Source organism: Sphaerisporangium sp. B11E5 (genome assembly GCF_039871875.1).
Lineage (GTDB): Bacteria > Actinomycetota > Actinomycetes > Streptosporangiales > Streptosporangiaceae > Sphaerisporangium.
Genome location: NZ_JBDPMD010000001.1, coordinates 1 through 57,671, shown reverse-complemented (window position 1 = coordinate 57,671; position 57,671 = coordinate 1). Strand labels below are relative to the sequence as shown.

At 70.4% G+C, this 57,671-nt stretch carries 50 protein-coding genes and 1 tRNA gene (1 of these 51 running past the window's edge); 24 read left to right on the top strand and 27 right to left on the bottom strand.

All coding sequences use genetic code 11. The features are described 5' to 3' along the window. Both ABGB17_RS00255 and ABGB17_RS00250 read right to left on the bottom strand, forming a co-directional pair. A protein-coding gene (locus ABGB17_RS00255) for a CHAT domain-containing protein (protein ID WP_347625598.1) crosses the window boundary here: on the bottom strand, positions 1 to 585 show its 5' portion. It extends 90 nt beyond the left edge of the window; only the first 585 of its 675 coding nucleotides appear in the window; its start codon is at positions 583 to 585; its stop codon lies beyond the left edge, outside the window. A gap of 147 nt (positions 586 to 732) precedes the next feature. Beyond that, complete coding sequence (locus tag ABGB17_RS00250; RefSeq protein WP_347625597.1) at positions 733 to 1,032, bottom strand: hypothetical protein; 300 nt, start codon at positions 1,030 to 1,032, stop codon at positions 733 to 735. Between the two features lie 583 nt (positions 1,033 to 1,615). Here ABGB17_RS00250 and ABGB17_RS00245 point away from each other — a divergent pair. Both ABGB17_RS00245 and ABGB17_RS00240 read left to right on the top strand, forming a co-directional pair. Next, positions 1,616 to 2,875 (top strand): hypothetical protein, encoded by a 1,260-nt coding sequence (locus tag ABGB17_RS00245; protein WP_347625596.1) that lies wholly within the window; start codon positions 1,616 to 1,618, stop codon positions 2,873 to 2,875. Further along, on the top strand, positions 2,872 to 3,864 hold the full coding sequence (locus tag ABGB17_RS00240; RefSeq protein ID WP_347625595.1) for a hypothetical protein: 993 nt from the start codon (positions 2,872 to 2,874) through the stop codon (positions 3,862 to 3,864). The genes ABGB17_RS00245 and ABGB17_RS00240 overlap by 4 nt, the downstream gene beginning before the upstream one ends. On the opposite strand, the gene ABGB17_RS00235 is transcribed toward ABGB17_RS00240, so the two are convergent. From ABGB17_RS00235 to ABGB17_RS00220, 4 genes are read right to left on the bottom strand one after another with little or no spacing between them, the layout of a single operon-like run. Next, on the bottom strand, positions 3,858 to 4,274 hold the full coding sequence (locus tag ABGB17_RS00235) for an Rrf2 family transcriptional regulator (protein WP_347625594.1): 417 nt from the start codon (positions 4,272 to 4,274) through the stop codon (positions 3,858 to 3,860). The genes ABGB17_RS00240 and ABGB17_RS00235 overlap by 7 nt on opposite strands. Before the next feature lie 14 nt (positions 4,275 to 4,288). Next, positions 4,289 to 5,167: an ABC transporter permease gene (locus ABGB17_RS00230; RefSeq protein ID WP_347625593.1), complete on the bottom strand. Its 879-nt coding sequence runs from the start codon at positions 5,165 to 5,167 to the stop codon at positions 4,289 to 4,291. Beyond that, positions 5,154 to 5,948, bottom strand: a complete 795-nt coding sequence (locus tag ABGB17_RS00225) for an ABC transporter ATP-binding protein (RefSeq protein ID WP_347625592.1) — start codon at positions 5,946 to 5,948, stop codon at positions 5,154 to 5,156. The genes ABGB17_RS00230 and ABGB17_RS00225 overlap by 14 nt, the downstream gene beginning before the upstream one ends. A 31-nt stretch (positions 5,949 to 5,979) precedes the next feature. Further along, the gene (locus tag ABGB17_RS00220) at positions 5,980 to 7,056 is read right to left on the bottom strand and encodes an ABC transporter substrate-binding protein (protein ID WP_347625591.1); all 1,077 of its coding nucleotides are present in this window, start codon (positions 7,054 to 7,056) and stop codon (positions 5,980 to 5,982) included. A gap of 286 nt (positions 7,057 to 7,342) precedes the next feature. Between ABGB17_RS00220 and ABGB17_RS00215 the strand changes: the two genes are divergently transcribed. From ABGB17_RS00215 to ABGB17_RS00205, 3 genes are all read left to right on the top strand, one after another. Continuing rightward, positions 7,343 to 8,245 (top strand): TauD/TfdA family dioxygenase, encoded by a 903-nt coding sequence (locus ABGB17_RS00215; protein WP_347625590.1) that lies wholly within the window; start codon positions 7,343 to 7,345, stop codon positions 8,243 to 8,245. A 95-nt stretch (positions 8,246 to 8,340) separates the two neighbouring features. Beyond that, positions 8,341 to 9,729, top strand: a complete 1,389-nt coding sequence (locus ABGB17_RS00210) for a selenium-binding protein SBP56-related protein (RefSeq protein ID WP_347625589.1) — start codon at positions 8,341 to 8,343, stop codon at positions 9,727 to 9,729. 50 nt (positions 9,730 to 9,779) lie between these two features. Further along, entirely contained in the window at positions 9,780 to 10,322 is a 543-nt protein-coding gene (locus ABGB17_RS00205; protein ID WP_347625959.1) for a hypothetical protein, read from the top strand. Between the two features lie 219 nt (positions 10,323 to 10,541). On the opposite strand, the gene ABGB17_RS00200 is transcribed toward ABGB17_RS00205, so the two are convergent. The 3 genes from ABGB17_RS00200 to ABGB17_RS00190 form a co-directional block, all read right to left on the bottom strand. Continuing rightward, entirely contained in the window at positions 10,542 to 11,333 is a 792-nt protein-coding gene (locus ABGB17_RS00200) for a hypothetical protein (protein WP_347625588.1), read from the bottom strand. 244 nt (positions 11,334 to 11,577) lie between these two features. Further along, complete coding sequence (locus tag ABGB17_RS00195; RefSeq protein WP_347625587.1) at positions 11,578 to 12,411, bottom strand: hypothetical protein; 834 nt, start codon at positions 12,409 to 12,411, stop codon at positions 11,578 to 11,580. An 83-nt stretch (positions 12,412 to 12,494) separates the two neighbouring features. After that, a complete protein-coding gene (locus ABGB17_RS00190) occupies positions 12,495 to 14,135 on the bottom strand; it encodes an RICIN domain-containing protein (RefSeq protein ID WP_347625586.1) in 1,641 nt (546 codons plus the stop codon). Between the two features lie 275 nt (positions 14,136 to 14,410). Between ABGB17_RS00190 and ABGB17_RS00185 the strand changes: the two genes are divergently transcribed. Then, a complete protein-coding gene (locus ABGB17_RS00185; RefSeq protein WP_347625585.1) occupies positions 14,411 to 15,856 on the top strand; it encodes a family 43 glycosylhydrolase in 1,446 nt (481 codons plus the stop codon). Positions 15,857 to 15,985: 129 nt separating this feature from the next. After that, positions 15,986 to 16,822 carry a hypothetical protein gene (locus ABGB17_RS00180; RefSeq protein WP_347625584.1) on the top strand — a complete coding sequence of 279 codons (837 nt, stop codon included), beginning with the start codon at positions 15,986 to 15,988 and terminating at the stop codon, positions 16,820 to 16,822. Here ABGB17_RS00180 and ABGB17_RS00175 read toward each other — a convergent pair whose 3' ends face one another. Continuing rightward, positions 16,823 to 17,452 (bottom strand): AAA family ATPase, encoded by a 630-nt coding sequence (locus ABGB17_RS00175; RefSeq protein WP_347625583.1) that lies wholly within the window; start codon positions 17,450 to 17,452, stop codon positions 16,823 to 16,825. It lies immediately after the preceding gene. A gap of 213 nt (positions 17,453 to 17,665) precedes the next feature. Between ABGB17_RS00175 and ABGB17_RS00170 the strand changes: the two genes are divergently transcribed. Beyond that, positions 17,666 to 18,436 (top strand): sporulation protein, encoded by a 771-nt coding sequence (locus ABGB17_RS00170; protein ID WP_347625582.1) that lies wholly within the window; start codon positions 17,666 to 17,668, stop codon positions 18,434 to 18,436. 43 nt (positions 18,437 to 18,479) lie between these two features. On the opposite strand, the gene ABGB17_RS00165 is transcribed toward ABGB17_RS00170, so the two are convergent. Then, positions 18,480 to 18,905 (bottom strand): hypothetical protein, encoded by a 426-nt coding sequence (locus tag ABGB17_RS00165; protein ID WP_347625581.1) that lies wholly within the window; start codon positions 18,903 to 18,905, stop codon positions 18,480 to 18,482. 89 nt (positions 18,906 to 18,994) lie between these two features. On the opposite strand from ABGB17_RS00165, the gene ABGB17_RS00160 reads away from it, so the two are divergent. The 9 genes from ABGB17_RS00160 to ABGB17_RS00120 all read left to right on the top strand — a co-directional run bounded on the left by ABGB17_RS00160 (position 18,995) and on the right by ABGB17_RS00120 (position 27,287). After that, positions 18,995 to 19,071 (top strand) — tRNA-Pro (locus ABGB17_RS00160). 339 nt (positions 19,072 to 19,410) lie between these two features. Continuing rightward, on the top strand, positions 19,411 to 20,535 hold the full coding sequence (locus ABGB17_RS00155; RefSeq protein ID WP_347625580.1) for an FAD-dependent oxidoreductase: 1,125 nt from the start codon (positions 19,411 to 19,413) through the stop codon (positions 20,533 to 20,535). A 10-nt stretch (positions 20,536 to 20,545) separates the two neighbouring features. Then, on the top strand, positions 20,546 to 21,898 hold the full coding sequence (locus ABGB17_RS00150) for a hypothetical protein (protein ID WP_347625579.1): 1,353 nt from the start codon (positions 20,546 to 20,548) through the stop codon (positions 21,896 to 21,898). A gap of 35 nt (positions 21,899 to 21,933) precedes the next feature. Then, the gene (locus ABGB17_RS00145; RefSeq protein WP_347625578.1) at positions 21,934 to 22,929 is read left to right on the top strand and encodes a LacI family DNA-binding transcriptional regulator; all 996 of its coding nucleotides are present in this window, start codon (positions 21,934 to 21,936) and stop codon (positions 22,927 to 22,929) included. 235 nt (positions 22,930 to 23,164) lie between these two features. After that, a complete protein-coding gene (locus tag ABGB17_RS00140) occupies positions 23,165 to 23,536 on the top strand; it encodes a YciI family protein (protein ID WP_347625577.1) in 372 nt (123 codons plus the stop codon). A gap of 40 nt (positions 23,537 to 23,576) precedes the next feature. Continuing rightward, on the top strand, positions 23,577 to 24,791 hold the full coding sequence (locus tag ABGB17_RS00135; protein ID WP_347625576.1) for a DUF6596 domain-containing protein: 1,215 nt from the start codon (positions 23,577 to 23,579) through the stop codon (positions 24,789 to 24,791). A 102-nt stretch (positions 24,792 to 24,893) separates the two neighbouring features. Continuing rightward, entirely contained in the window at positions 24,894 to 25,502 is a 609-nt protein-coding gene (locus ABGB17_RS00130; RefSeq protein ID WP_347625575.1) for a TetR/AcrR family transcriptional regulator, read from the top strand. 320 nt (positions 25,503 to 25,822) lie between these two features. Next, positions 25,823 to 26,509, top strand: a complete 687-nt coding sequence (locus tag ABGB17_RS00125) for an SDR family NAD(P)-dependent oxidoreductase (protein WP_347625574.1) — start codon at positions 25,823 to 25,825, stop codon at positions 26,507 to 26,509. A 118-nt stretch (positions 26,510 to 26,627) separates the two neighbouring features. Further along, complete coding sequence (locus tag ABGB17_RS00120) at positions 26,628 to 27,287, top strand: hypothetical protein (RefSeq protein WP_347625573.1); 660 nt, start codon at positions 26,628 to 26,630, stop codon at positions 27,285 to 27,287. Here ABGB17_RS00120 and ABGB17_RS00115 read toward each other — a convergent pair. The 6 genes from ABGB17_RS00115 to ABGB17_RS00090 form a co-directional block, all read right to left on the bottom strand. Further along, on the bottom strand, positions 27,213 to 28,127 hold the full coding sequence (locus ABGB17_RS00115) for an aminoglycoside phosphotransferase family protein (RefSeq protein WP_347625572.1): 915 nt from the start codon (positions 28,125 to 28,127) through the stop codon (positions 27,213 to 27,215). The two genes, ABGB17_RS00120 and ABGB17_RS00115, sit on opposite strands and share 75 nt — an antisense overlap. Positions 28,128 to 28,223: 96 nt before the next feature. Beyond that, positions 28,224 to 29,477, bottom strand: a complete 1,254-nt coding sequence (gene larA / locus ABGB17_RS00110) for a nickel-dependent lactate racemase (protein WP_347625571.1) — start codon at positions 29,475 to 29,477, stop codon at positions 28,224 to 28,226. Then, a complete protein-coding gene (locus tag ABGB17_RS00105; RefSeq protein WP_347625570.1) occupies positions 29,467 to 30,378 on the bottom strand; it encodes an aldo/keto reductase in 912 nt (303 codons plus the stop codon). The genes larA and ABGB17_RS00105 overlap by 11 nt, the downstream gene beginning before the upstream one ends. Further along, positions 30,375 to 31,130, bottom strand: a complete 756-nt coding sequence (locus ABGB17_RS00100; RefSeq protein ID WP_347625569.1) for an SDR family oxidoreductase — start codon at positions 31,128 to 31,130, stop codon at positions 30,375 to 30,377. Before ABGB17_RS00100 ends, ABGB17_RS00105 begins: the two co-directional genes overlap by 4 nt. Positions 31,131 to 31,149: 19 nt before the next feature. Next, complete coding sequence (locus ABGB17_RS00095; protein ID WP_347625568.1) at positions 31,150 to 31,998, bottom strand: fumarylacetoacetate hydrolase family protein; 849 nt, start codon at positions 31,996 to 31,998, stop codon at positions 31,150 to 31,152. Positions 31,999 to 32,023: 25 nt separating this feature from the next. Next, complete coding sequence (locus ABGB17_RS00090; protein ID WP_347625567.1) at positions 32,024 to 32,794, bottom strand: FadR/GntR family transcriptional regulator; 771 nt, start codon at positions 32,792 to 32,794, stop codon at positions 32,024 to 32,026. A 277-nt stretch (positions 32,795 to 33,071) separates the two neighbouring features. Between ABGB17_RS00090 and ABGB17_RS00085 the strand changes: the two genes are divergently transcribed. The 5 genes from ABGB17_RS00085 to ABGB17_RS00065 all read left to right on the top strand — a co-directional run bounded on the left by ABGB17_RS00085 (position 33,072) and on the right by ABGB17_RS00065 (position 40,351). After that, positions 33,072 to 34,223 (top strand): extracellular solute-binding protein, encoded by a 1,152-nt coding sequence (locus ABGB17_RS00085; RefSeq protein ID WP_347625566.1) that lies wholly within the window; start codon positions 33,072 to 33,074, stop codon positions 34,221 to 34,223. 166 nt (positions 34,224 to 34,389) lie between these two features. After that, positions 34,390 to 35,217, top strand: coding sequence for a sugar ABC transporter permease (locus ABGB17_RS00080; protein WP_347625565.1), 828 nt, complete (start codon positions 34,390 to 34,392; stop codon positions 35,215 to 35,217). Continuing rightward, positions 35,217 to 36,044, top strand: coding sequence for a carbohydrate ABC transporter permease (locus tag ABGB17_RS00075; protein WP_347625564.1), 828 nt, complete (start codon positions 35,217 to 35,219; stop codon positions 36,042 to 36,044). The genes ABGB17_RS00080 and ABGB17_RS00075 overlap by 1 nt, the downstream gene beginning before the upstream one ends. A 34-nt stretch (positions 36,045 to 36,078) precedes the next feature. Then, positions 36,079 to 37,233 (top strand): mandelate racemase/muconate lactonizing enzyme family protein, encoded by a 1,155-nt coding sequence (locus ABGB17_RS00070; protein WP_347625958.1) that lies wholly within the window; start codon positions 36,079 to 36,081, stop codon positions 37,231 to 37,233. Between the two features lie 166 nt (positions 37,234 to 37,399). Further along, positions 37,400 to 40,351: an NEW3 domain-containing protein gene (locus ABGB17_RS00065; protein ID WP_347625563.1), complete on the top strand. Its 2,952-nt coding sequence runs from the start codon at positions 37,400 to 37,402 to the stop codon at positions 40,349 to 40,351. Positions 40,352 to 40,432: 81 nt separating this feature from the next. On the opposite strand, the gene ABGB17_RS00060 is transcribed toward ABGB17_RS00065, so the two are convergent. The 3 genes from ABGB17_RS00060 to ABGB17_RS00050 all read right to left on the bottom strand — a co-directional run bounded on the left by ABGB17_RS00060 (position 40,433) and on the right by ABGB17_RS00050 (position 45,655). Further along, on the bottom strand, positions 40,433 to 42,817 hold the full coding sequence (locus ABGB17_RS00060) for a ricin-type beta-trefoil lectin domain protein (protein WP_347625562.1): 2,385 nt from the start codon (positions 42,815 to 42,817) through the stop codon (positions 40,433 to 40,435). A 389-nt stretch (positions 42,818 to 43,206) separates the two neighbouring features. Beyond that, positions 43,207 to 44,562, bottom strand: coding sequence for an RICIN domain-containing protein (locus ABGB17_RS00055; RefSeq protein ID WP_347625561.1), 1,356 nt, complete (start codon positions 44,560 to 44,562; stop codon positions 43,207 to 43,209). A gap of 322 nt (positions 44,563 to 44,884) precedes the next feature. Next, positions 44,885 to 45,655, bottom strand: a complete 771-nt coding sequence (locus ABGB17_RS00050) for a FadR/GntR family transcriptional regulator (RefSeq protein ID WP_347625560.1) — start codon at positions 45,653 to 45,655, stop codon at positions 44,885 to 44,887. Between the two features lie 245 nt (positions 45,656 to 45,900). Here ABGB17_RS00050 and ABGB17_RS00045 point away from each other — a divergent pair, with 245 nt between their 5' ends. Further along, a complete protein-coding gene (locus ABGB17_RS00045; protein WP_347625559.1) occupies positions 45,901 to 46,881 on the top strand; it encodes a sugar ABC transporter permease in 981 nt (326 codons plus the stop codon). Beyond that, positions 46,881 to 47,708: a carbohydrate ABC transporter permease gene (locus ABGB17_RS00040; protein WP_347625558.1), complete on the top strand. Its 828-nt coding sequence runs from the start codon at positions 46,881 to 46,883 to the stop codon at positions 47,706 to 47,708. The genes ABGB17_RS00045 and ABGB17_RS00040 overlap by 1 nt, the downstream gene beginning before the upstream one ends. An 84-nt stretch (positions 47,709 to 47,792) precedes the next feature. Here ABGB17_RS00040 and ABGB17_RS00035 read toward each other — a convergent pair whose 3' ends face one another. The 7 genes from ABGB17_RS00035 to ABGB17_RS00005 form a co-directional block, all read right to left on the bottom strand. Continuing rightward, positions 47,793 to 51,311: a lectin gene (locus tag ABGB17_RS00035; RefSeq protein ID WP_347625557.1), complete on the bottom strand. Its 3,519-nt coding sequence runs from the start codon at positions 51,309 to 51,311 to the stop codon at positions 47,793 to 47,795. 74 nt (positions 51,312 to 51,385) lie between these two features. Then, a complete protein-coding gene (locus tag ABGB17_RS00030; protein WP_347625556.1) occupies positions 51,386 to 52,219 on the bottom strand; it encodes a sugar phosphate isomerase/epimerase family protein in 834 nt (277 codons plus the stop codon). After that, entirely contained in the window at positions 52,216 to 53,427 is a 1,212-nt protein-coding gene (locus ABGB17_RS00025; protein ID WP_347625555.1) for a substrate-binding domain-containing protein, read from the bottom strand. The genes ABGB17_RS00030 and ABGB17_RS00025 overlap by 4 nt, the downstream gene beginning before the upstream one ends. Beyond that, positions 53,424 to 54,371, bottom strand: coding sequence for an ABC transporter permease (locus ABGB17_RS00020; RefSeq protein WP_347625554.1), 948 nt, complete (start codon positions 54,369 to 54,371; stop codon positions 53,424 to 53,426). The genes ABGB17_RS00025 and ABGB17_RS00020 overlap by 4 nt, the downstream gene beginning before the upstream one ends. Then, positions 54,368 to 55,369 (bottom strand): ABC transporter permease, encoded by a 1,002-nt coding sequence (locus tag ABGB17_RS00015; RefSeq protein ID WP_347625553.1) that lies wholly within the window; start codon positions 55,367 to 55,369, stop codon positions 54,368 to 54,370. The genes ABGB17_RS00020 and ABGB17_RS00015 overlap by 4 nt, the downstream gene beginning before the upstream one ends. Further along, positions 55,366 to 56,790, bottom strand: coding sequence for a sugar ABC transporter ATP-binding protein (locus tag ABGB17_RS00010; protein WP_347625957.1), 1,425 nt, complete (start codon positions 56,788 to 56,790; stop codon positions 55,366 to 55,368). Before ABGB17_RS00010 ends, ABGB17_RS00015 begins: the two co-directional genes overlap by 4 nt. 453 nt (positions 56,791 to 57,243) lie before the next feature. Beyond that, a partial coding sequence (locus tag ABGB17_RS00005) for a ricin-type beta-trefoil lectin domain protein (RefSeq protein ID WP_347625552.1) occupies positions 57,244 to 57,671 on the bottom strand: 428 nt, incomplete at its 5' end.

Sequence of the window (57,671 nt, the reverse complement as noted above, 5' to 3'; positions counted from 1 at the left end):
GGCCGCGCCGGCGGGCCGGAAACGGCCGGTGGCCGTGAGCCTGCGGTAGACCGAGCCGGCCACCACCACGGCCAGCGCGTCGTCCACCGACCACAGGGTGCCGATGACCTGGCGGTACCCGGTGTAGTGCAGCGCCGCGGTGATCGTGCTGGCCTCGTCGGGCAGCGTGGTGCCGCCGGTGGCCGTCTTGCACGCCGACAGGAACGTGAACGCGCCCCGGTACCCCGTCGCGCCGATGTCGGTCACGGTCAGCTTCCCGTCCCGCGGCAGCAGGCCGCCCTGGGAGGGGTCGGCGAGATCCTGCCCGCCGTGCCCGGCGAAGCGCACCCATCGGTGCCGGGGCAGCTCCTCCCGCATGCGCTCCCGCACGGCGTCGTCCCCGGCCAGCGGCGTGTGCCGCTCCCCCGGGAACAGCCGCGTCAGCAGCTCCTGCTCCTTCGGCACGTCCTCCAGAGGCCGCGCCCCGGGTGCGTCCGGCACCGCCACGACCAGCATGCGCCCGTCGTCCCCGTCGGCGCTCCCGTTCTTCCGCGCCTCCAGCAGCGCCCGCAGCGGCGGGGTGTACGACGACACGACCCGGTCCATCACCGTACGGCCGCCGCCCTGCCCGCCCGGCGGCGTGCAGAAGCAGCAGCGTCAGCGGCCCGGCCGGGCACCACCACAGCCGGGGCAACGCCCCCGTGGGTCGTGCGGATACCCGAGCCCGTCCAGCACCGGTTCGGCCACCACGTCTCACAACCACCCCAGCGTCGAGGTCAGCACCGCCTCCCGCTCGGCCCCGTCCACGTCGCCGTCCACGACCCGCAGGTACTCCCGCAGCCGCTCCTGCGCCCCCTCCATGCCGAGCCGCGGCAACGGCACCGCCCGCACGCCCGTGACGGTCACGACCAGCGCGTCACACCGCCACTCGCTGGCGTTCACCACGACCACCGGCCCCTCGTCGGCGACCGGCAGCAGCGTCTCGATCGGTGGAGGCAGCAGGAAAACCCTGCCCCCTCCAGCGCCCGCACCTGCTCCAGTAACTCGTCCCATTCCCGGGCCGCCGCGATCCGACGATCGGCCGACCGCGCCTCCCCCGTCTCAGGATTCATCCCGCCGCCCCGTATTCAGTGATCTTCCGCCGGCCGCCGGAGTTTCCGGAATACCCGCGCGAATATCCGATGGTCTTTCCCGCCCGGCTTGTCCCGAGATATGCAAATGTATAGGCCGCCGACCGGCCCACCTGAAGACGGACACCGGACGCCGGCACCAGCCGCACGTACCCTGGACGTGGCCGTCCGACTGCTCCCCGCGCCATGTGGTCCGGCGTCGAGCGCTCCGGCAAGGAACACCATCTCCCTCCCACCACCGGCCTGGCCCCCCGACTCCGCGGCACGGAGCCGGGTCGGACAATTCCGTTATTTACTGCTTTTTCGGTCGGCCGGTGAGTGATCTAGGCAGCTCGGGCCCGCTAATCCATTTCTATTATTTATATAAGGTGCATCCACTCCTCAAACTGCCATACTGGCCTCGATCGCAGTGGGGTCAGCCGCGAGAAAGCGGCCTATGGGGGCAAATCATGGCCGGATCATCGCGCCGAGTCGAAAGCCGTCCGCCAGTCGTGCCGGGAGGTCCGGTGGCCGCGCGTCCTTTTCTGGTGGACCGGTTCGTCGTCGGGGTGGACGTGCGGAAGTACAGTTCCCGCACCACGCGCCGGCAGCTCGAGGTGCAGCGGGATCTCGACGAGATCCTCACCGTGGCGGCGGAGCAGGCGGGGCTCGACCGGAGCGGGTGGGTCAGGCAGGTGAGCGGGGACGGCGAGCTGGCCGAGCTGCCCGAGGGGACCGATCTGGTCGCCGTGGTGCGGCGGTGGGTGGCCGAGCTGGACGTGCTGCTGCGGGACCACAACGACGGGCACGCGCCGGAGAACCGGATACGGCTGCGGCTGGCCATGCACACCGACGTGCTGACCCGCAGCATGCTCGGCACCGCGGGGCCCGCGCTGATCGTGGTGAGCCGCCTTCTCGACTCGGCGCCGGTGCGGGAGGCCCTGGAGGACGCGCCGGACGCGACGCTCGCGCTGATCGTCTCGGACGCCGTGTACCGCAAGGTGGTGCTGTCCGAGCTCGGCGGCCTGCGCCCCGCGTCGTTCCGCGAGGTCGAGATCGACCTGCCGGGCAAGGGCTTCCGCGAACTCGCCCACGTCCACGTCCCCGGCACCCCAGCACCCGGCCCGCGGCCCGAAGGGCCATCGGCCGGACAGGGCCGGCCAGGCGGGCCGGCACCGACCGGCGGAGTGAACGGGCCTGACGGGGTAAGCGGGCCGCCGCCTGGGCATGCCGGTGCGGCGCCGGGGGCGTCCCAGGGAGGTGCGGGGAGTGGGGCGCAGGGGTCTGTTCTGTTCAGCATCGGGGCCCAGCACGGGGAGTCCTTCTACCAGGCGGGCACCATCCAGATCCATCCGCCGGCCGAGCGGCCCGACCCGTTCGCCCTGGGGCTGCGGGCGTTGCGTGCCGGGCGGTACGGGCCGGCGCGGCGGCGGCTGGCGGAGGCGTTGGAGGACAGGCCGGAGGATCCGCGGGTGTGCTACTACCTGGCGCTCGCGTTGCTCGGTGGGCACCGGCCGCACATGCATCGCCGGGCGGTGGTGGACGAGATCGCCGGGCTGCTCGACGGTGCGCGTGACCGGCTGCCGGAGGCCGGGGCGCTCCGGTGCCTGGTGCTGGAGGACCATCGCATGACCTGGGTGCTGCGCACGGCGGTGCCGCCGGAGCTGGTGCGGCTGGTGGACGCGGTGCCGCGGGAGCGGGCCGCTGAGATCGTCGGGCAGTTCACGGCCGAGGAGAACCACGTGTGGCGGCTGCTCGCGACACGGGCGGAGAGGAGCGCCGGATGAACGGCAAGGTCGACCACGCGGCCACCGAGCGCAGGAAGCGTGTCAGGAAGTACTTCGTCAAGTCACCCAACCCCTTCGACCGCGTCATGGCCCTGTCGCTCCTGGTGGCCGCCGGGGTTTGCGCGGTGGCCGGCGTGGCGACCCTCAGCTACTCCCGTGAGATCGGCGTCGGGGCGTTCGTGCTTGGCGTGATCGGCGGCATCACCGGGGCCGTGATGTCGTCCAGCTACAGGGACGCCTACGCCCAGGCCGAGCCCAAGCCGACCGACGCCGAGATGGACAGGCTGCTCGCCAACGACCTCCTGGCCATCGAGAAGATCGCCATGACGTCGCTGAACCTGACGGCCGAGGACCTGGAGACCGGCGAGAACGACTGGGACCCCATCAGGACGCTCAGCCGCGACCCGGCACCACAGCGGCCGGGCAGGCGCCCCATCCTGATCTACGGCCCGTCAACGCACAGCGGCTACACCGTCGGGAAGGACGAGGTCTGGCGCTTCGAGGCGTACGAGGTCATGGTGATCTGCCCGACCCACCACCATCTGGCCATCTACCGCAGCGAGCTGGACCTGCTGACCGGCAAGCTGTTCATGGAGGAGACCCAGGAGTACCAGTACGCCCACGTCGCCTCGGTGTCCACCGTCACCGTCGCCGCCCCGGAGGACTTCGAGCTGCGCCGCACCGACACCGACCCGCCCCCGGAGAAGGCCGAGAAGAAGGACAAGAACGAAGACAGGAAGCACAGCAGGTCACGGCCCGGGGACGACGACGAGGTGCGTCACGCCACCATCGTGTTCCGCCAGTTCGCGGTGGGCGTCTCCAGCGGCCAGAACACCTCGGTGACCGTGGGCATCTTCGACCAGTCCGACCCCGGGCACGGCGCCCACCTGCCCGACCACGGCATCCGGCAGACCATCGCCTCGATCCGCCGGGTGCTGCGCGACAAGAACGGCGGCGCCGTCGGCGCGTCCGGTCAGGGGATCTACTGACCGGTCATCACGTCGGTGCCGCTCGCGGCGACGCGGGTGATGTCGGCCAGTGTGACGTCGGACAGCAGTGCCTGTTCGTGGTCGCGCAGCGCGTCCCAGACGTCGGCCAGCGGTCCCGCCACGCCGGGGAAGCCGCCGTGGTCGCCGCCTTCCGGCACGCCTTCGACGATGCGCACGATGTCGGCCAGGCTGATCTGGTCGGGGGGGCGGGCCAGCCAGTAGCCCCCCTCGGGGCCGCGCTGGCTGCGCAGCAGGCCGGACCGTCGGAGCTGGAGCAGGATGTTGTCCAGGAACCTGCGGGGAATGCCCTGGGCGGCCGCGATCCTGTCGGCGGGGAGCGGGCCCGGCGCGGCGGCGGCCAGCTCGGCCGCCGCCCGCAGGGCGTACTGGGTCCTGGCGGAGATCCGCATCGCCGCCCGGCCCCTCAGTTGGTGACCTGGTGCAGTCCCCAGCGGCGGCGTAGCGCGTTGTCGGCCGCACCGAAGACCCGGTCCACCACGATGCCGATGACCAGGATGACGATCATTGTGGCGAGCAGGCCGGCGGAGTCGGCCAGCTCGCGGGCGAAGTGGAGCTGCTCGCCGAGCGAGGGGCGGTTGGCGATGATGACGAGCAGTTCGCCGGCCATCAGGGAGCGCCAGGCGAACGCCCAGCCCTGCTTGAGCCCGGCGAGGAACGACGGCAGCGACGCCGGCAGGATGACGTGCCGGTACAGCGACAGCCGCCGGAAGCCGAGCATGTGCCCGGCGCGCAGCAGGATCGGCGGGGTGTAGTCGACCCCGGCGATCAGGCCGTTGGCGATGGACGGCGCCGCGCCGAGCACGACGACGAACAGGATCGCGCTCTCGGTGAGGCCGAACAGCAGGATGGCGAGCGGGAACCACGCGATGGACGGCATGGTCTGCAGGCCGGTGATGAGCGAGCCGACCGCGCGGCGCAGCGGCCCGATGCGCGACACCAGCGCCCCGACGACCAGCCCGGCCGCGATGGCGAGCGCGAAGCCCACGACGGCGCGGCGCATGGTGACCGCGACGGCCTGGTAGAACTCCGCCTCCCCGAGGCGCTGCGCGAGGTCGGTCAGCGTGGTGACGGGTCCGGCGAAGACGTACTCGGGCCACCAGCCGGCCCACACCACGGCCTGCCAGACGACGAGCACGATGACGATGGCGGACACCACCGGCCACGCCGCCGCCCAGGCCCGGGGGGCGAGGGCGGCCTTCCGCGGGGCGGCCAGCTCCAGCGCGTCCAGCCCGGCGATCTGCCGCGCATGGGCGTCGGCCGCACGGGTCTCAGTTGCCGCCATGGCGCATGACCTCCAGCTTCAGCCGATCGGTGATCTCGCCCGCCTGCCGCCCCACCTCGGCGGAGTCGCTGCGCCGCGGCCGGGGCAGGGTGATGCGGAAGTCGTCGACGACCCGGCCGGGGCGGCTGGACAGCAGCACCACGCGGTCGCCGAGCCGTACGGCCTCGCGCACGTTGTGGGTGACGAACAGCACCGCGAGGTTGCGCTCCCGCCAGATGTGCTCCAGCTCGTCGTGCAGCAGGTCGCGGGTCATGGCGTCCAGCGCGCCGAACGGCTCGTCCATCAGCAACACGTCGGCGTCCTGGGCCAGCGCCCTGGCCAGGGCGACCCGCTGGCGCATGCCGCCGGACAGCTCGTGCGGCCGTTTGGCGCCGAAGTCGCCGAGGTGCACGATCCGCAGGAACTCCTGTGCGCGTTCCCGGCGTTCCCGCTTGGCGACGCCCTTGGCCCGCAGCGCCATCTCGACGTTGGCCGACACGGTCAGCCAGGGGAACAGCGCGGGCTCCTGGAACATCAGGGCCACCCGGGTGCGGTCGACCTCGACGGTGCCGGCGGTCGCCCGGTCCAGCCCGGCCACCAGCGACAGCAGGGTGCTCTTGCCGCACCCGGACGCGCCGAGCAGGCAGACGAACTCCCCGGGGGCCACGTCCAGCGACACCTCGTCCAGGGCGAGCAGCCCGTTCCTGCCCTGGCCGTAGATCTTGGAGACGGCCGAGAGCCGGATCGCGGGGTTCTCCCCCTCGACCCGGCCGCCGGCCTGCTCCACGAGCGGAGCGGTCATGCTTTCGTTTCCTCTCGGGGTCCGGCGTCGGCTACTTGTCGGAGATGGCCTGCTCGCCCTTGGCGGCGAGCACCTGGTTGAGGATCGTCAGGTCGTAGATGCCGTTCAGGTCCACCGGGTCGAGCAGCCCGACCTTGATGGCGTGGTCGGCGCTTCCCACCAGCGACGAGGCGATCGGGTCGTCGGTGAACGTGATGTTCTTGAACGCGGCGTCCAGCACCTCGGGCTTGAGCGGCTTGCCGGTGAGCTTCTCCAGGGCGGTGTTGACGGTCCGCGCCGCGCCCGCCGGGTCGGAGTTGATGTAGGCGTTGGCCTCGACGTGCGCCTCGATGAGCTTCTTGACGGTGTCGGGGTGCTCCTTGGCGAACTCCTGCCGCACGATCAGGTGGGTGATCACGAACTGCTTGCCCGGCCACAGGTCGCGCTCGTCGACCAGCACCTTGCCACCGCTCTCCTTGACGAGGCGGCTGGCGAACGGCTCGGGCACCCAGGCGCCGTCGATGTCGCCGGTGGCGAACGTCTGCACAGTCTGGGAGTTCTCCTGCGGGACGATCGACACCTCGCCGCCGCCCTTGGTGTCGGTCTTGATGCCCTTCTCGTTCAGCCAGTACCGCAGCGCCACGTCCTGGGTGTTGCCGAGCTGCGGGGTGGCGATCTTCTTGCCCTTGAGGTCCTCGGGAGAGTTGATCTCCGGCTTGACCACCAGGAACACGCCGCCGGACGCGGCACCCGCGACGATCTTGATGGCCTCGCCCTTGGACTTGGACCACGCGTTGATCGCCGGGTTGGGGCCGATGTAGGTGGCGTCGATCGCGCCGGAGAAGACCGCCTCGATGGCGGCGGGCCCGGCGTTGAACTGGCTCGTCCTCAGGGTCGTGCCGCTGCCGAGGTGCTTGGCGAAGTACCCCTTCTCCACCCCGACCAGCGCGGTGGAGTGCGTGATGTTGGGGAAGAACCCGAGCCGCACCTCCGCCGGGCCCGCCGCCGATCCACCGGCCCCTCCACCTGCCGGATTCCCGGCGTCCGTGCCCCCGCAGGCCGCCGTCAAGGTCGTGATCGCCACGGCGGCGACGACCGCCACCACTCCGCGGACCCTGCGAGCGTTCATCCGAACTCCCTATATTTCCCACTTATTAAGTAGATTTACTCGTTTATAGAGCCACGGGGACGGCCCGTCAACCCGGTGTCCGAATCCGGCCGGCGCTCACCGGGGCCATAATCCCCTATTTCCTACCTGTAGTGTTGACTTCGCTTCATGGTGCGCTCTACGTTGAGGACGTGACCACCACCTCCCTGATCATCCGGGGTCACGTGGACTTCTGCCGCGTGGCCAGCGCGCTGTGTCCTTCCTTCCGCTGAGTCCCCCTCATCCCCACCCGGAAGGAAGCCCCGTCATGTCCACCCTGAACGTCTCCCCCGTCGCCGGCCGCATCGGCGCCGAGATCACCGGCGTACGGCTCGGCGGAGACCTGCCCGCCGACCTGGTCTCCGAGATCCGCCGGCTCCTGCTCGAGCACAAGGTCGTCTTCTTCCGCAGCCAGTGGCACCTCGGCGAGGAGGAGCAGGTCGCCTTCGCCCGGCTGCTCGGCGAGCCCACCACCGCCCACCCGACCGTGCCCGCCCTGAACGGCAACGCCCACATCCTCGACCTGGACTACAGCGCCGGCCAGAAGGTCGACCGCTGGCACACCGACGTCACCTTCGTGGACCGGCCGCCGCTGGCGTCGGTGCTGCGCGCCGTCACCGTCCCCCCGGCGGGCGGCGACACCCTCTGGGCCAACACCGTGAGCGCCTACGAATACCTGCCGGACGCGCTGCGCGACCTCGTGGACCGGCTGCGCGCCGTGCACACCAACCAGTTCGACTACGCGCGGGTCGCCACCTCCGACGACCCCGAGCGTGCCGGGGAGTACGCCAAGGTGTTCTCCTCGACCGGCTACGAGACCGAGCACCCCGTGGTGCGCGTGCATCCCGAGACCGGCGAGCGCTCGATCCTGCTCGGCGACTTCGCCAAGCGGATCAGCGGCCTGTCCGCGCAGACCTCCGCGTCGATCATCAGCCTCGTCCAGGAGCAGGTCACCCAGGTGGAGAACACGGTGCGCTGGCACTGGGCGCCGGGCGACGTGGCCATCTGGGACAACCGCGCCACCCAGCACCGCGTGGTGCACGACTTCGGCGGCCAGGCCCGGCGGCTGCACCGGGTCACCATCGCCGGGGACGTCCCCGTGGGCGTCGACGGGCGTCCGAGCGTCGCCCTGGCCGGGGACGCGTCGGCGTACTCGCCGCTCGCCGCCTGACCCGCGGGGCGCGCCGGCCGGCCCTCCACCCGGGGCCGGCCGGCGTCCCGGCGATTACCTATTGACCTTGTAGGCATTAGCGGGATGCTGGGAAGATGGCACTCTGGACACCGGACCCCACGTTCTACCCCTCACCCCGGGACGCCGCGTCCGCGCCGGCCGAGCGGCTGGCGTACGTCGCCGCCTTCGACCGGCAGGCCTCCCGGCCGGACGCGATAGCCGTCCTCGACACCGACGCCTCCTCCCCCACCTACGGCGACGTGGTGGGCTGGACCGACCTGCCGTACACCGGCGACGAGCTCCACCACTTCGGCTGGAACGCGTGCAGCAGCGCGCTGTGCCCCTCCGCCCCGCACCCGCACGTCGAGCGGCGCTACCTCGTGGTGCCGGGGCTGCGCTCGTCGCGCGTCTACGTCCTCGACACCAAGGACCGCATCAGCCCCGAGATCGTCAAGGTGATCGAGCCGGAGCAGCTCGCCGAGCGGGCCGGGTACTCCCGGCCGCACACCGTGCACTGCGGGCCCGACGGGCTGTACGTCTCGGCGCTCGGCGGGGCCGGCGGCGAGGAGGGCCCCGGGGGCATCGCGATCCTCGACCACCGCTCGTTCGAGGTGCTCGGCCGGTGGGAGGTGGACCGCGGACCGCAGTACCTGGCGTACGACTTCTGGTGGCACATCAACCACGACGTGCTGGTCACCTCCGAGTGGGGCACGCCGTCCATGATCGAGGACGGCGTGGTGGGCGAGCTGCTGCTCGGCCGCAAGTACGGCCACCGGCTGCACTTCTGGGACCTGCGCCGACGCCGCCACCTGCAGGAGGTGGACCTCGGCGACCAGTACCAGATGCCGCTGGAGCTGCGCCCCGCGCACGACCCCACCCGCACCTACGGCTTCGTCGGCGTCGTCACCAGCGTCGAGGACCTGTCGGCGTCGGTGTGGACGTGGTTCCACGAGGCCGGGCGGTGGCAGGTACGCAAGGTGATCGACATCCCGGCCGAGCCGGCCGCCGCCGAGGACCTGCCCGACATCCTCAAGCCGTTCGGCGCGGTGCCGCCGCTCGTCACCGACATCGACCTGTCAGTGGACGACCGGCGGCTGTACGTCTCGTGCTGGGGCACCGGCGAGATCAAGCAGTACGACGTGTCCGACCCGTTCAAGCCCGTCGAGCTCGGGTCCCTGCGCATCGGGGGCGTCGTGGGCAACACCGCGCACCCCGCCCTCTCCGCCCCGCTGCGCGGCGGGCCGCAGATGGTCGAGGTCAGCAGGGACGGCCGGCGAGTCTACGTGAGCAACTCCCTCTACGGGGCGTGGGACGACCAGTTCTACCCCGAGGGCGTCGGCGCGTGGCTCGCCAAGATCGACGCGGACTCGTTCACGTTCGACGAGCGGTTCTTCCCCAACGGCGACGCGTTCCGCGGCCTGCGTCCCCACCAGGTGCGGCTGCAGGGCGGCGACGCCTCCTCCGATTCCTACTGCTACCCGTGACCACCCTGACGGCCGTCCTGCTCGGCGCGTTCCACGGGCTGAACCCCGCCATGGGGTGGCTGTTCGCGGTCGCCCGTGGGCTGCAGGAACGCGACCGGGGGGTGGTGCTGGCGTCGCTGCCCGCCATCGCCGCGGGACACCTGGCCTCGGTGGCCGTGGTGGCGCTGGCGATCGGCCTGACCGGGTCGCTGGTGACGGCGACCGTGCTGTCCGTGCTCGGCGGGACGGTGCTGGTCGCGTTCGGGCTGTGGCAGCTGCTGTCCACCCGGCACTTCCGGTGGGTGGGCATGCGGCTCACGCTGCCGCAGCTCGCCGCGTGGTCGTTCCTGATGTCGTCGGCGCACGGCGCGGGCCTGATGCTCATCCCGCTGTTCACCGGGCTGCACGCCGAGGGCCGGCCGCTGTCCGGCGGGCTGGAGGTCGCCGCGCTGCACACGCTGGCGATGTTCGCGGTGGCGGGGACCGTCGCGGTCCTCGTGTACCAGGTGGCGGGGCTGACGGTGCTGCGTCGCGCCTGGTTCAACGTGGACCGGCTGTGGGCGGTTGCCCTGGTGGTGGCGGGCGGCCTGACGCTGGCACAGCTCGCGCACTAGAGACCTCCGGCCGGAATTCCCGGCCTGAGTTCCCGGCGCCCCGCCGCGGCCGGCTCGCCGTGCCCGGCGGCCGGTCCCGCGGTGGCCGTCCCGGGTGGCCTGGGTCTCCCGGGCGGGCTCCGCGGCCCGGAGCCCGCCCGGGCCGCCGGGGTGCGGTGAGGGAGGGCCTCGCCGCACCCCGGCCCCCCGGGGCGTCTCGCGCCCCGGGGAAGACGGCCGTCAGCAGCCGACGCGCTGGGTGCTCAGGGCGATGTCGTCCATCCAGACGTCGTACGAGCCGGGGGTGGGGTTGCCCTGGTAGAGCTGCCAGCCCAGCTTGACGGTGTCGAACCTCGGGAAGAGAAAATCGACCTGGTTGCCGCCGTGCTGCCGCGTGGAGACGGTGAGGTCGGGCTTGGGCACGCCGTCGAACCACAGGGTGATGCGGTTGTCGGTGGCGTCCATGCGCCACTCCACACACTGCCACACGCCCGCGCGGGACGGCGCCGACTCGCGCCAGTTGGTCCAGTCGCCGGTCGGGCCGCCGTCCGCGCCGACGCCCCACAACGCGACGCCGTTCCCGACCTCGGGCACGTACTGCCCGCCGAGCGGCCGCACGATCTCCGGGCCGGCGCCGGTCGTCTCGATCAGGGTGTAGTGCGCCCAGTCCGGGGCCGTCGGGAACGCCTTGACCTTCAGCCGCACCCGCCCGTAGAAGCTGTTCCCCGGAGGCGCGAAGTCGTCCACCTTCAGGAACGCCCGGCCGTTGCCCTCGGTCCGCACGTGCAGCACCTTCTGCCCGTGCCTGCCGTCCCGCTCGACGCTCAGCATGCCGTGCTTGGTGTCCACCCCCCACTTGAGGCTGCTCGCCCCGCCGAGCGGCTCGCTCTGGAAGTCCTCACAGAACAGCAGCCCCCGGCCGCCGCACGTGCTGTCCCCGTGCCCCCGGTCCCCGCCCGACGCGGCGGCTCCCGACACCCCCGCCAACGGCAACAACAGGGCCGCCCCGGCCACCGCCAACCACTTCCGCACCGTGATCCCCTTCCGAGCCGACGACGAACAAGCCGACAAGCTACGACATCCCCGCACCGTCCCCCAGTGCCGCGACCGCCCCCGGCCACCCCCGACCGGCCGACCTGCGTTGACATCGCCGCCCGCCGTGAAAGCCTCATTCATCCGCGATCCCGCCGTTGTTGAGCCGTCCCACGCCGGGTACGCCCTCGTGGCACGCGCTCCCGCCCCCGTCCCCCCGGCGGGAGGCGTCTCATGCCGTGGGTCATGACCTGCGGACGAGGCGGAGGTAGGCCCGGTCGTCGAAACTCCCCGCCCCGGGCGGCACGCCCTTGGTTGCGGGGAACTCCCCGATCCGCAGCGGATCGGCCCGCAACGACGAGGCCAGTTCCCGTTCGGCGATCTGCAAGGTGGGGGCCGCCCGCAGGTACCCGTCCGACGCCAGCACCACGTCCCGGCAGTCCCCCCGCAGCTTGAGGACGTCCACGAACCGCGGGGGCACCGCCCGCCCGTCCACCACCCCGTAGCCGAACCGCCCGTCCCGGTTGGCCAGCGCCCCCTGCCGCCGCAACACCGGCATGATCAGCTCTCGTCCCGGGTCGTCCCGCGCGAGTTCCCCGGCGCTCGTGCCCGAAGCCAGCAACGCGTGCAGATAGGCCGCGCGCGTGTCCGCCAGCACACGGTCGACGGCCTTCTCCCCCGCGTGCCGCTCCCACGATCCGTCCTCGTGCCCGAGGGCGACGTGCACGTCCCCGACCCGCCACACGACGCCGTCCCGCGGCCAGGCCACCGCCACCACCGCGCAGGGCCCTGCCGGATCGTCCTGCCCCACCCCCCACCGGCTCCGCAACAGCCGCATCCCTTCCGTGAGGGCCGTCACCCCGGCGTCCGGCCCGCTCCCCGGGTCCAGGCGGCGCAGTGTGCGTACGACCTCCTCGGCGGCGAGCGCCCCGCCGGTCACGCCGCCGTGGTCACGCCCGGACTTGTCCGTGGCCCCGTCCACGACCGCCGCGCACCGGACGCCGGCCTCGTCCTCCAGGACGACCACACGGTCCTCCCCCGCCCCGCCCCCCTTGGCGACCTCGGAACACTCCGCCACTTCCCACACCCGCCGGACCTCCCGTCCCGCGGCTCGTGCCGCGCCCCGGTGACGATAGAGCCACCGGGGCGCGGGGCACGAGGTCAGCACCAGGTGAGCGACGAGTTGACCCGGGTGACGTTGCGGATGACGTTGTTCGCGCCGCCGCACGGGCTCTGGACGATGTTGGTGTTGGTGACGGTGAGGTTCTGGAACGTGATCCCGGACGAGATCGGGAACTCGCTGCGGGCGGCGATGCGGACATCCCCGCCTCCGGTCACGGTGCCGGACACACCGGCGATGGTGACGTTGTAGCAGTTCTCGATCAGGATCGCGTTGTTGCCGGTGTTGGAGATGGTGACCCGGTCGATGACGGCGCCGCCGCTCTCGGAGACGCAGAAGATGCCACGCCCGCCGCCGGCGGCGATGACGTTGCCCACCCGGATGTTGGTCGGATAGCTGCTGCCGACGCGGCCGTTGCGGTTGGCCATGCGGAACGCGGCGTACCCGGTGCCCGTGCCCGCGCCCTGGGCGTCGACCGTGCCGACGGTGGCGTTGATGGTGTCGTTGAACAGCAGGCCCGAGTCGCGGGTGTTGCGTGCGGTGACGGTGCCGATGGTGATGCCGTCCACGCCGTAGGTCTCCACGCCGTGGGTGCCGGTGCCGGAGACGTACACGTTGTCGATCCGGATGTTGCGCACCTTCACCGCGCGGTCGCCGCCGTGGTTGTCGATGCGCACGCCGAGCCCGGCGGACAGCCGCATGTCGATCTGGCCGAGCGTCAGGTTGCTGACGTTCCGCATGAAGATGCCGTACACCGGCGTGCCGGTCAGTCTCAGGTTCTGCACCTCGACGTCGGTGGTGCCGCGGGAGTACACCGGCGCCATGTCACCGGAGCCGGAGCCCGTCACGTTGATCGTGCCGCACACGTCCAGCACGGTGTAGCTCGGCAGGGACAGACGGGAGCTCGCCGGCACGTTGCCGGAGCCGCGCACCACCACCCGCTGCTTGCTGGTGCGGCCGGCGGTGAGGCCGTTCACGGCGGCCTGCATGGCCGACAGCATGTCGCCGCCGGTGTAGCGGACCGTGCCGCCGTTGCGTGCGGTCCAGGTGCTGCCGCTGACGGTGACCTCGCCGTGGAACGTCCCGCTGCCGCAGCCGGTCGGCGGGGGGCTGGAGCTGCCGCCGCCCACCCGGACCAGTTGCCACTGCTGGTTGGCGCCGTCGAGGTCGTTCCACTGCGAGATCCGGCCGCCGTCGGCGGTGGACCACTCGAAGACCTCCAGGGCCATGTTGCTGTTGCGGTTGATCAGCCGGACGTGGCCGTCGGCCGAGTCGGCGAGACGGAACTGCTGGTTCCAGCCGTCGTTGTCGGCCCACTGGACGACGTTGGCGCCGCCGGCGGTGGACCGTTCGTAGATGTCCAGGACCTTGCCGCTGAGGCGGGACCGCAGCCGGTAGTAGCCGCCGCCGGAGTCGACGAACTGCCACTGCTGCTGGTTGCCGTCGTTGCGCGTCCACTGCACGATGGGGGCGCCGTCGTTGGTGGCGAGGTTGTAGACGTCGAGCGCCTTGCCGCTGTGCCGGTTCACCAGCACGTAGTAGGCGGAGGTGTCGACGGTGGCGGCAGTGGCGGGCTGCACCGCGACGACCGCGCCCACGGCGGCGAGCACGAGGCTGACGGCGAGGACGAGGGAGGCGCGCCACCGGCGTCGGGGCCTCGCACGCCCGGAAGGGGAAAGCATGTGGTTCTCCTTTGGATGGGGCGGGCCGCCTGCATGGTTTGCGCTCACATTTACTCGTGTCAAGCGTGTGCCGGGGCCGCAAAGGAAGACGCGCCGTGAAAGGGGTTGACGAGCGAAAATTTCATCGGCTCCCGGCCTCGGCCGGGCGAATCCGCCCGTGAGGCGACCACCTCGTTCCGACGGGATTTCGCGTCCTTGACAGCCCTTAATGTGAGCGCAAACATCAGCGTTTGACTCAGGCGGGGCACCCGTCACCGGCGGAGAGGAACCTTTCCATGCCGCATGTTCGTCCCGGCGGACGCATCGCGTTCTTCGCCGTCGTCGCCGCCGCGCTGATCGCCGTCCTGCTGCCGGGCCCGCCCGCCGCGGCCTCGCCGGCGGTCCAGCACACCAACCCGCTGGTCAACCAGCGCGCCGACGCCCAGATCTACCGGCACACCGACGGCTACTACTACTTCACCGCGACCGTCCCCGAGTACGACCGGATCGTCCTGCGCCGCGCCACCACGCTGCAGGGCCTGTCCAGCGCCCCGGAGACCGTCATCTGGCGCAAACACTCCAGCGGTGTGATGGGCGCCCACATCTGGGCACCGGAGATCCACTACATCGACGGCAAGTGGTACGTCTACTTCGCCGCGGGCGCGACCAACGACGTCTGGGCCATCCGCATGTACGTGCTGGAGGGCACCGGCGCCAACCCGCTCACCGCCACCTGGACCGAGCGGGGCCAGATCCGCACCGCGTGGGAGACGTTCGCCCTGGACGCGTCGACGTTCGTCGCGAACGGCGTGCGCTACCTGATCTGGGCCCAGTCCGAGCCCGGCATCAGCACCAACTCCAACCTGTACATCGCCCGGATGAGCAGTCCGTGGACCATCACGGGCACCCCGGTCCGCATCGCCACCCCCACGTACGACTGGGAGCGGCGCGGCTACGCCGTCAACGAGGGGCCGACGGTCATCCAGCGCAACGGCAGGATCTTCCTCACGTACTCGGCGAGCGCCACCGACGCCAACTACTGCCTCGGCCTGCTCACCGCGAGCGCGTCCGCCAACCTGCTCAGCGCGTCCTCCTGGGTGAAGACCCCCACCCCGGTGTTCACCAGCAACGCCGCCACCGGCCAGTACGGCCCCGGGCACAACACCTTCACCGTCTCCGAGGACGGCCAGAGCGACATCCTCGTCTACCACGACCGCAACTACCGCGACATCTCCGGCGACCCCCTGAACGACCCCAACCGCCGCGTGCGCCTGCAGAAGCTGTACTGGAACGCCGACGGCACCCCGAACTTCGGCATCCCGGTGCCGGACGGCGTCACCCCGGTCCGGCTGAAGTCGTACAACTACCCCGACCGCTTCGTCCGCCACTACGACTACCGCGCGCGGATCGAGGCCAACGTCACCAACCTCGCCGACTCCCAGTTCCGCATCGTCACCGGCCTCGCCGGCAACGGCAGCGTCTCACTGGAGTCCACGAACTTCCCCGGCTACTACCTCCGCCACTACAACTACGAGATGTTGCTCCAGCGCAACGACGGCACCGCCGTCTTCCGCTCCGACGCCAGCTTCAACCGCCGCGCCGGCCTCGCCGACGGCACCGCGGCATCCTTCGAGTCGACCAACTTCCCCGGCCGCTTCATCCGCCACACCGGGAGCGCCCTCTACATCCAGCCGGTCTCGGACGCGACCGCCCGCGCCGACGCCACCTTCATCCTGGAGTGACCCCGGGCCCGCGGCGCCGCGGGCCCCCTCCACGGCCGGATCCGGCCTGGCCGCATCCGGACACGGCGACAACTCCACACACGCCACATCCGTCCCTGACAAGTCAGATGTGTCGTAACAGGAGTTGCTTTGCGTACCCGGTCCCTCCTTATTGCCGCCGCCGTCAGCGGCGGGCTGTTCCTGCTCCACCCCGCGGCGTACGCCGCCGGCAACCTCGTCGAGTACAGGTGCACGACCACCGCCACCGGCGAGACGCAGGACATCGCCGTCAACGTCGAACTGACGGCGCCGGACGACGCCGTGGTGGGACGACAACTGGTCATCACCTGGCGCGGCACCTACGACGGCACAGGGCTGCGCGCCCCCGCCGCCGGGCTCGCCGGCGCCAAGCTGTACGCCTACGCGTCGATCAGCGACCTGCCCGGCCTGACCTCCGCCACCGGTCTCGAGGCACTCCCCGCCGTCGCCGCGAACCAGGTGATCCCGCTCCCGGCCACCGCCGTCAGCCTGCGGACGACCGGCCACACCCCCGGCACCGCCTCGGTGCGTCCCGCCGCGATCAACATCGGCTCCACCCCACAGGAGATCCTGATCGAGTGCGAGGTGCGCAACCGCGAGGAATTGACCCCCACTCCCCTGACCATCACCTCCTCCTCCCACTCCCCCACCCCGACACCCAGCCCCACGTCCAGCCCCACATCGAGCCCCACGTCCAGCCGTACGGCGACGCCGACCGTCAGGCCGACCCGGACCGTCACGGCGACGGTGACGCGGTCCACGGCCACGGGGGCCCCGATGGTGACCCGGACCCCGGCCGGAGGCGCGGACACGGGAGGGGGCGGGGCCGCGGGGCCGGACGGGCGCGCGTTCGTGGTGACCGGCTCGGTGGTGGTCGCCGCGGCAGGGGGCGGGCTGCTCCTGCGGCGGCGGGCGGGACGGAACCGGCCGCGTGATCCTCGGCCGTGATCAGGGGGCGGCGTCGAAGCGGATCGTGTGGAGGCGGTCGGCGGCTTCCCGGTCCAGGAGGGTGATGCTGGCGGCCGGGGCGATGGTGCCGGTGGCGCGGACGGCGGCCACGAGGGCCTGCCATCGGCGGCAGTGGCGGGCGAAGGTGGCGTCGGTGACGACGCGGCCCCGGGAGTACTGGCCGGCTCTGGCGGTCTGCGGCGGGACGTCGAGGAGGATCACATGGGTGGCGGCGCCGCGGCGGCGGGTCAGCCACGCGAAGCCGTGCAGGATGTGGGGCCAGGTGCCTCTGGTGTGCGCCACGACGGCGTGCCCGTGCAGCACGGCACGGGCGATGCGGGCCACGTGGGTGGCGTGCACCAGAGGGGTGCGGACCCGCGGGGGGACGGGGCCGAGGAAACGCGCCCACCAGTTGCGTGCCTGCCGGGAGTCGACCACGCGCACGTCGCCGGCCACCAGCGGCAAGGTCTCGTCGCCGTTCATGTCGTACAGGCGCTGGAGCAGGGTGCTCTTGCCCGCCCCGGGCAGCCCGGCCAGCAGCACCAGCGACCCGGCGGGATACCGCAGCTCCCGGGTCGAGGCCGTGACCTGCGTGCGGTGCGGCTCGGGGGTGATCGAATCAGGCGTCATCCGCTTCTCGTCCTCTGCTCAGGAGCCCGGCGGGAAACGCACGGAGGCCACCGGTGGTCCATGGGCCGTTCGATCAGAGAAACGAATAACGCACGCCAGGAGTTTCACGCCGGGCGAGGACGCCAGAAATCTCGGCATATAGCAGGAAAACACGGAACCCGATGCGAGATGCTGGCCGTTGGCTGGTGAAAGACCTGTGAGAAGGAGTGAGCGGTGTTCCGCAAGTTGATGGCCGCGTTCGGCGCCGGCGTCGAGGTAGACACGGTGCTGAGCACCACACACGTACGGCCGGGCGGGCTCCTGGAGGGCACCGTACGTTTTCAGGGAGGTTCGTCCGAGCACCGCGTGGACGCGATCACCGTCGACTTCACGGCCGTCGTGGAGATCGAGCAGGGCGACAACGAGTTCCGCACCACCTACCCCTTCATGCGTTCCCAGATCTCCGGCCCGTTCGTCCTGAAGGCCGGCGAGGCCCGGTCCCTCCCCTTCTCCATCCCCGTCCCCTGGGAGACCCCGCTCAGCTCCATCGGCGGCCACCCCCTGCCCGGCATGCGCCTCGGCGTCGCCACAGAGCTGGCGCTGGCCGGCGCCCTGGACAAGGGCGACCTCGACCCCCTGTACGTCGAACCCCTCCCCGAGCAGTCCCACCTGCTCACCGCCCTGGACCGCATGGGCTTCCGCTTCAAGCGCGCCGACCTGGAGAAGGGAACGCTGCAAGGCTCGATGATGCCCTTCTTCCAGGAGATCGAGTACTACGCCGCCCCCGACTGGCGCCGCCACTTCAACGAGCTTGAACTGACGTTCATCGCCGGCCCCCACTCGATGGACGTGATCCTGGAAGCCGACACCCGAGGCGGCTTCCTCACCTCCAGCCACGACGTCTACAACCGCTTCCGCGTCAACTACGGCGACCACCCCGGCGCCGTCCAGCAAGCCCTGCACAACGGCCTGACCGCCATGGCCCACCGCCGCGGCTGGTTCTAGCCCTCCCGGGAGCCCACGATCCGCTCGCTGTGCCGCGAGCGGATCACTCCTCCCGCTCGAGCACCGCCAGCGCGTCGTTCAGCACCCCCTCGACATGCGACGCCCCCGACACCGGCGTCTCATAGAACCCCTTCTCCGGGTCATAAGCCACATCCAACCCAGAGTCCACCAACCTCCGCGCCCACCGCACCGCCGTGTTGACCTTCACCCGAGGCACCTCACCCCCCTGCGCCACCGCGGAAAGATTCCGCAGATTGGTAGCCGGCCCCGTCTGGTTGTGCACCCGGTTGAGCTTCCACGGAATCGCCCGCCCATGATCAAGCATCGCCCGCGCCAGCCCCGCCGCCCGCTTCGCCTGCAACACCCCCGACTCGGTCACCCCGAAGTGCGCCGCGATCTCAGCATTCGACCACCCCGCCGCCACAAGCCGCGCCAACTCCACGCGATCGATGAACGCCTTCCGCCCCATCCCCCCATCCTCCCCCACCCAAGGTCACTCCCATTACACATGCCCTCCGGATCTGCGCTAAGGTTGTTCTCGCCCACCACAACGGGCAACGGGACGTAGCGCAGCTTGGTAGCGCACTTGACTGGGGGTCAAGGGGTCGCAGGTTCAAATCCTGTCGTCCCGACCAGGTAATGCCTGGTTGGCAAAAGGGTGTCACGTGCTCACGTGACACCCTTTTCTCGGTCTTGGGTGACCAACTGGGTGATCAGGTGCTGAAGATGCGGGTATGCGCGATGCCCGTCGGCGACGCGATGGCCGGGCCGCCATGATGATCAACGCGTGGCCGGCTCGGAGTCCCGCCTTGCGGGGGCAGTTCCACTTGACAGGCGGAACCGGGCATGCTGGATTGTAACTAGTTACTGAAACTAGTTACTTCTGGGAGGGCGTGAGCCGCCGAGCCGAGGTCATCAGTGCCCTTCGCCCGTCCCGGCGCGAGCCCATGAGAGACGAGGGAGACCGGATCGCAATGGTCGAGCATGTGGTTGTCGTCGGTGCCGGCGTCTACGGGGCGGCGGTGGCCGCCGCGCTGGTGCGGAGGGGGGCTCGTGTCACGGTCGTCGAGGGCGGTGCGCCGGCGGGTGGGGCCTCTGGTGCGACGTTTTCGTGGACCAACTCATGCGGCAAGCAGCCGCGGTCGTATCACGATCTCAGTGTCGCGGGTATGGCGGCCCATCGCAGGCTGGCGGCCGACGTGCCTCATGGCGGCTGGTACCACGAGGGCGGCAACCTCGAGTGGGCTGCCGACGATGCCGGGCGCGAGGAGTTGCGCAAGAAGGTCGCGGGCGTTCTCGACTACGGATACGAGGCGCGGTGGCTCAGCCGGGCGGAGGCGCTGGGGCTGGAGCCGGACATGGATCCCGGCGAGTTGCCGGAAGGTGAGATCGCCTACTTCCCGCGCGAAGGGTGGATCGAGCCGGTGCGCCTGATCGCTTACCTGCTGTCGAGAGCGGTGGGCGGTGGGGCCGAAGTGGTGGTGAACGACGCCGTCACCGGACTGGAGGTGACCGCGGGTACGGTGCGCGCCGTGCGGCTCGTCTCCGGGCGGCGGCTGCTCGCGGATGCGGTCGTGAACTGTGCGGGACCTCAGGCCGCAGGGATCGCCGCGCTGGCCGGACTGGTTCTGCCCATGCGCAACACCCGCGGTGTGCTCGTCTCCTCCTCACCGGTCGCGGTATCGGTCTCGCGGGTCGTCCATGCCCCGCACGTCCACCTACGCCCGGACGGCGGGGGGCGGCTGCTGCTGCACACCCATGAGATCGACGGCGCGGCGCACGTGTCGGCTAACGGGGAGATCAGCGTCGACCCGTCGGCCGTCGAAAAGGTGGTCGAGGCCGGTCGTGCGCTGTACCCGGGACTGCGAGCCTCGACCGTGGAAAGTGTCCGGGTCGGTCAACGGCCCATCCCCGGCGACGGCCTGCCGGTGCTCGGCCGGGTCCTCGCGCTGCCCAACTTCCATTTCGCGGTCTCGCACAGCGGCGCGACGCTCAGCGTGCACGCCGGCGACCTGGTCGCCGGCGAGGTGCTGGGTGAGGACCATGACGACGCGCTGGCCGCGTTCCGGTTCGAGCGGCCGTCACTGGCGGCCGGGTGACGGTGCGACCATGAGCACGATCGTCCTCCATGACTGTGACCTGGTCGACGGCACGGGCACGGATCCACGGCACGGGGCCGACATCGTCGTCGCGGGAGGCACCGTCCGCGAGATCGTTCCCTCGCGACCGGCTGACGCCTACGGCACGGTTGACGAGATCGTCGGCGCGGCCGGAATGCTGGCGATCCCCGGACTGATCAACAACCACACACACGGCACCGCGTACGGGCCGCTGTTTCCCAGCGGACACGTGGGCCTGCCGCACGAGCAGGTCCTCGCCAACCTCGACCGGCACCTGCTGGAGGGGACGACCACGGTGCTCTGCGTGGACGGTTTCGTCACCGCCGAGGCGCTCGCGCGCACCGGTGAAGCGCACCCGATCAACGTCAAGCTGGCCTCGTGCAACACCCCGGCGTGCCTGGCGGCGGCGACCATCGCGGACGGCGGCGGCCTCACCGAGGCGAACCGCGCGTTCACCGCGCGGCACGCGGTACGCGACGGCGCGGTGGCGCTCGGCGAGATCGGGGCGGGGCACACCCTCGGTGGGGGCGGGGCGAGTTACCTGTACATCCCGGCCGAGGTCGAGAGACGTACCGGTGTGAAGATCACACCCCGGCAGGCGGACGGGCTGAAGACCGCGGTGCTGGGCCGGCACATCTCGGAGAACGCGTTCGATCGGGACCGTGTCGAGGAGGCCCTGGCGAGCGCGGGCCTGACCGGCACGCTCTCGGTCGAGGACACCCGTGAGATCGTTTCGGGCATCGTGCTGCCGGCCTTCGACATCGCCCTGCGCGGGCTCGCCGAGGCGGCCGGGCAGGCTCGCGAGGCGGGCGTCCCGGTGCTGGTGCACAACGCGGCGGCATCGATGACCCAGGTCGCGGCCATCGCGGAGACGGACGTGGTCCTGATCGCCGGGCACTCCAACCACTCGAGCTTCGAGCTCCGCGAGGCGGTCGAGCACGCCGGACGGCTCAAGGAGATGGGTGCGATCGTGGATGTCTCCACCCTGGACACCTTCGGGGCACAGCGGCTCACGACGGGGCCGGAATTGCTTTACGCGCTGTTCTCCGCGAGGGTGGTCGACACGATCTCGACCGACTACGCGGGCGGCCACCACGACCCGATCCTGCTGGCGATCGACCGATCCGTCAAGGCGGGTGTGGTGAGCCTGCCGGCGGCGGTCGCGATGGCGACCGCCAACGTCGCGGACGCGATCCCCGGCGTGGCACCGCGGCGTGGCCGTGTCGTGCCGGGAGCGATCGCCGACCTCGTGCTGACGGACCCCGCGGACCTCCAGCACGTGGGGATCGTCATGGTCGGCGGCGAGATCGTCGTGAGAGCCGGTCGGCGCGTCGCCGCCTGACCGGTGCCGGAACCGCCGGAGGGACCAGGAGAACCATGGTGAAACGAGCGACCATCGGCGACGTCGCCGCGGACGCCGGCGTGTCCACGGCCACGGTCTCCCGCGTCCTCAACGGCGGCGCCGTCACCGAGGCGACCGCCGCCCGGGTGTGGGAAGCGGTGGCTCGTCTCGAGTACACCCCCAACGCGCTCACCAAGGGTGTCTTCGCCGGGCACTCCAGCACGATCGGGGTCGTCATCCGCGACCTGAGCAGCCCGTTCTACCTGGACCTGATCCGCGGCATCGACGAGGTGGCGTCCGCGAACGACAGCCTCGTCATGCTCGCCAACACGTTCCGTCGCGTCGACCGCGAGGTCGCCCAGGTGCGGGCCATGGACGAACAGAGGGTGCGTGGCCTGATCGTGACGACCGGCGAGGCGACCGACGGCCGGACACGCCGGATGGCCGAGAACGGCACCCCCTGCGTGATCATCGCGCGCTCCGTGCCGGACGCGCCGCCCGGCATGCACTCGATCAGCCTGGACAACGTCGAGGCCGGGCGGCTGATGGCCGTCCATCTGGCCGGGTGCGGCCGGTCGTCCGTCGGCGTCGTCTCCTCGGGAGGCCGCATGTCCCAGATCGAGCGCACGGCGGGGCTGAGGCAGGCCCTCGCGGACCTGGGCCTGCCCTTGCCCGAGGACGCAGTGACGGCCGCGGACACCGAGGCCGAGGTGAGCGGTGCCGTCGGCAGGCTGCTCATGCGTGGCCGTGATCGCGGCGCGCCGTTGGACGCGATCGTCTGCACCACCGGCCGGCTCACCGTCGCGGTCCACACGGCCCTCACCGCCCGCGGCATCGCCATCCCCGGCGACATCGCATTCGTGACGATGGACGATTTCCCGTGGGCCGCCGCGCTCGGGATCACCGTGGTCGCCCAGCCCTCCTACCAGATGGGCCTGAAGGCGGGTGAACTCGTCGTCGATCGCCCCAGCGGCCCGGCCGAGTTGGTCTTCGCGCCTACGTTGGTCGCCCGCACCTCGTGCGGCGAGTGACCAATGCCAGCGGCCGCGTCGCCGGCTTCCAGAAGACGCGACGATAGGCTTTCCGATCAGCAGGGCGTCCGCGTCAGCCGTCGCTCAGGTGCCGCTCTGACGGGCGGAACGCGGGTCGGAGGGATCGGCCGCGTCGCGGCGAGAGATTTCTCCGGGGCCGTGTCGATCCGCGGGCCGCTCGTTCGACGTGTGGGTGCGAGGCCGAGAGGCGGTCCCGCCGGACGAGGAGAACGCGATGCCGCAGTACATGCTGATCATGCGGGGCACCGACGAGTCGAACGCGGCCATGATGGCCGACATCGACGAGATGATGGCCACGACCCGCCAGTTCATCGAGGAGATGGTCAAGGCCGGTGTTCTCCTCGCGGCTGAAGGGCTGGACGATCCGCGGCAGGGTGTCGTGGTCGACTTCAGTGGCGAGGCGCCGGTGGTCACGGACGGGCCGTACGGCGAGACCAAGGAGCTGTTCGGGGGGTTCTTCCTGCTCGACGTCGCCTCGAAACAGGAGGCGGTCGAGTGGGCCAAGCGGGTCCCGGCGGCCCGCGGGTCCAAGATCGAGGTCCGGCGGGTGCCCGGGAGCGACGAGGTCCCGCAGGTCGACGGGTGATCAGGGGCTGGGCCGGGTGCGAGAGCAAGGGCCGGATCTGATGGGTACGGCCGACGTCGAGGCCGTCTGGCGGATCGAGTCGGCGCGGATCGTCGCCGCGCTGACCCGGTTCACCGGCGATTTCGGGCTGGCCGAGGACGCGGCCCAGGAGGCGGTGGCCGAGGCGCTGGTGTCGTGGCCGCTCGCCTGCCCGGCGAATCCCGCCGGCTGGCTGATGGCCACGGCCCGGCGGCGGGCGATCGACGCGATCCGCCGCCGGACCGCCCTCCAGGACCGCTACGCCCTGCTGGCGGCCGACTCGGCGGTGGACGAGGAAATCGATGTCGACAGGGTCGATGACGACGTGCTGGCGCTGATGTTCGTCAGCTGCCACCCGGTGCTCTCCCCCGAGGCCCGGGTGGCGCTGACCTTGCGCGTGGTCGGCGGCCTGTCCAGTGAGGAGATCGCCCGCGCGTTCCTGGTGCCCGTGCCGACCGTGCAGGCCCGCATCACCCGGGGCAAGAAGACGATCGCGGCGGCCGGGGTGCCGTTCGAGCTGCCGGCGGCCGCCGAGCGCCGGGAACGGCTGGGCGGCGTGCTCAGCGTCCTCTACGTGATCTTCACCGAGGGGGCGACGGCCACGTCGGGCGACCGGCTGCTGCGCCCCGACCTCGCCTACGAGGCGATCCGCCTGGCCCGCACGCTGGCCGCGCTGCAGCCGGACGAGCCGGAGGTGCACGGCCTGCTGGCGTTGTGCGAGCTGACGGCCGCGCGTTTCCCGGCCCGGACCGGCCCGGACGGTTCGCCTGTTCTGCTCGACGAGCAGGACCGGCGGCGGTGGGACTTCTCGGCGATCCGCCGTGGGCTGGCCGCGCTGGCCAAGGCGTCGACCCGCGGCCTCGGCCCCTATGGCCTGCAGGCCGCGATCGCCGCCACCCACGCGTCGGCGCCCTCGGTCGAGGCGACCGACTGGGACCGGATCGTGCTGCTCTACGAGGCACTCGGCCGGGTCGCCCCCTCGCCGGTGGTCGAGCTCAACCGGGCCGTCGCCGTGGCCATGGCCTCGGGCCCGGCGCAGGCCCTGGCCATCGTGGACGAGCTGATCGCCTCGGACCGGCTCCCCGGTTCGCATCTCATCCCGACCGTACGCGGGGAGCTGCTGGCCCGCCTCGGCCGGCGACCGGAGGCGCGCGCCGAGCTGGAACTGGCCGCCCGCCTGTGCGCCAACCAGCGCGAACGCTCAGTGCTGCTGCGCAAGGCGGCCGCGCTGAGCTGACTTCGCGTCTGTTGAGTTCGCCGGCCCAGGTCCGGGAGAACGGTCGGGTGGCGGCTCCGCGCATTTCGGATCGATCGATGCAGAAACGGTAGAGTGGGTGGGGTGGAGACCGGACAGCGCCGCCCGACCGGCCGGCCGCGGGGATTCGATGCCGACGAGGCGCTCGAGCGTGCCCTGCTGGTGTTCTGGGAGCGGGGCTACGAGGGGGCCAGCCTGGCCACCCTGACCGACGCGATGGGCATCTCCACCACCAGCATGTACGCGGCCTTCGGCAACAAGGAGGAGCTGTTCCGCAAGGCGCTGGAGCGCTACACCGAGGGCCCGAGCGCCTACCTGGACCGAGCCCTGGAGGAGCCGACCGCACTCGGGGTCGTCACCGCGCTCCTCGCCGGCACCGTCCGCACCACCACCCGCCCGGCCGGGCCGAACGGGTGCCTGGGGGTCCAGGGTGCCCTGGCTACCGGCGACTCCAGCCGTGGAGCCCGCGACCTCCTTGTCGCGTGGCGGGACAGTGGCTACTCCCGCATCCGGGAACGGTTCGAACGAGCCGTCGACGACGGCGACCTGCCGCCGGAGACCGACCCGGCGCTGCTCGCCCGTTACGTCACCGCCTTGGCCTACGGCATCGCGGTGCAAGCCGCCGGCGGCGTGGGGCGCGACGAGCTCCAGGACGTGGCCGACGCCGCCCTGCGCACCTGGCCGCCCTGCTGAGAGCCGTCCGCCGGGCGTCCTCTCCGTCGCCACCGCAGTCCCGACGGGTCAGGCCGGGCAGTCCCTGCTGATCCAGAGAACCTGGTTCCGGACGGTCCACCCGGACGGCGACAGTTCTGGAGTGGTCAGTACAGAACCTGCTACAGTGGACTTCTGCATCGGTTGATGCGGAAGTTGGCCCAGGTCAGATCCGTGCGGCTACTCGAGGGCCAGTACGGGATCGGCCTCTTCGGCGGTTCGGGCACATGACGGCCCCGCGCGGCGCCGGTGAACCACTCCGGCAGCCCGGCTGACCCCGCACACACTTCGAGAGGAAACCCATGACCGTCACGCTGATCACCGGGGCCAACAAGGGCATCGGTTTCGAGACAGCCAGACAACTTCTGGGACTGGGGCACACCGTCTACATCGGTGCGCGCGACGCCGAGCGAGGCGAGAAGGCCGCAGCCGCCCTCGGCGCACGGTTCGTGCAACTCGACGTGACCGACGACGCCTCGGTGGGCAACGCGCTGGCGACGATCGGTGCGGCCGAGGGACGGCTCGACGTCCTGGTGCACAACGCGGGCATCCTCGGGAACGAACTCCTCGACGGTCCCACGGCCCTGCGGGTGTTCGACACCAACGCGGTGGGAATCGTCCGCGTCACAGAAGCGGCACTCCCCTTGCTGCGCAAGTCCTCGAACCCCACCGTGGTCACCGTGTCGAGCAGCGCCGGCTCGTTCTGGGCGGTGAACAACCCCGACCGGCCCGAGTTCCACCTGCCGCTGGCGCTGTACTCCGCGTCCAAGGCGGCGGCAACCATGCTGACAGTCCAGTACGCCAAGTCCCAGCCCGGCATCAAGTTCAACGCACTGGAGCCCGGCACCACAGCCACCGACATGACCGCGGCCTTCGGGATCGGAAGATCACCGGAGGAGAGCGCCGGAGCCGTCGTGCGCCTGGCCACTCTCGACGTGGACGGCCCGACAGGGACCTTCCAGGACGAGAACGGGGAACTGCCCTGGTAGTCGCCGCGCGGGCGTAGCCGGGCCGCGGGGAGCCTCACCCGCGGACCGCTGTGCGGGGCATGTCTCTTCATATGGGTAGGCTACCTACATGTAGGCGACCTATACATGGGAGCGAGCGATGAGCCCGGCCATGCGCAATCTGCTGGTGGCACTGCACGTCCTGACCTCCGTGGGCTGGCTGAGCCAGGCGCTCGCCCTGTTCGCGCTCGGGACCTACAGCGCGACCACCGGCGACCGCAGCGGCTACGCGATGGCGGAACTGCTCGACACCCACGTCCTCCTGCACCTCGCCAACGCCTCGGCCTTCACCGGGCTGATGCTGTCCGCGATGACCAGATGGGGCTACTTCCAGTACTGGTGGGTGATGATCAAGTTCGTCATCACCCTGTCCCAGCTCTACGTGGGCATCTTCCTGCTCGGCCCCCGCCTCGGCGCGCTCGCCGAGAACACGCGGGACATCGACCCCGTCCTGCCGGCCGGCACACTGGTCATGGTCTCGGCCATCGCCTTCCAGGCATGGCTGTCGGTGGCCAAGCCGTGGAAGCGCACCCCTTGGGCGGCGGCGCGCGTGAAGCCCCCCGCGCCGGCCGTCTGGGTGACCGTTCTCGTCCTGCTGGCCCCCGCGCTCGACTTCACACTGGCCGAATTCGTCCTGGGCCATCCGGCGCCGCTGTTCTGCCTTCTCACCGCCCTCCTCTATCCCTTATGGCGGGCCCGCGCCATGCGCACGAACCGGACCGCCGCGGTCCGGGAGGTCGTGGATCGCGGCGGAAGGTGAGGACGGGGATTCGCGATCGAGCGCTGCCCGGATCTGGCTGAGCCACTCCGTGCCGAGCCGGCGTCCGTCCGGGAGCTGGTCGTCCCGATCCCAGCGCCAGGTCGTGATCATCGCCAGCACGAGGATCCGGCACTCGCGCAGCAAGTCTTGGTCGGCACCCGGGTAGTGGCCGCCGACCTCTTCGGGCGCGTGGGCGAGGTCGAACTCGACAGGGCCGCGGCAGCACGTCTCCAGGTCGATGAACAGCGGCCCGCTCTTCGTGGCGAGCACGTTGCCCGGGTGCGGCTCGCCGTGCAGGAGCTGCTCGGTGGCGCCGCGCTCCCCGATGGCGCGTCGCAGGCTTCGCAACGTGTCGCCGAGGAGCTCCCGGTCGGCGTCCGCGAGCGCCGGCGTGCGGTCACGGCTCGCCACGAGCTGCTGAGCCTGCTCGACACGATCGGTGAAGTGCGGGGTCGGGACGTCGAGCTCGCGCATGCCGCCGTGCAGCCGCTGGAGCGCATCGGCATAACCGGCCGGTGAGATCTCCGCAGGCGTCGCGGGTTCGTGGTAGGTCCACAGCGTGATCACGTAGCCGTCACGCTCGTGGACGCGTGGCTCCACTCGCGGGTCGAGGGCGGCCACGGGGCACCCGGATCCGGTGAGCCGTCGCGCCAGTTCGACCTCGAACGCCGCGACCTGATGCGCCGCGGGCGCCACCCGGGCCACGGCATCACACGGCAGCAGACGCAGCGTGAGCTTGTTCGAGTCATGAAGAACGACCGCGTCGTCGGCCGTCAGTCCAAGCGACGAGGCGGCCGCCATCGCCGCACCCACCGCACGCGGGACCTCTGACGCATGCATCGTCGCGTTCCTCTCCCTTCCGTGCCGACGTGCGACCGCGGGCTGCTCAGCCGACGCCGACGGACTGATGTCCGGGCTCGGTCACGACCACGACGCTCAGACGGTGAGGTAGGGAATGGTCATCGGCCCCTCCGGCAGGACGCAGACCCGGCCGGGCAGCCGGCGCACGGTGGCGGCGATGTCGCCGGTCTGCTCCAGGTGGGCGGCGGCCAGGTCGGCGTCGCTCATGTACGACGTGTGCATGACCACCCGGGCGGTCCGCTGGATGCGGGCCTGGATCTGCACCTGCCACTGGTCGGGCACGGTGACGGCGCGGCGGGAGATCTCCTCGAACAGGGCGTCCGGCGAGGCCGCGGAGGTGAGCACCTCCCGGTAGGAGCCGTGGTCGGGGAAACCGTCGCGGCACTCGGCGGCGCAGACGATCGTGCCCCCCGGCCGGACGACCTGCGCGGCGGCGCTCATGCCCTTCACCGACTGGTAGAGGTTCTGGTCGAGCGGGAAGCCCGCGTTGGTCGTCACCACCACGTCGAACGGCTCGGTGACCGGCCGCATCGCCGCCGTGCGAGCGGCGGCCGTGGCGGCGGCGTGCATCGGGAGCAGGTCGCCGCCGAACGCCCGCACGATCTTCTGCTCGCGGTTCAGCACGACGTCGAGGGCGAAGGTGACGCCGGTCGCGGCGGCGATGGCGCGCACGTCGTCATGGACGGGGTTGCCCTCGATGATCCCCCAGGTGGCCCGCGGGTCGCCGATGCGGGCCGCGTCGTGCAGGGTGAGCACGGTCTCCAGGGCGGCGAGCCCGGGGGCCACCAGCTTCGGGCCGCCGGAGAAGCCGGCGAAGAAGTGCGGCTCCACGAAGCCGGTGGTGATCCGCACGTCCGCGTCGAGCCATTCCCGGTTGAGCCACACCGGGACGTCCTTGCCGTGGCGGCCCGCCCAGCGCAGGGACGAGGCGTCGCGGGCGTCGTGGTTGACGATCCGCACGGCGTCCACGACCTCGTCGCCGAACATGGCGCGCAACTCGGCGCCGGTGTTGCCGCGGTGCGTGCCGGTGGCGACCAGGAGCACGATGTCGTCCAAGCCGGCCACACCGTCCAGCTCGGCGAGGATCGCCGGGATCATCAGGTGTCTCGGCTGCGGCCTGGTGCCGTCGCACGCCGAGATCGCCACCGTCTGGCCGGGACGCACCCGCTCGCGCAGCGGCGGCCCCGCGACGGGGTCGCGCAGGGCGCGCCGCAACTCGGCCGGCTCGTCCGGCGCGGCCGGTCGGGCGACCGGTGTGATCACCGTGGTCCGGTCGTCCGGCAGGTCCACGGCGAGCCCGCCGGTGCCGTAGGCCAGGTCAACCCGCATCGTCCAGGTCCTTCCAGAGCTGCTCCGGCACGTCGGCGGCCGCCAGGTCGAGATCCTCGCGGACCTCGGCCGCGCTGCGCGCGCCGATCAGTACGGTGGTGACGGCCGGGTGCCGGTGCGGGAACCTCAGCGCGGCCGCGGGCAGCGGCACGCCGTACGACGAGCAGAGCCGCTCCAGCTCACGCGCCCGCTCCAGCACCTCGGGCGGGGCCGCGGCGTAGTCGTAGGTCGCGCCGCCGGCCAGGACACCGCTGTTGAACACCCCGCCCGCGATGACGGCGACGCCGCGCCGCTCGCACGCGGGCAGCAGTTCGACGGCGGCGGACCGGTCGAGCAGCGTGCAGCGTCCCGCGACGAGGACCGCGTCGACGTCGGTCTCCAGGACGAAGCGGGTGAGCATCTCGGCCTGGTTCATGCCCGCGCCGATCGCGCCGATGACGCCCTGGTCGCGCAGCTCGGCCAGCGCCGGGTAGGCCTCGCCCGCTGCCTGCTCCCAGTGGTCGTCCGGATCGTGGATGAGCACCAGGTCGAACCGGTCGAGCCCGGTGCGCGCCAGGCTGTCCTCCAGCGAACGCAGCACGCCGTCGCGGCTGTAGTCGCGCACCCGCACGTGGCCGTCCCGGCCGGGGAAGCCGTCCTCCTCGCCCCGGCCTGGCACCAGGACGCGGCCCACCTTCGTGGAGACGACCGCCTTCCCCGCGTTCCCCGGCAGGCCACGCAGGAAGCGCCCGAGGCGCTCCTCGGCGAGGCCGGATCCGTAGTGCGGCGCGGTGTCGAAGTACCGGATCCCGGCGTGCCACGCGGCGGCGAGGGCTTCTTCCGCCTGCTCCTCGCTCACCGGCGCGAACAGCCCGCCGAGCGGCGCGGTGCCGAGCCCGTACCGTCCGAGGTCGACCTTCACGACGCCGCCGGCCTCAGGCGCAGGCCGGCCATGCCGCCGTCCACGGCCAGCTCGACGCCGACCGTGGAGCCCGACGCCGGGCTGGCCAGGTACGCCACGGCTTTGGCGACCTCCTGCGCGCTGACCAGGCGGCCGTGCGGCTGGCGCGCGGCCAGCGCGGCCCTCTCGGCCGCCGGATCGGGGGCGGCGTCGAGCAGCCGCCCGACCCATGGGGTGTCCACGGTGCCGGGGTTGACGCAGTTGACGCGGATCCCCTCCCTGATGTGGTCGGCCGCCATGGCCCGGGTCAACGCGAGCACCGCGCCCTTGGACGCCGAGTACAGCGCCCGCTGCGGCAACCCGGCCGTGGCGGCGATCGAGCAGGTGTTGACGATCGCCGCGCACGGGGACTCCCGCAGGTACGGCAGGGCCGCACGGGTGACGCGGGCGATGCCCACCACGTTGAGGTCGAACACGCGCAGCCACTCGGCGTCGTCGTTGTCCGCCACGGTCCCCTGAGCGCCGATGCCCGCGTTGTTCACGAGCACGTCGATGCGGCCGTACCGTTCGGCCACCGCCGTGATCGCTCGCCGTACGGCCACATCGTCGGTCACGTCACAGATGAACTCGGTGTCCTTGACATCCAGGACCGCGACCCGGGCGCCCCGCGCGGCCAGTTCGCCGGCGACCGCCTCACCGATGCCCGAGGCCCCTCCGGTGACCACGGCGACCAGACTCTCGAACTCGCCGCCGCTGCCCGCCGGCTCACTCATCGTTCCTCCTCCGCGGCTCTCACGCCTGGCCCATGCGCTGGCGCTGACGGCCGAGACCGTCGATCTCCAGCTCCACCACGTCGCCCTCCCGCAGGTAGGCATCCGGGCCACGGCCGAGCGCGACGCCGGCCGGGGTACCGGTGTTCACCACGTCACCCGGCTCCAGCACCATGAACTGGCTCAGATACCAGATCACGTGATACACACCGAAGATCTGATCCTTGGTACTGCCGTTCTGACGCAACTCCCCATTGACCCACAACCGCAACCCCAGACCCTGCGGATCCCCGACCTCCTCCCCCGTCACCAGCCACGGACCCAACGGATTGAACGTCTCACACGACTTGCCCTTGTCCCACTGACCACCACGCTCCAACTGGAACTCACGCTCAGACACATCATTGGCGACCGCATACCCCGCGATCACCCCCGCCGCCTCCTCCGGCGACGACAGATACCGCGCCCGACGCCCCACAACCACCGCCAGCTCGACCTCGTAGTCGGTCTTCACACTCCCCCGCGGCACCAGCACCTCATCATCGGGCCCCACGACAGTGCTGGACGCCTTCAAGAACACCACCGGCTCCGGAGGAGGCACGGCCCCGGTCTCCTCCGCGTGGTCGGAGTAATTCAGCCCGATACAGATGACCTTGCCGGGCCTGGCCACCGGCGCACCCACACGCTCGTACGGCCCGGCCTCGGGCAGCCGGCCTTCTGCCAGGGCGGACCTGACCCGCTCGGCGCCTCCCCCCGCGAGGAACGCGCCGTCGATGTCCGCCGTCAGCGACGACAGGTCGAACACCCGGCCGCCGGGTCCGAGCACGCACGGTCGCTCACCGCCCGCGGGCCCTACACGCAACAGCTTCACGAAACGCCTTCTTTCACTATGGGTCCTAACGTTGCAGGCGCGCGGGGGCGCCGGGCGCGCTCCGGCGTACGAGCCAGGCTTCGGTGATGTGCGTGAACATCGCGCCGGCGGCGCCGTCGGAGTCGTGGGCGGCGATGCGCTCGTAGATGCGGCGATGGCCGAGGTTGGACGCCACGCACAGGGCCCGCTCGGTCCTGCCCATGTACCGGGCGGTGTTGACGACTTGCTTCTCCAGCGACCGCACCACACCCCGGGCGATGCGGTTGCCGGACGCCTGCATGATCGTGTCGTGGAAGGCCCGGTCGTGGTCGGCGTAGACGGTGGGATCGTCCACGACCTGGTCCATGCGCTCGACCAGGGCGCGCAGCCGTTCGACGGTGTCCTCGTCCGCCACGCGGGCGGCGAGATTGGCCATGTCGGACTCCAGGACGCGGCGCGTGACGACGAGGTCGTCGAGTATCGCCAGGGTCTCGTCCTCGGCGATGGTCGCGGCCAGCACGAGCTCGTCGAGCATGTCCCACATCGCCGGCGGAGTCACCATGGTGCCCGACCCCTGGCGGACCTGGACGAGTCCCTTCTCCTGGAGGACCTTCACGGCCTCACGGACGACGGTCCGGCTCACCGAGAACGCCGCGCACAGCGCGGACTCCGAGGGAAGCGGCGTGCCCGACGGGTACACCCCGCGGACGACGCGCTCCACCAGTTCCGCCGTCACCGCCTTGGCGAGGCTGGCGGGCCGGCGGACCCACGTGGGCGGCGTCGAGACGCCGCCGGGTGATTCCTGCGATGCTGTCACATCCTCCTCCGATAGCCGCCGACGGAGCGGCGACGGACCCAGTATACGTCAGACGTATTGACGTAAGACGTCATACAAGTTACGTTTCGCGAAAGACGGCCGGGGAGGCTGGCCGCCCTCTGGAGAGTGAACAGCAATGAAGCAGCACACTTTATGGTCGGTCGCCCTGATCACATGCCTGGCCCTGACCGGCTGTGGCAGCGCCGCACCGACGGGCTCGGGGTCCGGATCGGCGTCAGGGTCGGGATCCTCGGCCGGGAACTCGAATGGCAAGCTCGTGGTCTGGGACTGGAAGTCCGGCGACAAGACCTCGGCCTCCTACATCGAGAAGGCCAAGGCCGACTTCGCCAAGACGCATCCCGGCGTGACCGTCGAGTTCGTGGCGCAGCCGTTCGACCAGTACTACACCCTGCTCGGCGCGGCCATCCAGTCGGGCAAGGGACCCGACGTGATGCTCTTCAACGGAGGCGGCCAGATCCGTGACCGCGTGGACGCGCTACTCCCGATCGACGAGTACGTGGCCGGGGACAAGCAGCGACTGGCGGGCTGGGACGCGTTCAGCAAGGACGGCAAGACCTACGGCGCGCCGGTGACCCTGCAGGGTCACCCCATCTACTACAACAAGGCGCTCTACGAGAAGGCAGGGCTCGACCCCGAGCAGCCGCCGAAGACGTGGGACGAGTTGATGAGCGCCTGCGCCGCCATCAAGAAGGCCGGCGCCAAGTGCTTCGCGCTCGGCAACAAGGAGGGCGCAGGCATCCAGTTCTGGATGTCGGGCCTCGCCCCGGGCATCCTCACGCCCAAGGAGTACGACGACTGGATCGCCGGCAAGCGGGACTGGAACTCCCCCGCCGTCAAGCAGATCTTCAAGCTGTGGAAGGAGGTCAACGACAACGGTCTCAACAACGACGGTGCCAACTCGACCGCGATGTTCAACGACGCCTTCTCGGTCTTCAGCTCGGGTAAGGCCGCTCACATCATCAGCCTGATGTCGGATGTGGGGCACTGGAAGGACTTCGGCGAGTTCCTCGGCGACAAGGTCGGCGTCATGCAGGCCCCGGTCGTCACCGCCGGGGCCGAACCGGCCCTCCCGTACGACGGCGGCATCGGGTACGCGGTCGCGAAGTGGACGAAGGACCCGAAGACGGCCGCGGACCTGGTGCGGTCCCTGACGTCGACGGACGCGTTGACCGCCTTCTACTCCGACGCCGGCGCGATCGCGTCCGACACGACGATCGACGTGTCACAGGCTCCCCCGGCCGTCGGCACCCTCGTGTCGCAGCTCAAGTCCGGCAAGCCCGCGCTGCACGTCGCGCTGTCGTCCAAGACCCTCGACCTGATGGGACGACTGTCGCAGAAGCTCCTGAGCGGCTCGGCGAGCGTCGACGAGGCGGTGAAGCAACTGGCCGCTTCGGACGGGACGGGCTGATCCCGTGCCGGTTGGAAGTTCCTCTCCGTCGGTCAGCCCGGCCGCCACCGGGCCGGCCGACGGGACCAAATCCGGGCGGCGAGCCCGCCACGGCGACACCGGGACACGACCGCGACGCACTTCACGCGCGGGGTCGCGGGCCGAACGCTTCGCACCCTTGGTACTGGTGGCACCGGCCGTCCTGATCATCCTGACACTGCGGCTCTGGCCGCTGCTCCTCGGCGTCAACTACTCCTTCACGGGCGACGGCGACCTCAACGGGACGGCGGTGGGCCTCGACAACTACGCCGAACTGCTCGACGACCCGCTGTTCCGCACCGCGCTGGGCAACGTCGGGCTGCTGGTGCTGCTGCTTCCCGTGGCGGTGGCCATCCCCGGCCTGCTCGCGACGTTCATCTACCTGCGCGTGCCGGGCAACCGGGTCTACCGCAGCGTCTACTTCTTCCCGGCCGTGCTCTCGCCGGTGATCGTCGGCGCCATCTTCAACCTCATCCTCGCCTTCGACGGCCCGCTGAACGCCGCCCTCGGGGTGATCGGCATCAGCCCGATCGACTGGCTCGGCGACCCCGGCGTGGCCATGTTCACGGTCGTCGGCGTACAGATCTGGGCGACGTTCGGGATGGCCCTGGTGGTGTTCCTCGCCGGCTTCTCCACCCTGGACTCCGCCCTCCTGGACGCCGCCCGGGTGGACGGCGCGTCGCTCCCCCAGACCATCTGGCATGTGATCATCCCCGGGCTGTCCCGCACCATCCAGTTCGTCTTCGTGACGACCATGATCGGGCTGCTCACCTCCATGTTCGGTCTGCTCTACGTCATGACCGCCGGGGGCCCGGAGGGGTCGACCTACCTGCCGGAGTTCTACATCTGGACCCAGCAGGGACAGATGAACCGCCCGGCGCTCGCGTCGGCCGCGTCGACGGTGCTCTTCCTGATCATGTTCGTCGTGGGGCTCGCGCAGGTGAGCGTGCTGCGCCGCGCGGGAAGGGAGGACTGATGTCCGGCAGACGTCTGGGCAGATGGGTGGCGGCCGTCCCGATGGCGGCTCTCGCCCTCGCGACCATCTACCCGATGGTGTTCACCGTCAACGTGGCCATGAAGACCCGGCGGGAGTACATCCTCGACCGGTTCTCCCCGGCGAGTTCGCTGCAGATGAACAACATCTCCGAGGCGTGGAACAGCGTCGGCATGGCGCGGTACTTCGCCAACTCGGTGATCGTGGTGGCGTGCGCGGTGATCCTGCTGCTGCTCATCGGTTCGATGGCCGGCTTCGCGCTGAGCCAGCTCCGGTTCCGCGGGTCCAAGCTGCTTTTCCTCGGCATCCTCGCGGCGCTGTTCGTCCCGTTTCAGGTGATCATGGTGCCGCTCGCCCGGGTCATGGCGGACACCGGCCTCATCGACACCTATCCGGGGCTGGTCCTGGCCTACGTCGCGCAGTTCCTCCCGTTCACCGTCTTCCTGATGACCAGCCATTACCGGACGATCCCCGCGGAGATCATCCACGCGGCCAGGATCGACGGGAACACGACCTACGGCGTCTACCGCAGGATCATGATCCCGCTGGGTGCTCCGGCCCTGCTGTCGGTCGGTATCCTCGACACCTTGTTCTGCTGGAACGACGTGCTCATCGCTCTGGTGATGATGCCGTCGGCCGAGCATCGTACCCTCATGATCGGGGTCACCTCGCTGCGCGGACAGTACTCCGACGACATCCCCACCTTCGCCTCAGGAGTCCTGATCGCCGCGATACCCGTCCTGCTGCTCTATCTGTTCCTCCAGCGTCAGATCGCCGACGGTGTCACCGCCGGCTCCACGAAGGGCTGACATGCGGATCTCGGGGTATCGGACTTTGACGACGGTGCAGCAATGGGGCCGCCCCGTCGGTGACGCCAACGGCGTCTACACCGACGGGAACGTCTCGGTGCCGATCATCATGGTGGACACCGATGAGGGCATCACCGGCGTCGGTCTCGGGCCGCACGTCGAACTCGACACGATATTCGCCGCCATCGAGGGCGAGGACCCGCGCGGCGTGACGGCGCTCTACGACCGCATGCTCCGCCGGACGTTCAAGGCGGGGCACGCGGGCGCGGTGTTCGGCACCATCGGCGCCCTCGACACCGCCCTGTGGGACATCAAGGCACAGGCGGCCGGCGAACCGCTCTGGCGCCTGCTGGGCGGCCGCGACCGGCGGGTGCCCGCCTACGCCTCGGGCCTGGACATCGGCGTGAGCGACGAGGAACTCGTATCGCTGTACGAGGTCTACGCCGGGCACGGCCTGCGTGCGGCCAAGCTCAAGGGCGGTCTGGACATCGAGCGCGACCTGCACCGCCTGACGCTGGTCCGGGAGGTCCTGACCGAGACCGCGCACGGATCACGGCCGAGCATGATGCTCGACGTGAACGAGGCGTGGACGCGCAAGCAGGCGGTCCGGCACGTGTGCGAGATCGAGCGCACCCTCGACCTCACCTGGATCGAAGAACCCGTCCGGCGGTGGGACGCCGAGGGCCTGGCCACCGTCGGCCGCGGGATCCGCGCGTCCGTGGCCAGCGGGGAGAATCTCACCGGGCTGGAGCAGTTCCGCCCGCTGCTGGCCGCGGGCGCCCTCGACATCGTCCAGACGGCGGCCGTCTGGGGAGTCACGCATTTCCTGCGGGTCTCCGCGCTGGCCCACGCCCACGACCTGCCGGTCAGCCCGATCGGCACCACTCCCGTGGGCCTGCTGCACGCCGCGACGTCGGTGCCCAACCACCTGGCCAGCGAGCTGCAGGATCTGCGGCCGCCGCTCGGGGTGTCCCTCGACCTGCACGTCGAGGACGGCGCGTTCGTCCTCGGACACCGGCCGGGCCTGGGTGTCACGATCGACGAGGCCGCGATCACCGCGTTCACCGCCACCGGCCGGGCGGACGGCGTGCCGGCCAACGGCCCCCACATCCGGCCGGAGCACGCCGGCCGGAGGCTGCTGGCGGTGGCCCATCACGGTGCCGCCCAGCAGCACCGGCCCGCTCCCTGAGCCGCCGGCCGGCCCCTTGAGCCGCCGGCCGCCCAGGGTGTGCCCCGAAGGGCGCCGGCTCGCCCCCAAGTCACGGACGTGAGCGCGCGGACGACAGAGGTGATCCTCGAATGTCCGCGCGCCGGCCGTCCATGGCCGCATTCCGTGCCGGAAGAAAGGAACACCAGTGCGTCCCCCACTCGTGCCGCGCAGACGAACATCGGCCGCGGTGTCCGCCGCCCTACTGATCACCACAGGAGTCCTCATCGGAACGCTCACCCCCCAAGCCCAGGCGGCGGCGGGCCACACGATCGTGGTCGCGCCCGCCGGGACCAAGCACGCCGACGACCACGGCCCCGGCAACGCCGGACGGCCGCTGGCGACCCTGCAGGAGGCACAGCGCCGGGCACGCGCGGCCGCGGCCGAGGGGAAGCACGACGTCACCGTCGAACTCCTCGACGGCACCTACCGGCTGACCGCGCCGCTGCGGTTCGACGCCGCCGACTCCGGACGGAACGGGCACACCGTGACCTGGAAGGCCAGGCGGGGCGCCGAGCCCGTGCTGAGCGGCGCCAAGCCCGTCACCGGGTGGGAGCTCGACGACGCCGCCACAGGCGTCTACAAGGCCCAGGTCGGGACCGGGTTCGACAGCCGGCAGCTCTACGTCGACGGGGTGCTGGCGCAGCGCGCGCGCATCAGGCTGGCCCGCGCCGACATCACGCTGAACGCCACCGGCTTCACCCTCAACAACCCCGACCTCGCCTACCTGGCGACGCTGCCCGACCAGAAGCGCATCGACTTCCAGGCGATGCTGTCGTTCACCAACCGTTTCGCGCCCGTCGAGAGCATCTCCGGCTCCACGGTCGTCATGCAGCAACCCGCCTGGGACAACAACACCTACGGCTACGACACCGTCCAGTCCCCGCTCCGCACGCCGACCTTCTTCCTGCTGAACTCCAGGAGGTTCCTCGACGAACCCGGTGAGTGGTACCTGGACACGAGCGCGGGGACGCTCTACTACAAGCCGCTCGCCGGGCAGGATCTGTCACGGGCGCGCGCCGAGCTGCCGCGGCTCGAGTCGCTGCTGCAGGTCGGCGGCACCTACGACGAACCCGCCCGCAACCTGCGGTTCGAGGGCCTGACCTTCACCGGCACCACGTGGCTGTACCCCAGCACCTCCGACGGATACGCCAACCAGCAGACCGGCGTGTTCATCTCCGGTGTCCAGCCGCACCGGCCGGCCGACGCGTTCACCTCGTGCGCGTTCGGCTGCAAGGGATTCGAGGGATCGCGCAACGGCTGGGCCCAGGCGGCCGCGGCGGTGCAGGTGTCGGCGGCCGAAGGCGTCCATTTCGTGCGCGACACCTTCGTGAACCTCGGCTCCATCGGCCTCGGCATCGGCAACGACGCCAACGCGCACGCCAGCGGCGTGGGGCTCGGCGCGCGTGACATCTCGGTCGTGGGCAGCACGTTCACCGCGAGCGCCGGCGGCGGCATCATGGTCGGCGGCGTACGACCCGACGCGCACCATCCCTCCGACCCTCGCATGCTCAACAGCGACATCACGATCAGCGACAACCGCATCCACTCCACCGCCCGTGAGTACCTGGACCAGGACGGCATCTTCGCCAGCTACGTCACGCGGCTGACCATCGAGCACAACTACGTCGCGGACATGCCGTACACCGGCATCGGCCTCGGGTACGGCTGGGGCGCCAACGACCCGGGAGGCAGCCCCGAGTACCTCAACCGCGGGCTCTACGACTTCCAGCCCGTCTACGACACGCCGACGACCGCGAGCGACGTACGGGTCGTGGGCAACCATGTGCGCGACGTCGTCCACACGATGTTCGACGCCGGCTGCATCTACACGCTCTCGGCGATGCCCCGCAGCACGATCGACGAGAACTACTGCGAGAAGAGCGGGCAGCTCGGCCTGTACTTCGACGAGGGCTCCCGGTACCTGTCCGCGAACCGCAACGTGTTCGTCGGCACCGCGGGGCAGTGGGCGCACGCCAACAACCAGAACGGCAACCACACCGGCGACCTCACGCTGACCGGGAACTGGGCGACCAACCCGGCCATCACCGGCATCGTCAACGGCCAGCGCGGCAACGTCACACGCGACAACACCACCGTCACGACCGGCAACCTCCCGATCGAGGCCAGCCGGGTGATCCACGACGCGGGCCCGAGAGGCCCGTACCGCGGCGCCGCCGACCCGCAGCGCCCCCCGGCCGGCGCCGAGCTCGCGGCCGAACCGGCCAGCGTGAGCGCCGGTGGCACGAGCACGGTCACCGCCACGGTGGCGAACGTCGGCGACCACCCGGTCAGCGGACTGAGCGCCTCGGTCACCGTCCCTGAGGGGTGGCAAGCCGTCCAGATCGGCGAGCCGCTGAAGCGCGGGCTGCCGCCCGGCGCGTCCGCCACCGTGTCGTGGCAGGTCACGGCGCCCGGCTCGTTCACGACCCCGGTCAGCCGCGCGGCGGTCACGGTGTCGCTGGCCTTCCGGGCGGACAGGGCTCAGTACGCGCTGCAGAGGGCTCTGACGCTGACCGCGCTCAACCCGCTGACGTCCCTGAAGGGATACGGATCGGTGCCGAGCCGGTTCGCCGAAGCCGGCGGCGCCTACGCCGTCCTGACCTCCGGTGCCGACATCTGGCAGGACGGCGGCGGGGCCTTCGACGACTACGGCGCCGTCTACCAGGACGACGCCGTCGGGACCACCGCCACGGTGACCGCGCGGGTCACCCAGATGGACAACACCAACGCCTGGGCCAAGGCCGGTGTGGTCATCCGCAACGACCTCACCGCCGCCGCGTCGTCGCCCGGATACGCCGTCATGGTCGTCACCCCCGGCAACGGGGTCGCCTTCCAGTGGGACTCCAACGGCAACGGGTACCTCGACTCGTTCAGCGGGGCCGCGGGGGTCAGGGCGCCGGCCTGGGTGCGCCTCGTCCGCTCCGGCGACCAGGTCAGCGGCTACTACTCCACGAACGGCACCACCTGGACCAAGGTCGGCCCGACCGTCACGCTCGCCGGCATCGCCGGGACGCAGGACGCGGGACTGATCGCCACCTCCCACGCGGCCGGCGTGACCGGCCAGTTCACCTTCAGCGACTTCGGTGTGAGCCAGTAGGGGCGAGGGTTTCGGACCGGACATCGCGAACTGCGCCGAGGGCGGCCGGCCGCCCTCGGCGCAGGTGCGAGAAGGACCGGGTCAGCTCGTGAGGCTCCAGCGCTGGTTGGCGCCGCCGTTGCAGGACCACAGGTTGAGCTTGGTGCCGTTGGCGGTGGCGTTGCTCGGCACGTCCAGGCACAACCCGGACTGCACGCCGGTGATGGTGCCGTTGGCGTTGACGTTCCATTGCTGGTTGGTCTGGCCGTTGCAGTCCCAGATGATCACCTGGGTGCCGTTCGCGGTGCCCTGGCCGTAGGCGTCCAGGCACTTGTTGCCGTACACCTGCAGTTGCTTGCCGGCTGTGTAGGTGAACCGCTGGTTGGTGCCGCTGCCGCAGTCCCAGATCTGGGCCTGTGTCCCGTTGGCGGTGCTGGAACCGGTGATGTCGACGCAGCGGCCCGACCCGGCTCCGACGATCCGCACGTTCTGCTGGTTGTTGCCGCCGCTCTGCGGCCCGGCCGACGCCATCACCGCCTGGGCACCGGACGGCCAGGCGCCGTTGGTGACCGTCACGTTGTTGTTGACGACGTTGCCGCGGTCACCGTTGGTGACGTTCGTGCTGCTGTTGCTGGTCCAGTTGCCGGTGACGGTGAAGTTGCCCATGTTCTCGGCGTACCAGTAGTTGGCGGTGGCCCAGGTGCCGATGGAGTTGAAGACGTTGTTGCGTGCGGTGTAGTAGCGCGAGCCTTCGTCGAAGTAGAGCCCGAACCAGCCGTTGGTCCGCAGGCAGTAGTTGTCGTTGATCACCGCGTTGGGGTTGGCCGAGAGGGTGTAGATGCATCCGCCGTCGGTCATCTGCTGCATGACGTCGTGCACGTAGTTGCCGATGAGCTGGTTGCCGGAGGCGGTGGTGGGTGTGGTGTAGCGCGGCTGGTAGTTGTACAGGCCGCGGTCGGCGTAGTGGTTGCTGCCGCCGGCGTCGTTGGAGCCCCAGCCGTACCCGATCGACATGCCGGTGTAGGGCAGGTTGTAGACCTCGTTGTGGGAGATGGTCGCGGTGGTGACGTAGGTGGTCACGACCGAGACGACGCCGCGGTACTCCAGGCCGAGGTCGTGGATGCGGTTGTTGCTGACGGTGATGTTCCGGTTGACCATCCGCTGGTCGCCGGGGTGGTGGGCGTCGGCGCGCACGCCGCCGACCACGATGCCGCCGGCCGAGTTGCGGGCGATCTCCGAGCGGGTGATCGTGATGTTGCTGGCACCCAGGCCCACACCGCTGGCGTGCGCGTTGGCGTCGTTGCCGATGCCGATGGCGGTCTGCCCCATGTTGACGAACTGGGAGTCGGTGAAGGTGACGTTGTTGGCCGCGGAGATCTGCACGGCGGCGGGCATCTGGTACCAGTTGGGCCGGGTGGCCTCGAACTGCGGGCAGCCCTGATGGCAGGTGGTGAAGCCCGGCCAGCTCCAGTTGCCGGCCATGTAGGCGCCGGTCTGCTGGTCCACGTACCCCTGGTTGCCGCTGGCGCCGAGCCAGCTCGTGCCGGAGAAGACGATGCCGCTGAAGGTGATGTGGTGGGCGGGCGCGTCGTAGGTGCCCCCGACGTTCACCAGGGACTGCAGCACCGGCAGCTCGACGCTGACGCTGCTCATGTTCTGCCCGGAGAGCGGGATGTAGGACAGCACGCCGGTGCCGGGGTTGATGTACCACTCGCCCGGCGAGTCCAGGAACTCGTAGGCGTTGGTCAGGTACAGCGGGCCCGCGCGGTGCGGGCTGGTGAAGGTGTCGTACCCGAAGTTGTTGTTGCTCCACCCGGGCTGCTGCATCGTGATGAGGTTGCCGCTGATGTCCTGCACGCTGGCGTACCGGTCGGTGAACGAGCCGACGCTCTCCATCTGGACCCGGTTCTTGTTGGCCAGGTTGTTCAGGTAGCTCAGCGCGGAGTTGCTGAACCTCATCCCGGTGCTTGAGGCGGTGAAGTCGGCGCGGTTCACCTGGGTACGCGCCCGGGTGGCGAGGGCGCCGTTGACGTAGAGCTGCCGGCTGTCGATCCCGGTGCCGACGTTGGCCCGCCAGATGTTCTTCGCCGAGTCGGCCAGCGTCCAGCCGGTGACCGCCCTGGCGCCGCTGATCACCGGGCGCGCCGACTGCGCCGCGCGCCATATGACCTGGTAGCCGTTGTTGCCGGAGTCGGCCGCGGTCAGCCGCAGCGGCGCCGACAGCCGGTACACCCCGTCGGCCAGTTCCACGACGATGTCACCGGACATGGCGCCGGTCAGCGAGCGCACGGCCGTCTGCGCGGCGGGCAGCGAACAGGGCTGGGCGGAGGTACACGCGCTACCGGTACCCGAGGGAGAGGCGTAGAGGGTCGTGGTGGCCGCCAAGGCGGACGAGGGCGCCACCAACGCGGCCGCGGCGGTCAGCCCCAGCGCGGCGACACCGGCTGACACCAGCCTCCGCAGCGCTGAGTACGACGATTCGAACACGGGACCTCCTGAGAGGTGGGGGGATGTGGGGACGGCGGGAACGCTCCGCTCGCCGGAGGAGGCTCCGGCGGGTGTCACGCCTCCGCGGCCGGCACGGCGGTGCTGGACCGGTACGGCCGGCCGCACTGCCTTGTCGCTGCTTGCTTCACGGCCGGCCGGGAACCGGCCGCCGAGGCGAAACGTAATTCGTATGACGTCTCACGTCAACAGTGTTGGTGTATGTGCGTGATCGTCCCCAGGGTTTTTGCACTCGATGACAGGGCCGTGAACGCTCGGAAGGTCCGGCGCCGCCCGGCCGCTGCCCGTCCAAGGACGGGCAGGTGGACGAGGGCCCCTGAGCCAGCGGCCCTGGTCCGGTCGTCAGGAGCGCTGAACGTCCGGACCCGAGGTCAGGCGCGGGTCCACTGCTGGTTGGTGCCGCCGTGGCAGGTGTAGATCTGGAGTCTGGCGCCGTTGGCGGTACTCGCGTTGGCGACATCCAGGCACTTGTTCGCGCCCACCGCGGTGATGGTGCCGTCGGAGTTGAACCGCCACTTCTGGTTGTTCTGCCCGTTGCAGTCCCAGATGATCACGGTGGTGCCGTCGGCGGTACCCGCGCCGTTCACGTCCAGGCACTTGCCGCCTGCGGTGCGCAGCTCAGTCGCTCCGGTCGCCGTCCACTGCTGGTTGGCGCCGCCGTGGCAGTCCCAGATCTGTACCTGTGTCCCGTTCGCCGTGGAGCTGTTGGGCAGGTCCAGGCATCTGCCCGACGCCACGCCCCGGATCGTGTTCCCGGAGGCCGTCGGGGTGACCGTGGGGGTGGCCGTAGGAGTGGCCGTGGGGGTGGGGTTGGGGCCGAACTGGGAGAAGAACCTCCAGACCTCGCCCTTGGTCCAGGTCGTGATGCCGCTCTCGGCGTAGGTCCCGTCCACCGGGCCCGGCATGTGGCCGTTGTCGAACGCGGCCCAGACGACCGGGTACCCCGCCCGGCAGCCCGAGTAGGTGGTGGTGATGTGCGTCCGGCTGCCCGAGGCCGGCTCCGGCGGGTTCTGCGCGGTGCAGCCGTTGTTGCGGACGAACCTGTCACGCAGCGACCGGCCCTGAGAGATGCTCAGCACGTTGTCGCTGATGCCGTGCAGTCCCATGTACGCGATGGGCTGCGTGCCGCCGCTGCATCCGCTGAGCTGCGCGCCGGAGAACACCGCGACCGCGCGGAACACCGTCGCGCGGCTGCACGCGAGGGAGTAGCTCATGCCGCCGCCGTAGCTGAACCCTGTGGCGAAGCGCTGCGTGGTGTCGATGCACAGATCGGCGTCGAACAGCCTGATCATGTCGTCGACGAAGGTGACGTCCTCACCGCCGGAGTTGGCCCAGCCGTTGCCGATGCCCTGCGGCGACACGAGGATCGCGCTGTTGTTCGACAGTTGCATGAGCCCGTAGTAGGCCCAGGGGGCCCCGCTGGTCCCGCCCGACGCGACGTCGTTCATGGTGCCGCCCCGCCAGTGGAACGCGAAGATCAACCGGTAGGGGCGGGTGTTGTCGTAGTTGTCGGGAATCCGCAGGATGTAGGAGCGGCTCTTGCCGCTGCTCTGGATGGTGTGCGTACCGCTTCTCAGGGTCGGGGTCTTGCCGCATCCGGCGGTCGCCGCGAGGGTGCCGGCACCGGCGGACGACGGGGCGCCTTGGCTCAGCGCCGCGTGTCCGGTGGCCAGGACGAGAACGACCGCCGCCGTGATCGCCGTCAGGATGGATCTGCTCCTCGACATCACAGGACCCTCCCTGGGGTCCGGACGGCGAAAGGCATGGAGGGGGAAACCATTGACGCTCCTTTTCGGGGTGGAGGGGATCCCTACTCGTGTTAGCGCTCACATTTCTGCTTTGTTGAATATTCCTTTCAACAGGCGCTCTGGAGGTGTGGTGGAGCGGAGCAAATATGACCGTGACGAGACCTGTCAAGGATGGGGGTCGCCCTTCGTGGCGAGCCCGGACGCGACGGCTCCGCTACCGCCGCCGCTGACCAGGGAGGCCCTCACGGCCACCGGTGACGCGCCACGGTGAAATTTTCACCCTGAGTGAGGGAGGAGGAGGCTAACGCCGCAGCCGTTCCGGGTCGGCCGGCCCGCTGCGGCGTACGAGCCAGGCTTCGGTGATGTGCGTGAACATCGCGCCGGCGGCGCCCTCGGGGTCGTGGGCGGCGATGCGCTCGTAGATGCGGCGATGGCCGAGGTTGGACGCCACGCACAGGGCCCGCTCGGTCTTGCCCATGTACCGGGCGGTGTTGACGACCTGGTTCTCCAGCGACCGCACCACGGCGCGGGCGATGCGGTTGCCGGACGCCTGCATGATCGTGTCGTGGAAGGCCCGGTCGATGTCGGCGTACGCGGCGGGGTCGTCCACGAGCTCGTCCATGCGATCGACGTGCATGCGCAACCGTTCGACGGTGTCCTCGCCCGCGAGCCGGGCGGCGACGTTCGCCATGTCGGACTCCAGGACGCGCCGCGTGACGACCAGGTCGTCGAGGATCGTGAGGCTGTCGTCCTCGGCGATGGCCGCCGCGAGGACGAGCTCGTCCAGCATGTCCCACATCGCAGACGGGGTCACCGTGGTGCCCGACCCCTGGCGGACCTGCACCAGTCCCTTTTCCTGGAGGATCTTCACCGCTTCGCGCACGACGGTCCGGCTCACCGAGAACGCCTCGCACAGCGCGGGCTCGGCGGGGAGCGGGGTCCCCGGCGGGTACACCCCTCCGACGACGCGCTCCACCAGTTCCGCCGTCACCGCCTTGGCGAGGCTGGCCGGTCGCCGCACCCATGCCGGCGGTGCCGGGACGCTGCGGGGCGTTTCCTGGGATGCGGTCATTTTCCCTCCGAGCTCCCGCCGAGGCGCCACCGCGCTAGTATATGTCAACCGTATTGACGTAAGACGTCATACGAGTTACGTTCTCGCGCAAGGCTGGCGCGACCGGCCGCACTCTGGAGAGCACAGCGATGAGGCAGCGAACACTGTGGCCGGCAGTTCTGATCGCCTGCCTGCTCCTGGCCGGCCGCGGAAGCGCGGCACCGACGGGACCCCCGGCCGGTGCCGCGAATCGAGCGGGCTGACCCGTGACGATCGGAGATCCCCCGTCGCTGGTCCGCGCGACGGGACGGGCAGGCGGCGGGACGAGCACGCGTGGAACGCCGCACGGCGGCAGCGGTGCGCGTTCCCGGCGCAGGTCCCGTGCGCGGCGTTCCGAACGTCTCGCGCCCTACGTCCTGGTGGCCCCGGCCGTACTGATCATCGTGCTGCTGCGGTTGTGGCCGCTGGTCCTCGGCGTCAACTTCTCCTTCACCGGCGACGGCGCGCGCAACGGGACGCCGGTCGGCTTCGACAACTACGTGACCCTGTTCCAGGATCCGCTGTTCCGCGGCGCCCTGCGCAACGTCGGGCTGCTGGTGCTGCTGCTTCCCGTGGCGGTGGCCGTCCCGGGTCTGCTCGCGACGTTCATCTATCTGCGCGTCCCCGGGCACCGGGTCTTCCGCAGCGTCTATTTCTTCCCGGCCGTGCTCTCGCCGGTGATCGTCGGTGCGATCTTCAACCTCCTGCTCGCGTTCGACGGCCCGGTGAACGGCGTCCTCGCCACGGCCGGCCTCGGTCCCGTCGACTGGCTCGGGGACCCGGCCGTCGCCATGGTGACCGTCGTCGGCGTGCACATCTGGGCGACGTTCGGGATGGCCCTTGTCGTGTTCCTGGCCGGTTTCGCCACCCTCAACGCCTCCCTGCTGGACGCGGCACGGATGGACGGCGCCTCCGTACGCCAGATGATCTGGCACATCATCATCCCGGGTCTTTCCCGCACCATCCAGTTCGTCTTCGTCACCACCATGATCGGGATGCTCACGTCCATGTTCGGCCTGCTGTACGTCATGACCAGCGGGGGGCCGGGAGGCTCGACCTACCTGCCGGAGTACTACGTCTGGATCCAGCAGGGGCAGATGAACCGTCCGGCGCTCGCCTCGGCCGCGTCGACCGTGCTCTTCCTCGTGATGCTCGTCGTGGGCCTCCTGCAGATGAGCCTGCTCCGCCGCGCGGGACGGGAGGACTGATGACCGGCCGGCGCCTGGGCATGTGGGCGGCCGCCATCCCGATGACGCTGCTCGCGCTCGCGACCATCTATCCCCTTCTGTTCACCGCCAACGTCGCGGTGAAGACCCGGCGCGAGTACATCCTCGACCGGTTCTCCCTGGCGACCTCGCCGCACTGGGACAACATCGTCACGGCGTGGACGAGCGTCGGCATGGCCCGGTACTTCCTCAACTCGCTCATCATGGTGACGGCCGCGGTGGTCCTGCTGCTGCTCTTCGGGTCGATGGCGGGCTTCGCGCTGAGCCAGTTGCGGTTCCGCGGGTCCTCGGTGCTCTTCCTGGGCTGTCTGGCGGCGCTGTTCATCCCGTTCCAAGTGATCATGGTGCCGCTCACCCGGGTCATGGCGGTCAGCGGCCTCATCGACACCTATCCGGGCCTGATCCTGAGCTACGTCGCCCAGTTCCTCCCGTTCACCGTCTTCTTGATGACGAGTTACTACAAGACCATTCCGACGGAGATCGTGGACGCGGCGAGGATCGACGGGAACACGACCTACGGCATATACCGGCGGATCATGCTACCGATGGGGACTCCGGCGTTGTTGTCGGTCGGCATCCTCAACGCTCTGTTCTGCTGGAACGACGTGCTCATCGCCCTGCTGATGATGCCGTCCGCCGGGAACCGTACCCTCATGGTCGGGGTGACCTCGTTGCGTGGCCAGTACTCCAACGACATCCCCACCTTCGCCTCAGGAGTCCTGATCGCCGCCGTACCGGTGCTGATGCTCTATCTGTTCCTCCAGCGTCAGATCGCCGACGGTGTCACCGCCGGCTCCACGAAAGGCTGACCCGCTCACGCGGTGGTGACCCGGCTTCCTTGGAGCCGGGCCGCCGAGGCGGGCCGGCTCCAAGGAGCGGGCGTCATGGAGCGGTCAGACGCGGGTCCACTTCTGGTTGTTCTGGCCGTTGCACGTATAGATATGTGCGCGGGTGCCGTTGGCGGTGCCGCCGCTGACGACATCCAGGCACTTGTTCGCCCCGACCGCGGTGATGCTGCCGTCGGAGTTGAAACGCCACTTCTGGTTGTTCTGGCCGTTGCAGTCCCAGATGATCACCGCGGTACCGTCCGCCGTGCCACCACCGTTGACGTCCAGGCACTTGCCGCCGTACACCCGCAGCTCACCCGCACTGGTCGAGGTCCACTGCTGGTTGACCTGCCCGTTGCAGTCCCAGATCAGCACCTGCGCGCCATTGGCCTGAGAAGCACCGTTGACGTCCAGGCACCGCCCCGACGCCACACCACGCAACGCGCTCGTGCCCGCCGTGGGAGTGGGAGTCGGAGTGGGCGTGGGCGTGGGCGTCTGGCTGCCGCCTCCCTGTGCGACGCCCCGGCCGTTGAAGGTGATCGAGTCGACGTCGAACGCGTTCGCCGTCGGCGCCTTGAACACCACATAAAGGTTGCGGGTGCCACCGGGGTCGGTGACCCGCGCCGCGGGCAGGGACGCGTAGGTGTTCCAGCCCCCGGTCGCCGGCACGGACGCGGAGGCGATGAGCGTCCCGGTCGGCGAGTCGGCCCGCAACTCGATGGACCCTCCGGTGCTGGACGGCGCCGAGACGCGGAAGGACACCGAGTCGATGCCGGTCAGGTTGACCGGCGTGAAGGAGACCCAGTCGTTGTTGGAGACGTCGCCGATGCGCCTGCCGCCCTCGGCCCCGGCCTCGTCGACGACCCGGATCCCGGACGAGCCGGTGTAGTGCTCCAGCTGCTTGTGCTTGGGCTGCAGCGTGATGCCGGCGTTGCCCTTCAGCCCGCCGTTGTCGGTGTAGTCGGCGATCAGGGCGTAGTAGATGTTGGACGCCTCGTCATGGCCGGAGGCCGTGGTCGTGACCATCCCGGAGCACCCGGTGTACTGACCGGTGTCGTGGGCGTGCTGGTCGTGGCCGAGGGCGGTGATCACGTTGACCCTCGAGCAGTTGACGGTGCCGTCCTCGGGATCGGTGACGTTCATGGTGAAGGGCACCGAGTCGCCGAAGTCGATGAACCCGCCGTCGGGCGGCGACGCGAAGACGACCCGGGGCCGGGTGTTGCCGACGATGATGGTCACCGTGATGGTGCCCGTCTTGCCGGTCGAGTCCCGCAAGGTCAGCCTGACGGTGTAGGTGCCGTTGGTGGAGTAGGTGTGGGACGGGTTGGCGCTGGTGGAGGTCCCGCCGTCGCCGAAGTCCCAGCTATAGGTGAACGAGTCACCGTCGGGGTCGGCGGAGCCGGCCGAGGAGAACGCCACCGTGAGCGGCGCGGCGCCCGAGTCGGGGTTCGCGGTGATCTTGGGGATGGGAGCGCGGTTCCCGGCCACGTAGTCGATGCGGTAGATGCTGTCGTCGGTGTTGGCGTGGCCGAAGCCGTTGCCCCAGTCGGCCATGTACAGCGCGCCGTCCGGGCCGAACTTCATGTCGATCGGCGCGTGCGGGGCGATCTGCGCCACGAAGGGGCTGATCTTCAGCAGGTTGCCGGAGGAGTCCAGGCGGAGCTCCTTGACGAAGTTGCGGCTCCACTCGTAGAGGAACGGCGTGCCGTTGTAGTACTCGGGGAATTTGCGGTCGGAGGTGCTCGCCGCGTCGTAGCGGTAGAACGGCCCGCCCATCGGGCCCGCGCCGCCACAGCAGTTGATCTCGGGGAACTGGGCCGAGGCGTGGTAGTTGTACCAGATCGTCGCGGGCTGGGCGGCGGGCAGGGTGGTGAGGCCGGTGTTGTTGGGTGAGTTGTTGACCGGCGCCGCGCAGTTGAACTTCGCCCCCGAGGTGTTGGTGGCGAAGTTGAAGTCGTTGAACGCGATGTTGTTGCCGACGCAGTACGGCCAGCCGTAGAAGCCCGGCTGCTTGATCAGGTTCCACTCGACCGTGCCCTCGGGGCCGCGGTTGGCGTTGGCGCTGCCCGCGTCAGGACCGTAGTCCCCCACCGAGATCCAGCCGGTGGCCTTGTCGACCGAGAAGCGGAACGGGTTGCGGAAACCCATCGCGTAGATCTCCGGCCGGGTCCTCGCGGTGCCCGGCGCGAACATGTTGCCGGACGGGATGGTGTAGGTGCCGTCGGCCTCGGGGTGGATGCGAAGGATCTTGCCGCGCAGGTCGTTGGTGTTGGCGGAGGACCGCTGGGCGTCGTAGTGCTCCCGGCCCTGCCGCTCGTCGATCGGGGCGTAACCGCTGGACCCGTTGGGGTTGGTGTCGTCACCCGGGCCGATGTACAGGTTGCCGTTCGGCCCGAAGGCGAGGTAACCGCCGGTGTGGCCCGGCTCGTCGACGTTGCGGTACGCCGGGATCTCGATGATCCTCTTCTCGCTCGCCATGTCGAGGCTGGTGCCGTTGAAGGTGAACCGCGACACCCGGTTCACCTCACCGCCGTTGGACGGCGAGTAGTTGAGGTAGATCCAGCCGTTGGTGGCGAAGTTCGGATCCAGGGCCAGCCCGATGCCGCCGTCCTCACCGCCGTCGTACACCGACAGGGTGCCGATGACGCGGGTGGCGCCGCCGCCGGCGGGGATCAGGTTGACCTTGCCGGAGCGGGAGATGTAGAAGACGCGGCCGTCAGCCGCCACGTCAAGCTCCATCGGCTGGTCCGGCGCGCCGTCGAGGGTCACCTTCTGGAACCGGGCCGAGATGGTGCCGCCGCAGTCACCCGGCTCCGCGCCGGCCGCCCACTTCACCCCGCCCAGCAGGTGCTGCTTGAACGCCGCCTCGGAGTAGGAGGACGCCTGGTGCCCCATCGCGGTCGCCCACATCCGGCCGCCCTCGGGGTTGTGACACCACGAGATCGGGTGGTCGGCGCCCATCCGGCTGGACCCCGGGTCGTAGGTGGTCTCGTCCGCGGTGACCAGCACGTGCACCGAGCCGCGCGTGTTCTTGTCGAAGTTGTACCACTCCTCCGTGCGGGTCCACCGGTCCGGCAGTCCCTTGGTGGAGGGGTGGACCTTGTCGGCCACCTTGGCGGTGCCCTGGACGGTCGCCGAGTGCGCGGTCATGTGCGCACCGGCCATCACGACCTGGTCCCACCAGGGGAACTGCGACTCGATGTTCATGTCGGTGGCGTTGTGGATCGCCACGACGCCGCGACCGCTGCGCACGTAAGCCTGGAAGGCCGAACGCTGGGCGTCGTTGTCCCACACCATGCCGCTGGTCTGGAACATGATCACGGCGTCGTAGGTGTTGAACGTCGACGACGTGAAGACGGAGGAGTTCTCGCTGGTGTCGAGCTGGAAGTTGTTCTCGGCCGCCATCTGCTGGAACATCGCGATTCCGGCGGGGATGGAGTCGTGCCGGTAGGCGCCGCTCGCGGTCTTGCTGAACAGCAGCACCTTGAACAGCGGAGCGGCCGCGTTCGCCACCGGGGGTACCAGCGGCAGCAACAACGCCGCCAGGGCCGCGGAGAGAGCGAGGAGCAGGCGTGATCTTCGCATGGAGGGTCTCCTGGGGGGGACGGTTGGAGTTGGAGGGGTGCGAAGGAGATGAGCCGGTACGGCTCGGTGGGCGGTCAGGTCATGAGGGTCCGGAGGAAGGCGAGGCCCTCGGTGGCGAGGGCGTCCTGGGTCGGGGCGAGGGGACGCCAGATGGACGCGGCGGTGGCGATGGTCTTGTTGTCCGCGGTGAAGGACTCGATCACGAGCGGGCCGCGGTAGCCCGCGTCGCGGACGGCCGAGGCGAAGCCCGGCCAGTCGAAGTGGTCGGAGCCGGGGGCGCCGCGGTCGGTGCCGCACACCTGGATGTGCGCGATCCTGGCGCCCGCCAGCCGGACGGCCTGGTGGGGATCCTTCTCCTCGATGTTCATGTGGTAGGTGTCGAGGGCGAGCCCGCATTCCTCCGGGAGGGCGTCGAGCGCCTGCTCGACGGTGTTGATGACGCTGGTCTCGTACCGGTTGAGCGGTTCGACGCCGATCCGGACCCCGCGTTCGGCCGCGTAGGCGACCACCGGTTTCAGGTTCTCCCTCAGCTCGCCGTAGATGGCGCGCCGCTCGTCCGGGCTCATCCGCCAGGCCCGGCCGACCGAGGCGTAGGCGGGGCCGCTGACCGCCGGCGCGCCGACGGTCACCGCCACGTCCACGCAGTGCCGCAGGTAGTCCTGGGTGTCCTGGACGGTTCGCGGCGAGGCCCCGACGAGTTCGCGTCCCGGTGGCATCGTGAGCACGACCGACGCGGCGAGCCCGAGACCGTCGAGGAGGGCCGCCGCCCGCCCGGGGTCCCAGTCACCGGGATGCTCGATCGGAAGTTCGACGACGTCGAACCCCCATCCCGCGATGCGCGGCGCGAGGGCGGCCAGGGCCTCGCCGGTGAGCGGCGAGACCCAGACCCACGTGTTGACGCCGATCACGCCGTGCCGCCCCACTTCTCGGGGTAGCCGGGCAGGTTCTCGCAGCCGCACAGGGCGTAGTGCAGCGGCGGCATGCCGGGCTTGAGGTAGGTGGGGAGGTTCTCCTGGGTGATCGTCGGTTGCGGGAGGTTCCAGACCTTCGGCACCTCCTCGCCCTTGAGGATCTTGAGCGCCGCGATGACGGGCGTGCGCCACTGGTACGTCGGGTAGGTCGGGGCGATCGCGGTGAGCTTCGCGTCGCTCCACTTCTTCAGGAAGTCCTGCTGGTCCTCACCGTTGATCGGCGGCACGGGCACGCCCGCGTCCTCGAACGCCTCGACGGCCGCGACGGCGGTGGCACCCGCGTCCATCCAGACCCCGTCGATCTTGCCGTGGCGCTGGATGTAGTCGCTGACGATGCTCTTGGTCTTCGCGGCGTCGCCGTCGGTGAACTCCACGCCGACGACGTCGAGGTCGCTCTTGTCGAACGCGACCTTCGCCGCCGACCACCGGGTCTCCAGCACGTCCACACCGGGCAGGATGCGCAGCGCCAGGATCTTCCCGCCGGACGGCACCTTGTCGATGAGGAACTCGGCCGCCGTGGCGCCGAAGGCGTAGCCGCCGATCGGCTTGATGAAGGTGACAGGGCAGTCGGTCTGCACGCCCCGGTCGAACACGATGACCGGCACCTTCGGGCAGGCCCCGGACACCGCGGGGGTCAGCGTCGCCGTGGTGTTGGGCGAGACGATCAGCACGTCGCAGCCCTTGCCCTGCAGCTCCGCGATGTCGGAGATCTGCTTGTCGTCCTTGCCTTCGGCGTCCAGGGCGGTGAAGCGGCCGATCTCCTTGTGCAGGCCCACCTCCGCCTGCATGGTCTTCCAGCCGACCTGCCGCCAGGGGTTGTTCACCGCGGCGTTGGAGAAGCACAGATGGTACGGTCCCGCCTTCTTGTACTTGGCGGTGCTGACCGGCTGCGGGTCGATGCTCTGCTCCCACGGCTGGTCGGGTGAGCCTGTCGGCTGTGCCTGGCGCATCGCCATCTGGGCGTCGTAGTCGGCCTGCACGAAGAACTTCGACTGGGCTCCGGTGCCCTTGTCCGCCGTCCCGGTGGACGCGGCCGGCGCGGCGGTGGCGGAGGGCGAGGGTTTGTCGCTGGCGCACGCGGCCGCCGACATCGTCAGCACGGCCAGCACGGCGGCGGTGAGGAGCCGCCGCGGATATGAACTCATGATTTTCCTTCCATCACGAGGCGGCCGCGGTTCCTGCGCGGGAGGCTCACGGCCCCCAGCGCCACCGCGGCGATGATGATCACGCCCTGCACGGCCGGCTCCAGCGCCCCCGAGACGCCGTACAGGTTGAGGAGGGTGAACAGCGCTTCCAAAGTGAAGGCGCCCGCCATCGCGGCGACCACGGAACCGCGTCCGCCGCCGAGGACCACGCCGCCGAGCACGACAGCGGTGATGGCCTGGAACTCCAGGCCCTGGCCCACCTGGGCGGACACCCCGGCGAAGCCACCGAGCAGGATCGCGGCGACCGCCGCGGACAGCCCGGAGATCATGAAAGCCACCGTCCGTACGCGGGCGACGCGGACGCCGGACAGCGCCGCGGCCCGGTCGTTGTCGCCGGCCGCGATCAGCGTGTGGCCGAAACGGGCGCGCATCGTCCAGACCGCGGCCGCCGCCACCACGACGAGGACCACGACCGACCAGGGCACCGGGCCCAGACCTCCCCGGCCGATCTCACGGAACTCCGGGGACAGGGCGCCCCTGGGGGCGCCGCCCGTCCACAGGAAGATCGCTCCTGAAAGGATCAGCAACATCGCGAGGGTCGTGATGAACGACGGGACGCGGAGCACGGTGGAGACGATCCCGTTGACCAGTCCGACGAGCGGGCCGAGGAGGATCAGCAGGGCCAGGACGGGCCAGGTCGCCTCCGCGGAACCGTCGATGAGCCGCGCGGCGATCACCACCTCGGCGGTGACGAGTGAGCCGACGGACAGGTCGAACTCGCCGGACACGATGACGAAGTACTGCCCGGCCGCGAGGATCACCAGCGGCGCGGCCCGTTTGACGAAGGCGAGGAAGGCCGGCGGCTCCATGAAGTAGGGGTTGACGATCGCGATCGCCACCAGCAGCCCGGCCAGCACCACGAAGATCGGCAGTGCGCGTCTCATTGCTTCCGCCTCCCCCGCGCGTAGATCGCCAGGGCGGCGACCAGGACCACCCCGCGCACCACGTCCTTGGCGAAGGAGTCGATCTCCAACTGGTTGAAGATGCTGTCGAGGACGGCCAGGACCAGGACTCCGCCGACGGTCCCCGCGACCCCGCCGCGGCCCCCCGCCAGCGCGGTGCCGCCCAGCACCACCGCGGCGATCGACTCCAGGTCGTACCCGCCGTCGGTCCCGACCGTCGGCGCGCCGGCCCCGAGCCGGGACGCGAGCAGCAGCCCGGCGATGCCGGCGCAGATCGAGCAGAGCACGTGGGCGGTGACGATGACCCGCTCGGTGCGGACTCCCGACAGCCGCGCGACCTCGGCGTCCCCGCCGACCGCGTAGATCCGGTATCCCAGCCGCGTCCGGCCGAGCAGGAGCGCCGCGGAGGCCGCCACCGCGGCCAGGAGCAGCGCCGACACCGGCACCGGCCCGATGCGGTCGTACCCGAGGTGCTGGAAGGACTCGGGCACGTTGCCCGCCGGCCCGTCGTACCGCTCGTCGAGCACCCCTCTGATGATCAGGGCGACCCCGAGCGTGGCGATGAAGGCGTGCACCCGGAGCTTGGTGACGATCAGGCCGTTCACCAGCCCGGCGAGCGCGCTCACCGCCAGCACCGCGGCGATCGCGACCGGCACGCGCGCGCCGGCGCCCGCCATGATCTCGGCCGCGACCAGCGAGGTCAGGCTGATCAGGTAGGCCACCGAGAGGTCCAGGCTCCCCGCCAGGATCACCAGGGTCTGCCCGACCGCGACGATGCCGAGTGCCGCCGATCGCTGCTGGATGCCGACGATGTTCTCCTGGCTGAGGAACCATGCGCCGTCCAGCGCGAACAGCAGCCAGCCCAGCAGGACGAGCAGGGCCAGCGCCACGTACACCGGGCGTGCGGGCCGGTCGCCCGTCAGCCGCTGGAGGAACGAGGCCCCGGCGGGGACGGTCAGCCGTTTCACCTGCTGAGTCATGACGCGGCCGCCAGGCGCATCACGGCCTCCTCGGTGGACCCGGCGGGAAGCTCTCCGGCGACGCGGCCGTCCCGCAGCACCACGATGCGATCGCTCATGCCGATGAGCTCGGGAAGCTCGGAGGAGATCATCAAGATGGCCGTGCCGTCACGGGCGATTTCGCGCATCAGCTCGTGGATGGCGGCCTTGGCGCCGACGTCGACGCCGCGGGTGGGTTCGTCGAGCAGCAGGACGCGGGGCGCGACCGTCATCCATTTGGCCAGCACGACCTTCTGCTGGTTGCCTCCGGACAACAACCGGACCTCCTGGGCGGGCCGTGGCGGGCTGAGCCGCACACGCTGGAGCAGCCGCTCGATCGCGGGCGGGCGTTTCCCGGTCGCCCGGGCGACGAGCATGGCGTTGTCGCGCACCCGCTGGCTCAGCAGAAGTCCTTCCGCCTTGCGGTCCTCGGTGACCAGGCCGATCCCCGCGGCGATGCCCTGGCGGACCGAGCGGGGGCGGCACGGCGTCATCTCGCCGCCGGTGAAGGGCTCCGCGCCGAACAGCGCCTTGGCCAGCTCGGTGCGGCCCGAGCCCTGCAGGCCGGCGATTCCGACGATCTCTCCCGCGCGCAGGTCGAGGTCGATGCCGTGCAGCCTGGCGTTGCCGCCGCCGCGCACGCTCAGCATCACCTCTCCGGGCGGTTCCGCCGCCCGGGGCGGGTAGTACGAGTCGAGCTCCCGGCCGACCATCAGCCGGACCAGGGTCGCGGTGTCCAGGCTGGAAGCCTCCGCGGTGGTGACCCGGGCACCGTCCTTGAGCACGGTGATCCGGTCGGCGAGCTCGAAGATCTCGCGCAGCCGGTGCGAGATGTACAGGACGGCGATGCCGCGCGCGGTGAGCCGCCGCACCAGCGTGTAGAGCAGTTCCACCTCGTGGTCGGCCAGGGCGGCGGTCGGCTCGTCCATCACGACGATCCGCGCGTTCAGCGACAGCGCCTTGGCGATCTCGACGACCTGCTGCTGGGCGACCGAGAGCCGCCGGATGAGATCCCGTGGCCCGAACGACTCCTCGCCGAGCGAGCTCAGCAGTTCACCGGTCGCCGACTCCATCCCGGCCCGGTCCACCAGCCCTCGCCGGACGGGTTCCCGGCCGAGGAAGACGTTCTCGGCCACCGTACGCTCCCGCAGCAGGGTGAGCTCCTGGTAGATGATCGTCACCCCGGCCCGCTGCGCCTCGATCGGGTGCCTGAACGCCACCTTCCGGCCGTCGATCTCGATCGTCCCCTCGTCCGGGGTGTGGACCCCGGCGAGGATCTTCATGAGCGTCGACTTGCCGGCGCCGTTCTCCCCCACCACCGCGTGGACCTCGCCGGCGGACGCCTCCAGGTCGACCCCGCCGAGCACCCGGACCCCCAGGAAGCTCTTGCCGATGCCGGTCATCCTCAGCACGCGGCCCGCCCATCGGGCCACGCGACCGGACCGGCGGTGGGCGGCGCCGCCTTTGAACCCGCGGAGGGACGCCGCGTTCGCCCTTGCGACAGGAGTTGAATCGGTTCGGCACATAAATAAGTGTGCCTAGTCTGGCTATTAAGCATGCTTATCCAAAGATGTGACAGCGGATCGATGCGAGTCAGTGAGCCGAGCGCCTCGACAACCGGGTGGTGTTATCCCAGTTCGAGTGCCACTGATCGTGGCGTAAGCGTCCTATCTCTCTCAATCCGCGACAGACGGGGCTTAATGATTCCACAGGCTGTGGCCTGATGAGTATGAAACTTTCACCTCGCCCCGTCCAGCCCGGGCGGCCTCGATCGAAGCCGCGCCGGGCGTGAAGGTGCCCAGTGGGAGCAGGACGCGGAGACATCGCGTCCCGCTCCCCGGACATGGTGGAAGTTCTCAGGCGCGGGTCCACTTCTGGTTGTTCTGGCCGTTGCACGTATAGATCTGTGCGCGGGTTCCGTTGGCGGTGCCGCCGACGTCCAGGCACTTGTTCGCCCCGACGGCGGTGATGCTGCCGTCGGAGTTGAACCGCCACTTCTGGTTGTTCTGGCCGTTGCAGTCCCAGATGATCACCGCGGTGCCGTTGGCGGTGCCGGCGCCGTTGACGTCCAGGCACTTGCCGCCGTACACCCGCAGCTCACTGGCGCCGGTCGAGGTCCACTGCTGGTTGACCCGCCCGTTGCAGTCCCAGATCAGCACCTGCGCGCCATTGGCCTGGGAACCGCCGTTGACGTCCAGGCACCGCCCCGACGCCACACCACGCAACGCGCTCGTGCCCGCCGTGGGAGTGGGGGTGGGAGTGGGAGTAGGCGTGGGGGTGGGGG

Bases quoted from the DNA above. Each gene is read 5' to 3' on its own strand.
- ABGB17_RS00250 (WP_347625597.1), bottom strand. From the start codon at position 1,032: ATGGGACGAGTTACTGGAGCAGGTGCGGGCGCTGGAGGGGGCAGGGTT.
- ABGB17_RS00240 (WP_347625595.1), top strand. From the start codon at position 2,872: ATGAACGGCAAGGTCGACCACGCGGCCACCGAGCGCAGGAAGCGTGTC.
- ABGB17_RS00235 (WP_347625594.1), bottom strand. From the start codon at position 4,274: ATGCGGATCTCCGCCAGGACCCAGTACGCCCTGCGGGCGGCGGCCGAG.
- ABGB17_RS00230 (WP_347625593.1), bottom strand. From the start codon at position 5,167: ATGGCGGCAACTGAGACCCGTGCGGCCGACGCCCATGCGCGGCAGATC.
- ABGB17_RS00225 (WP_347625592.1), bottom strand. From the start codon at position 5,948: ATGACCGCTCCGCTCGTGGAGCAGGCCGGCGGCCGGGTCGAGGGGGAG.
- ABGB17_RS00220 (WP_347625591.1), bottom strand. From the start codon at position 7,056: ATGAACGCTCGCAGGGTCCGCGGAGTGGTGGCGGTCGTCGCCGCCGTG.
- ABGB17_RS00215 (WP_347625590.1), top strand. From the start codon at position 7,343: ATGTCCACCCTGAACGTCTCCCCCGTCGCCGGCCGCATCGGCGCCGAG.
- ABGB17_RS00210 (WP_347625589.1), top strand. From the start codon at position 8,341: ATGGCACTCTGGACACCGGACCCCACGTTCTACCCCTCACCCCGGGAC.
- ABGB17_RS00205 (WP_347625959.1), top strand. From the start codon at position 9,780: ATGGGGTGGCTGTTCGCGGTCGCCCGTGGGCTGCAGGAACGCGACCGG.
- ABGB17_RS00190 (WP_347625586.1), bottom strand. From the start codon at position 14,135: ATGCTTTCCCCTTCCGGGCGTGCGAGGCCCCGACGCCGGTGGCGCGCC.
- ABGB17_RS00185 (WP_347625585.1), top strand. From the start codon at position 14,411: ATGCCGCATGTTCGTCCCGGCGGACGCATCGCGTTCTTCGCCGTCGTC.
- ABGB17_RS00175 (WP_347625583.1), bottom strand. From the start codon at position 17,452: ATGACGCCTGATTCGATCACCCCCGAGCCGCACCGCACGCAGGTCACG.
- ABGB17_RS00165 (WP_347625581.1), bottom strand. From the start codon at position 18,905: ATGGGGCGGAAGGCGTTCATCGATCGCGTGGAGTTGGCGCGGCTTGTG.
- ABGB17_RS00155 (WP_347625580.1), top strand. From the start codon at position 19,411: ATGGTCGAGCATGTGGTTGTCGTCGGTGCCGGCGTCTACGGGGCGGCG.
- ABGB17_RS00150 (WP_347625579.1), top strand. From the start codon at position 20,546: ATGAGCACGATCGTCCTCCATGACTGTGACCTGGTCGACGGCACGGGC.
- ABGB17_RS00145 (WP_347625578.1), top strand. From the start codon at position 21,934: ATGGTGAAACGAGCGACCATCGGCGACGTCGCCGCGGACGCCGGCGTG.
- ABGB17_RS00140 (WP_347625577.1), top strand. From the start codon at position 23,165: ATGCCGCAGTACATGCTGATCATGCGGGGCACCGACGAGTCGAACGCG.
- ABGB17_RS00135 (WP_347625576.1), top strand. From the start codon at position 23,577: ATGGGTACGGCCGACGTCGAGGCCGTCTGGCGGATCGAGTCGGCGCGG.
- ABGB17_RS00125 (WP_347625574.1), top strand. From the start codon at position 25,823: ATGACCGTCACGCTGATCACCGGGGCCAACAAGGGCATCGGTTTCGAG.
- ABGB17_RS00120 (WP_347625573.1), top strand. From the start codon at position 26,628: ATGAGCCCGGCCATGCGCAATCTGCTGGTGGCACTGCACGTCCTGACC.
- ABGB17_RS00115 (WP_347625572.1), bottom strand. From the start codon at position 28,127: ATGCATGCGTCAGAGGTCCCGCGTGCGGTGGGTGCGGCGATGGCGGCC.
- larA (WP_347625571.1), bottom strand. From the start codon at position 29,477: ATGCGGGTTGACCTGGCCTACGGCACCGGCGGGCTCGCCGTGGACCTG.
- ABGB17_RS00100 (WP_347625569.1), bottom strand. From the start codon at position 31,130: ATGAGTGAGCCGGCGGGCAGCGGCGGCGAGTTCGAGAGTCTGGTCGCC.
- ABGB17_RS00075 (WP_347625564.1), top strand. From the start codon at position 35,217: ATGTCCGGCAGACGTCTGGGCAGATGGGTGGCGGCCGTCCCGATGGCG.
- ABGB17_RS00055 (WP_347625561.1), bottom strand. From the start codon at position 44,562: ATGTCGAGGAGCAGATCCATCCTGACGGCGATCACGGCGGCGGTCGTT.
- ABGB17_RS00050 (WP_347625560.1), bottom strand. From the start codon at position 45,655: ATGACCGCATCCCAGGAAACGCCCCGCAGCGTCCCGGCACCGCCGGCA.
- ABGB17_RS00040 (WP_347625558.1), top strand. From the start codon at position 46,881: ATGACCGGCCGGCGCCTGGGCATGTGGGCGGCCGCCATCCCGATGACG.
- ABGB17_RS00035 (WP_347625557.1), bottom strand. From the start codon at position 51,311: ATGCGAAGATCACGCCTGCTCCTCGCTCTCTCCGCGGCCCTGGCGGCG.
- ABGB17_RS00025 (WP_347625555.1), bottom strand. From the start codon at position 53,427: ATGAGTTCATATCCGCGGCGGCTCCTCACCGCCGCCGTGCTGGCCGTG.
- ABGB17_RS00020 (WP_347625554.1), bottom strand. From the start codon at position 54,371: ATGAGACGCGCACTGCCGATCTTCGTGGTGCTGGCCGGGCTGCTGGTG.
- ABGB17_RS00015 (WP_347625553.1), bottom strand. From the start codon at position 55,369: ATGACTCAGCAGGTGAAACGGCTGACCGTCCCCGCCGGGGCCTCGTTC.
- ABGB17_RS00010 (WP_347625957.1), bottom strand. From the start codon at position 56,790: ATGACCGGCATCGGCAAGAGCTTCCTGGGGGTCCGGGTGCTCGGCGGG.